Raw genomic sequence first — 56,277 nt, forward strand, 5'->3', positions numbered from 1 at the left:
AGCCTGAGGTGCATCTGCGCCCTGTGGCGGTGGTGCCTTACAAATCGGTCGCCGCTGTCATGGCTGCGGCACAGCGTTTGGGCGTCACCAAGATCGGGATGGTCGGGAATGAGCAGTTCTTGAAATAGTCTATTTGATGCGATCGTTGTCATCGAGATGTAATACGACTTGCCATAGAAAAGACGTTTCAGAATTCAGCGACTGATGGTCATGGCAGTAGATTTAGCGCTCGGATAATTTTGATTAAATTTTATTTAACGATACCACTTAAATACCTATTGACATCCACTATGGAAAAAACTTACAGTAAGGTCTGAAATGCTAACAGATCTGTAATGTGTGAATTTGCCATATAAAAATGCGTGTAACCACCACTTATCAATGAATAAACAAGCTGAACATCTGCAAAAATCGGGCTTGCCGAAAGAAGAGGGCAAGACTGCCAAGGCAAGTGCCTATCCGTATGTTATAGGTGCTGATGGTGGTGGGACTGGCACCAGAGTGGTGTTGGCGAACGCAATTGGTGAAGAATTGGGCCGTGGCAGTGCAGGGCCATCTGGTCTGGTGCATGGCAGGGATAAAGCCTGGCAGTCCATTTTATCAGCGACACGTCAGGCATTCGTCAGTGCAAATCTGGTCATGCCCGACTTGTCGCAGATTGCGCTTGGCTGTGGTCTGGCGGGCGTGAACAATGTTTTGTGGGGACAGGAGTTTGTTGCACTTAATCCGGGTTTTGGTGCGGTGAGTGCAGAGACAGATGCCTATACCACTCTGCTTGGCGCGCATCAGGGAAAGTCTGGTGTGATCGTTGCTTTAGGAACCGGCAGCGTAGGTGAAGTGCTGTTGCCAGACGGGCAGCGTCGTGAAGTAGGTGGCTGGGGTTTCCCGGTCAGTGATGAGGCCAGTGGTGCATGGCTGGGTTTGCGAGCTGTCAATCATTTGCAACGCGTGCTGGATGGCCGTGCGGCTGCCAATGCATTTGCCACAGCTGTGCTGGCACATTGTGGCGGCGATAAAAATGCGGTGTTTGCATGGCTGGCGCAAGCAAATCAGACCCGCTATGCCGAACTGGCCCCGTTGGTCATACGCTTTGCACCTGAAATTGACGTGGCACGCCATATCATGCTGGATGCTGGTAAAGAAGTCGAAGCGATGGCGCAGGCACTGGACCCATCGGGGATATTGCCAATTGCCTTGTGTGGCGGCCTTGCTGCGCCGGTTGCTGCCTATTTGCCAGCGAATTTGCGCGGGCGTGTGCAACTGCCAAAAGCAGATTCTGCTGCTGGTGCTTTAATCCTGATTCAGCAGCATTTGCAAGACCGATAAATAAAGAGAGAGTGAGACATGCTGGCACAATTGATCGATTTCAAACCTGACACAGAAAGTTCTACTCCCCTGTATTTGCAATTGGCCAATAAATTATCCAATGGCATACATAGTGGTTTGTGGCAACCGGACGAGGCCCTGCCTTCCGAACGCATGTTGTCCGAGACTCTCGATATTTCACGCGTCACTGCCCGCAAGGCGATAGATATGTTGTGTGAACGCGGCATGCTGACACGCAAGCATGGTTCAGGTACTTATATCACGCCGAAACTGGAGCAGCCTTTATCCCGTCTGACCAACTTCAGTGAAGAACTGCGCAACCGTGGTTTCGTGCCAGGTTCGCGCTGGTTGTCGCGTGAAACTGGTATCGCTTCTCCTGAAGAAATCCTGTCGCTGGGTTTATCACCAAATACCGTGGTATCACGACTCAAACGTTTGCGTACTGCTGACAACGTCGTGATGGCAATAGAAAGTTCGACTATTCCGGCCATCTACATGCCTAACCCCAAGCTCGTGACAGACAGCTTGTATGGTTACCTGGAAGCGCATAATTTTTCACCTACCCGCGCCTTGCAGCATATCCGCGCAGTGAATGCCACCGCTGAACAGGCACGTCTGGCCGATATCAAGCAGGGCGCTGCGATGTTGTTTATTACCCGTGTCGCCTATTTACCTAACGGTACAGCGATAGAACTGTCGCACTCATACTGCCGCAGTGATTACTATGACTTTGTGGCGGAGTTGTTCAGATGAGTTTGCATCAGCAGTTACAGGGCCAGATACTGACATCACATGGCTGGGTCAAGGGTTCTTTGGCCTTTGATGAAAAAATCCAGACCATTACCGCATCAGAAAATGCCGATACCAGATTTTATATTCTGCCTGGTTTTGTCGATCTGCATGTGCACGGTGCCGGCGGCAAAGATACCATGGAAGCGGGCGATGCCGTAGAAGTCATCGCCCGCAAACATGCCAGGCATGGTACCACCAGCATGCTGGCCACCACCATGACCGCGCCTCTTGGCGACCTTGAGCTGGCCTTGCAGGCTATCAAGCCATCGGTACTCCAGCGCAGCAGTGGTGCAGCACGTGTGCTCGGTGTTCATCTGGAGGGACCCTATATCAATCCCGGCAAACTGGGCGCCCAACCTGATTTTGCCCACACCGGTTCGCTTGACCAGGTGCGCCATCTGGACGCGATTGCGCCCATCAAGCTGATTACCGTTGCGCCAGAAATGGAAGGCCACTTGCAACTGGTGCGTGAATTGACTGCGATGGGCATGCAGGTGCAGATCGGTCACACCCTCGGCACTTACGAAGAAGGCAAGGCTGCGCTGGAAAACGGCGCAACCGGTTTTACCCATTTATACAACGCCATGTCGCGACTTGATCACCGTGCGCCGGGCATGGTCGGTGCTGCACTCGCGCATGCCCAGTTTTCAGAAATCATCCCGGACTTGCTACACGTGCACCCAGGCGCCATCAGAGCTGCCATGCGGGCGATTCCCCATCTGTATTGTGTGACTGATTCAACCGCAGCATCAGGCATGCCGGATGGCCAATACATGCTGGGCCGTCAGGTCGTGCACAAATGCCTGGGCGGTGTGCGTCTGGAAGATGGCACCCTGGCCGGCAGCACCTTGACGATGGATCAGGCTTTGCGCAATCTGGTCAGCATAGGCCTGGATCTGGCTGATGCATCCAAGCGTGTTTCTACCTATGCCGCAGATTATCTGGGATTGAATGAGCGTGGCCGCCTGCAGGCAGGCAGTTACGCAGACCTGGTGGTGCTGGACGACCAGTTGAACCTCATCGCCGTTTATGTAGAAGGAGAAAAGATTGACCTCGCAGATGCTTAAGGAAGCTTGCTCTTCCGCCGATTTCGTTGCCGAACAATTGACGCAAGAACGTGATCGTTATGTCGCTCTGGGCGAACACTTGCGCGCCCACCCGCCCACATCGGTCGTCACCGTCGCCCGTGGCAGTTCTGACCATGCCGCCAATTACGCGGCTTACCTGATCATGTCGCGCCTGGGACGCATCGTTGCATCCTTGCCGATGTCACTGGTGACCCTGAACAAAGCGCCGCTGCTGGCAAAAGATGCGCTGGCGATTGCGATTTCGCAATCTGGCCAAAGCCCTGACGTGGTTGAACCTATCCGTTACTTCCGCGAAGGTGGTGCAACCACTGTGGCGCTGGTCAATGATGCGGCGTCACCATTGGCACAAAGTGCTGAATGGACCATGCCTTTGCATGCTGGCCCTGAATTAAGTGTCGCTGCGACCAAGAGCTTTATCACTTCGCTGGTAGCGGGTGCGCGCCTGGCAGGTCATTGGCAAAATGATGCAGAGTTTTTAGCCGCCATAGAGCAATTGCCAGAATCGCTGCGCGCAGCAACGCAACTCGACTGGTCGCCCGCACTGGAAGTGTTGACACCAGCTTCACGTATCATGGTGGTAGGACGTGGCATCAGCTTCCCGGTGGCACTGGAATCTGCCCTGAAATTCAAGGAAACCTCAGTCATACAGGCAGAAGCATTCAGTGGTGCTGAAATCAAGCATGGCCCTATGGCATTGATACATGACGGTTATCCCTTGCTGATTTTCGCAACACGTGGCCCGACACAGGCTGGCCTGATTGCTTTGGCAGAAGAAATGCGCGGCCGCGGTGCTAATGTCTTGCTGGCCGCACCGGCCGATGTGAAAGAGCGTAATCTGACCTTGCCGGTAGCCGCAACGCCTGATCTTGATCCTGTTGTAGCAATACAGGCGTTTTACATGATGGCGGCCAACCTGTCGATCGCCCGTGGTCTTGACCCCGACAAACCAAGGCACTTGAGCAAAGTCACCAAGACAAATTGACCAGGCAGTAGCAGCAGTCTATTTTTTAAAAACTTTAAAAATAGATACTCCCTCCAGTATTTATATTAGCCGCAAAGTCAGTATAGAGAAAATGCGATATTTATTAAAATTCTGGGGGAGTATGATAAAACCTGGCGTTCGTCGCGCCAGTTGTCGCCATTATCTGGCATTGCTGCTGTTAGGTTTCAGTTTGCATGGCAATGCGCTTGCGGTGCAGAAAATCGAATTCTGGACCATGAGCCTGAAGCCCAAGTTCATCCCGTATTTTCAGGAACTGGTCAAAAACTACGAAGCCCAGCACCCCGGCATCAAACTGGAATGGGTAGATTTCCCTTGGGACATCTTGCAGTTGAAACTGATTACCGCCATCGCTGCAGGTACGCCGCCGGCCCTGGTGAATCTCAGCGTACCCTGGGCAGAAGAAATGGCCAGAGATGGCTTGCTGGAACCGGTTGATGCCTTGCTGGCTGCGCCCGGCATGGACAATGATTACACCGATGCCGCCCTGGCTGACCTGCGTTTCAACGGCAAGGTGTATGGTTTTCCTCATTACAGCAACGTCAATGTCATCGCCTATAACCGCAAGATTCTGGCCGCGGCCGGTATCACCCATGCACCGCAGAATATGGATCAGTTGCTGGCGCAAGCCGTGCTGATTTCCGCCCGGACCGGCAAGCCAGGTTATGCCCCCGCGTTGGGGAAAATCGACGGCTTCTTTATGCAGCAGGGCCTGGACTTGATACGCGATGGCAAGGCTGTTTTTAACTCGCCCGCGCATGTGGCACTCGTTAAAAAACTGGCAGCCACCTATAAAGCCAATGGCTTTTTAAAAGACAAGCTGTTTGCCGAAGATAATTTCCCTGCGGTAGTGGATGCTTATTTGGGTGGCCGTCTTGGGCTGATGGTCAGTGCGCCGACTGCGATAAAGAGAATACAGACCGACGCCCCCGATATTTATGCGCAGACTGGTATTTTCCCCGTGCCGCCTGGCCCGACAGGTATCAATGATGGCGGCTGGATGTTTCACTTCGCCATACCAAAAGGTGTCAAAAAACAGCAGTTACCCGAGATCGCCGCTTTTGCGCGTTACCTCACCAGCGATGCCAATCAACTGGCATTTTCACGCCTTGCCGGCGTCATGCCTACGACCAAAAAAGCCCTGGCAAATCCTTATTTCAAGCAATTGCCAGCCAACGCAGGGGCTTCTGAACAGGCGCTCACTGTCGCCGCTAACTCCATGAATGCTTCACGCAGCCTGTATGTGGCAGGCATTGATGACTATGACGAACTGCGGCGTTTTTTGGTCAAAGCGGTAGAAGCTGCCGTCACCGGGCGCAGGGATATACAAGAAGCGCTGGACGAAGCCGTCGGCATCTGGAACAGGAAACTGCAAGGGGCCAAGCTGCCATGAGCGAACCACAATCATCCACCGGCAGACCTGGGCACAAGGGGCGCGCCCGGCATGACCGGCACACCTGGCACGCCTATTTATTCCTGACACCTGCCTTGCTGCTGCTGGTGATGTTTTCCTTTTGGCCAGTGATCTACGGTTCTTACCTGAGCTTTACCGATTTCAGCCTGATACGCCCTGTGCACTGGGTTGGCATGGATAATTACCGTGCCTTGTTTGCCAATGATATGTTTTTGACCGGCCTCAAAAACTCCCTGCTGTTTTTACTGGTCGTTCCATTCACCCAATTGGGAGCAATCACGCTGGCGGTGCTGGTCAACAATCAGTTACCCGGCATACGCTGGTTTCGTGCGGCCTATTATGTGCCGGTGGTCACCACGGTTTCAGTGGTTGGCATCATGTGGGGCTTCATGTTTCATGAGCAGGGCACACTGAACTATGTGCTGTTACAACTACACCTGATCGCTACCCCCCTAGGTTGGTTATCAGATGACGCCCTGGCCCTGTTTGCCGTGATGTTCGTGTCTTTCTGGCGAGGCCTGGGCTGGTATATGGTGATGTATCTGGCGGCCTTGCAGTCATTGCCCGCCGAAATGCAGGAGGCCGCCATCCTCGACGGTGCCAGCCGCTGGCAACGTTTCTGGCGTATTACCGTTCCCATGCTGAAACCGACAATCGCCGTTTGCAGCATCATGTCGGTACTGGCAGCCTTAAAAGCCTATCAGGAAGTTGATGTATTGACGCAGGGCGGGCCCATGAATTCTACCTTCACCGCCCTCTACTATGCGTATGACCAGGGTTTGAAGCATTTGAAATTGCCACGTGGCCTGGCAGCCAGTTTTGTGGTGTCGATTTGCTGCATGGGCATTGCTTTTCTATGCCTGCGCAGCCTGAAACCCAAGGCGGCAGAATGATGTCGCAGATAAAAAAAATGCTGCGCCCGCTTATGCAATACGGCTTGCTCAGCCTGATTGCCATCATCTGCATCTTTCCTTTCTGGTGGACACTGGTGGTGGCCATATCGACAGAAGGTAATCTGTTTGAATTTCCTCCCAGTTTCTGGCCGCATGGTTGGTCACTGGAGAATTTTCTGGAAGTGTTTCGCGTAATACCCATCATCGCTTTTTATAGAAATTCCCTACTGATTACCGTTGCAACAGTGTGTGGAAAATTGCTGGTCTGTTCGCTGGCAGCTTATCCTTTATCCCGCATGCAGTTTCGTGGCAGCAAGCTCGTCATGGGCGTGATACTGGCAACCATGATACTGCCATCAGAAGTGAATTTCCTGGTCAACTTCATCACCATGACCAAGATATCCCTGGTCAATACCTATACCGCCGTAGTGTTGCCAAATATCGTCACTGCCGTTTCCATACTTTTACTGAAACAGGCTTTTGATGAGGTGCCGCAAGATTTGCTCGATGCCGCCCGTGTTGACGGTGCCAATGAATGGATTATTTTTTACCGTATCGTCTTGCCCCTGATCACTCCCTGGCTGGCAACAGTAGGCATCTTGACAGCCGTCGAAGCGTGGAATGAATATATCTGGCCATCGATAGTCATCAGCAAGCCAGAAGATTTCCCCCTGTCAGCGGGCGTGCTGTATTTGCGCGGCACTTACGGCAGCAGCACCCGCGTGATTGCGGCAGGAACCATTTTGACAGTCGCACCAATACTGGTCGCCTTTTTATTTACCCAGCGCTTTTTTATGCGCGGCATGGATGGAGCAGTGAAATGACGCAAGAACACCCTACTATAAACCAGTTGAATTCAGCAATGACGCCTGAAATTGCGCGTCGTCTGGCTGGCCAGCTGGTGATGATACGCATGCCCATTACCAGTCTGGATACGACATCGGCGCAATTTTTGCGTGATCATCATATCCGTGGTATCTGCCTGTTCAGGCAAAACATGGTCGACGAAATCCAGCTAAAAAAACTGACGGCCGATCTGCGCGAAATCATGGGGGAGGAAGCGCTGATTGGCATCGATCAGGAAGGGGGCGCAGTAGTACGCTCCACCTGGGTACCGCAGCCCCCGGCGGCAATGTCGCTGGGGGCCAGCGATGATCCTGAACTTTGCCGCCAGGTGGGCGCTGCCGTTGCCCGTGGCGTCAAGGCCCTGGGCTTTAACTGGAACTTTGCACCTGTGCTGGATTTGAATAACAATGTCGATAATCCCGTCATCTCTGAACGCTCGTTTGGCTCTGATCCCAAACGCGCCAGTGAACTCGCGCTGGCCTGGATGGATGGCAGCCTGGCAGAAGGCGTGGCATGTTGCGTCAAACACTTCCCTGGGCATGGCGACACCAATGTCGATTCCCACCGTGATCTGCCGACCGTGAACAAGAGCCTGGAAGAATTGCAGGCGCTGGAACTGGCACCGTTCCAGACCGCTGTCAGCCGCAATGCACCTGCCATGATGACTGCGCACATCGTCTACCCGGCGCTGGATGCAGAAAACCCTGCCACCATGTCTAAAGCCATTTTGACGCATCTCTTGCGCGATCAGTGGAATTACCAGGGTGTGGTGATCACCGATGGGATGGACATGCACGCGATTGCCGGACGTTACGGCGTAGGTAACGCAGCGGTACGCGCCTTGCTGGCAGGCGCTGATATGGTCATGGCACTGGGCACGACAGAGACCCAACTGGAAACCCTGAATGCGCTGACCGAAGTTATTTTTTCTGGCAAAATTTCACCGCAGGACATACAGCAAAAACTCGACCGCATCAGCCACCTGACACAGGCTTACCCTTGTGCCGATGCTGCCTATCAGACCGATATGGCTGACCGTATTCTCATGTCGTCAGCATGGCGACGTGGCCTGACCGCGCATGGCAAACCACAACCACCTGCCAGGGGCAGCAAAGTGCGGCTGGTCATCAGCGCTGATGTCGTCAGTGATGGCGTGTCTGAAGCGGGCATCCCGGCAGACAAGGTCAGCACCATGCTCAGCAGTTTGTATGATGTTGATACCGTTACCTTTGACAGTGCAGAAAATTTTGACTGGAGCGCATTACCGCAAGATGGCCGCTTCGTGATACTGGCTTCAACCGTGCGTATCCGTTATTGCGAGCGTGCGCGCCAAACCTGGAAGCCGGATTTGCACCTGGTCTTGTGGAACCCCTTCCAGATGCTCGATATCGCCGCGCCTGCGCTGCTGACCTATGGCTTTGCGCCGCCAGCAATTGATGCTGCACGCGCCTGGCTGGCAGGTGAAGTCGTCGCCGCTGGCCATATCCCGGTGACCGGTTTCACGTTGCATACTGCGTCTTGAGGGGCCGGGGATGGCCGAAGTAAGATTACAGCAGATCAGCAAATTTTATGGCAGCAACCAGGTCTTGCAAGACATAGACTTGCATGTACGCGATGGCGAATTCATGGTCTTTGTCGGCCCGTCTGGCTGCGGAAAATCTACACTGCTGCGCATGATTGCCGGGCTGGAAGAAATCACTGGTGGCCAGCTCCATATCGGTAGCGAACTGGCAAATGGTATTCCCCCGGCCAAACGCGGGCTGGCGATGGTATTCCAGTCCTATGCCCTGTATCCGCATATGACAGTCTATGAAAACATGGCATTCAGCCTCAGCCTGGGCAGCATGCCCAAAGCAGAAATTGATGCCGCTGTCAGACAGGCCGCAGCAGTTTTACAGATGACCCATCTGTTGCAACGCAAGCCGCGTGACCTGTCTGGCGGCCAGCGCCAGCGTGTTGCCATAGGCCGCGCCATCGTGCGCAAGCCCAGCCTGTTCCTGTTTGACGAACCCCTGTCCAATCTTGACGCCAGCCTGCGCGTGCAAATGCGCATAGAACTCAGCAAACTGCACAGGGAACTGCGTGCCACCATGATCTACGTGACCCACGACCAGGTAGAAGCCATGACCCTGGGTCAGAGAATTGCCGTGTTCAATAGCGGCAAGATAGAACAGATAGGCGCACCACTGGAACTCTACGACAAACCTGCCAATCTCTTTGTGGCAGGTTTTCTCGGTTCACCAAAAATGAATATCCTCAAGGCCAAGGTATTGCGCAATTTTGATGGCCAAGTCGAATTGCAACTCGCCGCTGGCACGCATATCAACATCAGCCTGGACAGCAGCGCATTAAAGATAGGCGATGTCGTCAGCCTGGGCATACGCGCAGAACACGCATTGCTGGCATCACAAACAAATGGTCAATCCAACCAGCTTGAAGTCTGCATCAGCTTCGTTGAACACCTGGGCGATGCTGCAATCGTCTATGCGACACTGGCAGGCGAAGACAACCTGTTTGCCATTAAGCTGCCAGCAGATACTTCAGATTTGTATCCGGGGGCTGATCTCTGTATACAACTGCCGGGGCAAAGGTGTCATGTGTTTGATGAGCAAGGTCAAACTGTACGCGGGTAGCAATAACGAGCTTTTGGTTTATTCTTTGACACTCGCTTTAAAGCTTTTATACGCTGACCATTCTGAATCGCGTGAGTTTTGGAGTTTTATTTTTAAATCAGGTAATTCTTTATATACTTGATTCAATGCGCTTTTGAAAGAGTTTACCGATTTTGCATAGTAGGTCCATTGGCGAATATTATTACCGGTAGATACCATGGTCAGTTCTGCCAACCTGTCCCTAGTTAGGAGGGGCTGAAGAGTATCTTCCAGTTTATCCATTTTCATCCTTTCATCTGTGGATGGCATACCCTTGTTTCCGGAATACGTCCAGGCGAGCGTCACGCGATCCGGGTAATGCTTAGGATCGAAGCCATTTTCAAATTCGTTAAGATAACGAATGACTATCACCCTGTCATCTGCATGATGTTTTGAAGTTGCTACTGCCCACGTTTGGGCAAAAATGCTTGGAGTAATTGTGAATGCACAGAAAAAAATGAAAATTTTTTGCAACAGGGTTTTGATATCAAATTTCAATTGAAAGGAAATCATATGATTGCTTCGAATGTTGATTGAGGTTTTCAGACGTTGATTTTCATGCACACATCAAATATTCATAGACTATCATTTTGAACTTGAATCGCTGAACCTCTTTCCCAAAAACTCCACCAGCGCCCGCACCCGGTTGGGTATGAAACGCCCGCTGGGCAGCAAGGCATGTAGCGGATAAGCCTCTGTCTCCCAGTCCGTCAGGAGCGCCACCAGGCTGCCATCTTCCAGCTCTTGCCTGACATCGATCAATGATTTGAAGATGATGCCAGTACCTGCTACGGCCCACATGCGCGCCAGTGAGGCGTCGTCGGCGCTGCGGTCGCCTTTGACTCTGACTTCTTTCCATTTGCCGTTTTGCCCAAAGCGCCAGGTTTTGTGGAGGCGGCTGCTGCGTTCGAACAGCAGGCAATTGTGTTGTGCCAGGTCTTGCGGCGTTTGCGGGGCAGGGTGGCGTGCGAGATAGCTGGGGGCTGCACAAAGTATCGGTCGGCTTTGTGCCAATACCCTGGCGACCAGGCGTGAATCTGTCAGCGTGCCATACCTTATTGCCACATCCACTTCATCACGCACTACGTCGAGTGGCCGGTCACCGACATTCAATGCCAGTTGCACACCGGGGTGCAGGGCCAAAAATTCGTCCAGCCAGGGTATGAGGGTGGTGCGGGTGAGGTCGGACGGGGCGGCGACGCGTATCGTGCCGACCAGGGCGGTGCGGGCTTCTGATACCTGGGATTCACCTTCGTCAAGCAAATCAAATGCCCTCTGCGCATAGTCCAGCAAAATTTGCCCTTGGGCGGTGATACGCAGGGCGCGCGTAGATCGCTCGAACAGGCGGGTGCCCAACTGGGTTTCCAGCCGCTTGAGAGTCGCGCTGGCAGCTGCCGGGGTCATGCCCAGCACGCTGGCTGCGCCTGAGAGTGAGCCGCAGCGTGCTGTTTGCACGAGTACATGCAGGTCGCTGAGATTTTCAATTTTCATTTGAAAGTGATAGTTATTTATCGGTCTTATCAATTCACGCTTCAGATTCTACAATGCCTGCACTGATCTGGAAATGTTTCTGGACACCATACCGATACCTAACATACTCAACATACTCAAGGACTCAACATGAAAGCCATCGCTTACCGCCATTCTTTACCTATCGATAACACTGCATCGCTGGAAGATGTGGAATTGCCAAAACCGGCGCTGGAAGCGCGCGATCTGCTGGTGCGCGTGAATGCCATCTCCGTCAACCCTGTCGATACCAAGATCAGGATGAACAGGGTGCCGGCAGAGGGCCAGTTGAATGTGCTGGGTTGGGATGCGGTTGGTATAGTTGAAGAAGTTGGCACAGCAGTCAGCAATTTCAAAGCAGGTGACCGCGTTTACTATGCTGGCGCAATAGACCGCCCCGGTGCAAACAGTGAATTGCATGCTGTCGATGAACGCATCGTCGCCAAGGCTCCCACTACGCTGGATGATGCGCAAGCCGCTGCTTTGCCACTGACGACGATTACTGCCTATGAATTGTTGTTTGAACGCCTGGGTGTTGCCAAAAATGGCGGGGCAGGCCAGTCCTTGCTGGTGATAGGCGGCGCCGGTGGTGTTGGTTCCATCCTCATACAACTGGCACGTCAGTTGACGCAATTGCGTGTGATTGCCACTGCCTCACGTGCCGAGACACGTCAGTGGTGCCTGGATCTGGGTGCACATGCAGTGATTGATCATTCCCAACCCTTGAGTGCGGAATTGAAAGCCATAGGCATCAATGAAGTCGATATCGTTGCTGGCCTGACGCAGACGGCGCAGCATTATGCAGAAATCATTGTCAGCCTGAAGCCACAAGGCAAGCTGGCGGTGATTGATGACATGGTGGCGCTGGATTTGATGCAATTGAAATCTAAATCCATTTCCCTGCACTGGGAAATGATGTTCACCCGTTCGATGTTCAAGACCGTCGATATGGATGAACAAGGCAAGCTGCTGGCAGAGGTGGCAGCACTGGTGGATGCGGGCAAGGTGCGCACGACTGTGAATGCCAACTTTGGCAAGATCAATGCGGCGAATTTGCGCAAGGCGCATGCGCTGATAGAAAGCGGCAAGGCGCAGGGTAAAGTTGTGCTGCAAGGCTTCTAATTTAAATTCTCCAGAAAGTTTCTATGCAAACGACAAACATCAAAAAATCATTCACCGCTGCCAGCATCACTCGTGATGCGGCTAATGCGCTGATCACCGCAGCCAGTGCTGCTGCCCTTGATATCGGTATCGATGTCACGATCGCTGTCACTGATAATGCGGGTCATCTGAAAGCATTCGAACGGGCAGACAGTGCAGCATTTTTGACTGTGGATGTGGCGATCGACAAGGCCTGGACGGCAGCGTCGTTTGGCCTGCCTACCCATACCTGGACTGCCATTATCAGCAATGATGTGGTGGCCCAGCTTGCCCACAGGCCGCGCCTGGTGGCAGTGGGTGGCGGCTGCCCCATTATTGAAAATGGCAAAGTCATAGGTGGCATAGGCATATCGGGCGGCAATGCGCTGCAAGACCAGCAGGCAGCTGAAATTGCATTGACTGCATTGGGCTTTGAGGTGAAGGCATAAATTCATTCCGACCTTAAAAGGGCATAAGTATCATGCCCTTGCTTTTCATATAAAGATCAAACCTCATGACAGCCATCACCTCCCGTTCACTGACCAGCCTATTGGGGATGGTTTTTCTCACCCTGATTATGTCGGCCGCCAGGGCAGAAAATACCGATGCAGCAGATGCTGTGAAAGCCGCATCAGTCGATTTCTTCAGCAGCATCAGCAAGCGCAATTTAACAGCAGTTGCCAGTTATCTTGACACTGAAGGGTTCACTGAATTCGTCGCTGAATCAGACAAGCTCTTGCAACTCGATGCGAATGCGTTTGCCGGACTCTTCAAATCCGGCGCACAAATCGATCTACGTCTTGCTGATGTGAAGGTCCAGGCTACGGATGATGCTGCGATACTCACAGGCACCCGTGTTGGTGCCATCACCAAACCTGGTGCAACAGTCGTTGAAGGTAAATCGCTGATCACGATGGTATGGTTTAAAAAGGATAGTGTCTGGCTATTGAAGCATATCCATTTGTCACCGGTGATCATTTCTAAATAATCGATGGCTAGAGATGCGGCAGCCACATGCCCATGAAGGCGATAAAAATACCCATGCCGCTGGCAACACTGAGCACTAAGAGTGCGCCAGCCATGCTGAAGTGAATAGCCTTGTTTTTACTGTCTTGTGCACGCAAATATAATTCGCAGACGACCAACGGTATTAGGGAATTGGCAAAAGACATGAAGCTCAGGAAGGGGCCTTCAAAAGTCTTGGGATTAAAACGCGCCGGGCCATGATTGATACCTATCCACAGCATCAAACCTATGCGAAAAAACCAGACGCCATTCGCCACAAGGAACAGGCGTAATGCCCAGCGGCGGTGCAAGACGAACTGTCGTGCCAGGGCATGACGCAAGGTCATGCCAGCGCAGAACAGGATTAACACCGCATTCAAGCTGACACCCAGATGCTGGGTAAAATCACCAACACCATGACGAAACCAGACCATATACAAGCCAGTGGTTGCCGCAATGACCAGGCTGGACAAATAAATCCGCCCGTTCCAGCGGTGAAATTTGGGTGCACGCGAGCGGATTTGCGGCATCAATTGCAATATGCCCGCCAGCGTAATGCTGGCCGCCAGAAAAATATGCGTGATGATGGCAAGATTGCCTGCGCTGTCACCCTTGATATAGCCGTGTGGCAGTACATCGCTCCATGCCGCCAGATTAGCTTTCATCGCAGACAGGACGTAGAAACCCAGGATGTAGTAAACAAATAAGAGCTGGCCTATGATGGCGACTGAGAACCACAGCCTTGCGGCATATTTCAAAATGACACAGGAAAGTTTGTCTAGTCCATATTTTTTCAGTTGCGGTGCAGTCTGTGCAGAATATAAATTACTTGCTTCGAAAACAGTATCTTGCGTCATTTGAAAACTCCTTTTAATGAAGTGAATGGTCGTGCCTGTTCCTGCCGCACAGGCGTGAATTTGGCTGCAAAGTGTGCCTGCAAAGGCGGGTTTGCTTTTGTGGTTTGCTGCTGGATAAAATCAGTGCGGCGCTACATCTGTCTGAAAAGATGCAGATAGCTGCGGCTGACAGGCAATACATCGGGGCGACCGCGTATATGCAGTTCGGCGGTTTCATTCATGCCGCGCGTGACTTCGTTTATATAGTGCAGATTGACGATCACAGAGCGGTGAGTTTGTGCAAAACGGTCAGGATCGAGTTCATCACTGAGTTCACGTATGCTTTTGCGTATCAGTGCATCACCGCCATCCCATGCGACCAGGGTGTATTTATCGTCCGAGCGCAGGAAGGCTATTTGCTCTACCGGGATCAGGCGCACGCTATTGCCTACCGATGCTTTTATCCATTGCAGGTAGCTGGCTTTTGGATTGCGCTGTCGCAGGTCACTGGCCATACGGTCCAGCAAGGCATCATAGCTGGCACCAATGTCATTCGCTTGCGCCAGTCGCTGTTGCAGGCGCGTGATGGTGTCGGCCAGACGTGCTTCTATGATGGGCTTGACGAGGTAATCAACCGCACCTTGTTCAAACGCCTGCACTGCGTATTGTTCGTAGGCGGTAAAGAAGACGATATGCGCCCTGCGTGCGATGGACCTGGCGGCTTCTATGCCATTCAGACCCGGCATGTGCACGTCCAGAAAGACGATGTCGGGTTGATGGATATCAAACATCTCCACCGCTTCACGGCCATTGCGCGCCTCATCGACGATATGTAGTTCTGGCCAAAGACGTACCAGGTTGGTGCGCAGATGTTCCCTTAGCAAAGGCTCGTCATCGGCGATCAGTGCGGTAAGCTGCTTGGCAATTGTGCTCATGCTTTGGCCCCGGGATGGAAAATTAACTCAACACGCAAACCGTGCGGCGCCTGCTCATGCAAATCGACGCGGGCATCTTTACCAAAGCAGGCTTGCAGCCGTGCCTTGACATTTGCCAGGCCAGTACCTGGTACTGCAGTTTCTGTCATGCCTATGCCGGTATCTGCTACCCAAAGCGTCACTATCTTACTCGCGCCCTGCTTGCCGCCTACTTCTATGCTGCCACCTTCCGTGCTGGGGTCTATACCATGGCGTACGGCGTTTTCTACCAGGGTCAGCAAGGCCATGGCAGGGAAGCGCAAGCTTCTTAATTCTGGTGCCACCCTTAACTCAAATTGCAAACGGTCTGGCATGCGCATATGCATGATTTCAAGATAGGCGCTGACTAACTGCATTTCATTTTCCAGTGTTGCGTCTGCATCACTCAGGCGTGGCATGGCGGCGCGCAGGTAGGCAATCAGATGGCGCAGGACGGGTGCTGCATTGTCTGAACCTGCTTCGACCAGGGCCTGTACATTCGCCAAGGTATTGAATAGAAAATGCGGTTCTATCTGTGCTTGCAGCAAGCGCAGGCGAGCATCCAGCACTTCACGTTCCAGCGCATTTTTCTCCAGTTCCAGTTGCAGGCGATCGGCACGATCACGTTGCTTGTCCTCGCGCTTGATGGCGGCGACGGCGACGATAGAACCAAAAAACAGCGCAAAAATCGTACTGGTGGCAAAACCGGACAAGAGATTATTGGCTTTGATGAAGTTCACGAAATTGCCAGCAATTGCCACGTAGGCAGCCAGGCTGGCAAATGGTGCCAGAAAACAGACTGCCGTGACCCGCACCAGCCAGCGTGGTATCCAGCGTGGCATCCACAGCAAACGCCAGGTACCGGAGACAGTAAACGCCAGCAACATGACCATGGCGATGAAAGTCGTGCGCCTCAGCACCAGCCAGAAAGGTGACTGGAAGATGGGTGTGGTTACCCAGGCGATTAGCAGGCTGATGATAAGCACTACGACAATTTGTCGTGGCCCTGGCAATGCAGGCCAGCGTTGGATGAGTGTAGTAACGGTTTTCATGGAACCAAGATAGCTGCAACTGCTATTTTCGACAAGCAGGCGAGCCCGGGTATGCGACTAATGACGGTTTTCAGGGTTTGAATGACGGTCCCGCACGTCAATTTCTTGCTTGGGCTTAACCATAATTTGCAAAATATCCGCTCTTTCCTGAAAGTATCTGTCTTGTTTTCACGTAAACTGCCTGTTATCAGCCACAGATCTGATTTGACCGTGGCGGACTAATTCAGGAATGAGAATGCAATGATGAAGAAATGGATGTTTGCAGCGATGGCGCTGGTTGCATCGCCAGCAATGGCAGACACTTTTCGCATTGCTTATTATGAAGGTGGTGATGCGCCCTTTGTCTTGTTGGACAAGCGAGGCCCCAGGGGCATCTTCCCTGATCTGATGGCCGCGATCGTCAAACTCAGTGGGGACAGGCTGGAGCAGCGCTACCTGCCCATGCGCCGCTTGCTCAAGTCATTTGAGGAAGGCCAGCTTGATATAGAAGTGGGGGCAAACCCCAAGTGGCGCAGCCATTCTACAGTTGCTGGCGTATATAGCCTTGCCTTTGGCTTACCCAGGGCGGTTCTATGTTTTCGCCCCGGCGAAATGCCCAAGGCACAGGCCGTCACCGATTTTTATGGACAGAAAGTCGGTGTGATTTCTGGTTACTCTTATCCAGAATTTGAAGTAGCTTTTGCCAACGGCAAGATACAAAGGGAAGACATTTTCAATTCCCCAAATCTCTTGCTGACATTGAGAGCGAAACGCTTTGACCAGATCATTATCAGCAACTATGTCAAGCAATACTGGACCAAGGTTGATGCGCAGCGTTATGCCTGCGATGAAGGCCGTATGATAGATGAAAGTGAAATGATGCTGAGGGTGCACCCGTCCAGGATCGATGCCTTGCCACGCCTGAATGCCGCCATCGCCACCCTGAAAAAGAGTGGTGAACTGGATGCCATCTTCAGGCGCTATACGGATTGACGCGATGAATTGACCGGCTCAGGGCGTGGGTGGCGATGCGGGAGAGGCGACTGGCTGGCCTTTTTCGAGTACATAAACACCAACCAGTTTGATGGGATCTTTCCCATGGTTTTTTGCACTGTGGACGACTCCGGCTGGTATGACAAATCCTTCGCCAGGTTTGATTTTGCGCGGTGCCTGGTTGGCGATCAGTAATTCCAGTTCGCCATGTTCCACATAGCTGATCTCGTCGCCAGGGTGAGTATGCCAGTCGACCTTGCCGCCTCCAGCGATATCAATACGAAAGATGTAATCTTCCTTACCGGGTATCGATGAATCGGCCTGTATCACGGGGGTGCGGGTAACACCGGAATTTTGTGCCAGCAGATTGGTGCTGACCAGCAATAAGCTGATGGCAGTTAAATGGCGCAAGTTGTTGTTTTTGGTCGAATACAAGATAGATCTCCCGGTTGTATGGTCATGCGCAAACGCGCATGGTCATAATTACAATCCTTTTTGATAATAGAGTAAAGGGAAAACGATTTTGTCTTCGGTATATGTTGTTTCCTGGATGTTTGCAGGTATTTGAAATGATGCGGACAGGGCCGCATCATTTGCAGGGACGTTATCAGGCGTCAGCAGTTTTTGCCATGCCTTCAGGCGCATCGTTGCTGCTTTCTTTGCCTTCGTTTTCACCTTTTGCGTTGTCGCCAAAAGAAACGAAGCGCGTCATGAGCAGTACAGGGATGGCGCTGAGCAAGACCCAGAGGAAAAAATTCTTGTAGCCCAGGGCGACCTGTATGTCACCGCTGATGGTCTTGAAAAACACAAAGCCGAGTTGCATGACGCCAGTACCGAGCGCGTAATGGGCAGTCTGGTATTTGCCAGGTGCCACTACCTGCATGATGAACAGGATCAGGCCGACAAAACCAAAACCATATCCAAACATTTCAAATGCCAGTGCCGCGGTGATGACGGTCATACTTTCAGGCAGGCTGCTGCTCAGGAAAAAGAAGGCCAGGTTGGGCGTGTTCATCGCCAGGATCAGCCATGGCAGCGCACGCTTCAGACCCAGCCATGAAGCAAAATAGCCGCCCAGTATGCTGCCACCCAGGAAGGCGATGGTGCCGGCAGTTCCATAGGCAATGCCGACCTGGTCGGTCGTCAGGCCAAGGCCACCCAAATTTTTTGCTTCACGCAGGAACAAGGGGCCGATGGTTTGTATCTGGCCCTCGGCGGCGCGAAACAAAATGATGAAAACAATGGCGAGCCAGATGCCCGGTTTTTTGAAGAATTCAGCAATCACGTCTTGTAAAGTGACAAAAATGCTGTGCATGGATGCTTTTGTCTCTGTGTTCTTTGTGCCTGGCAATGACCAGCTGTTATACAGGCCAAGGCTGAACAACAAAATGCCCATGATGGCAAAGATAATTGTCCAGGCCTGGGCTGGTGCCAGGGTTTTTTCCAGATAGCCGGCCAGATATACCAGGCCACCCAGGGTAATGAATTTGGCACCGTTGAAAAATGCCCCCTGCCATCCTGCATAACGGGCTTGCTGCTTGTTGCTGAGGCTGGCCATGTACAGGCCGTCAGCAGCGATATCGTGGGTGGCCGAGGCGATTGCCACCACCCCAAGCAGGGCGATGCTGATCGCAAAATACGCAGGTAATTGCAGCGATAGAGCGACCATTCCCAATGCAACACCACCGATCAGCTGGAATAGCACGACGAGCATTTTCTTGCTGCCCGCCGCTTCCAGAAATGGACTCCACAAAGATTTGAAAACCCATGCCAGACCAATCAGACCAGTCCAGTGTGCAATCTGGTCGTTTTGTACACCCATGCTTTTATACATCAGGCCAGCGATCAGGGCGACGGCATAAAATGGCAAACCGGATGCCAGGTACAGGCTGGGCACCCAGCGCATGGGATGGGGAGTCGTGGGTTTTTCTAGGCTCATGGACTTGTCTCTGGTGAATTTTTAAATTCTGGCTGGTTTGCCCAAATGATTTATCTGATTTGGTGCACTTTTTAGAAAATAGCTTGCAGCCAAAACATACTAGCCACAAAAAAACTGGTCAACTGGTTTTATATATTCAATGCCACTTAAGTGCCAGTGATCAATGTCGAGCGCGGTAATCAGTTTAAAAATAATTGAAAACCAGGTTTTTTGTCTGGAATTTTTTGTCTTCTATTCGACGTATGAGGCGGCTTTCATTCAACAAATAAACTAATACCACTTTGTTTGATTTTGGCACTGGTATTGTCGCAAGTGTTTTTAGACTTCCAGTGTTTTCATGCTTGAGGCAGATGATTGGCGTTGAATTGGTATTTCGGCACTGGTCTGTATGCCTGCGTGTAGTAGGTGTAGTGGCCTGTCAGCGCGCCTAAGCGCATTTTTGAAAATGTGTTTTTGCATGCCAGCTGTTTAGTAAAACACGCTCGCATACATGCCGACCATCAATTTATCCAAAATAAAGGGCAGGTGAACAGCGTATTGCTGTCAACCTGCCCTATTTATCCCTATTTATGCATATTACTGCGATTAAATATTTACATCATCAAGGCAGTTGCTAGTGTATCGACCTGTTCTTCTTGTTCTTCCATGATGATCTGGAAATTGCTGTCATCAAGGTCAAAGTTGATGCGGCGGGCAAATTGAGCGCTATGTTCCCTGCCTGGATCATGCAGTGGGGAAAGTACAGGGGCAATGTCATTGGCCAGTATCAGTGTGTCACCCAGAGATTCTGGCGGGAAGGCGCAAACGCCATGCCACATCGCTTCAACGGCTTGCATGACGCTTTCTGGTACACAAAGCTGGCGCATGATGCCACGGCCTATCATGCGTTCACCATACTCTATCCAGATTTCTGGTTCGCTATCGAGCAGGCCAGGGAATTCTTCAGCTCTTGAAAGCAGGTAAAAGCCACCGATTTCATGGACGATACCCGCAAACATGGCTGTTTCAGGATCGACTTTGGTGACCTGCTTGGCAATCACTTGTGCCAGTGACGATACATGGGCTGAATGCTCCCACAGCCTGTCTGCCTTGGCTTTCAAAACCGGGTCTTTGACCTGGCTATTAAGCTGGCGCACGATGACGGCTGCCAGCATGGCTTTCAATGTACGAAAACCCAGGCGATTGACGGCCAGCCTGACATGCGTGATTTCAACGCTGGAACGGCGATAGGCAGCAGAATTGGCAATTGCCACAGTGCGCGCAGATAGCAAAGGGTCTGCCATGATCAGTTTGGCAGCGGTATCAATATGGCAATCTGGATCGTCCAGTATCCGTTGCAGCCGCAACGAGGCATCGACATTGGTGGGAAACACCACATCGCCCCGATTAACCTCAGCAGCTATTTTTTTGAAAATTTCCAACCTGTCCATGAATGTCTCCCGGGTATCGTAAGGGGGATTCCTCCACTTATCCTAGCAAACCAGTCAGAAACTGACGCAGTATTAAAAGTTGCCGTGAGGAATTGACTGCAAACTCCATCTTAGTCATAAAATTCTCAAAAGCAACTTCTAATTTAACTTTTTTTTGCATTTAAGCAGAGTCAGGCATTAGCATACACGTTCCAGGTTTTCAAAGTTTGCCGAAAGCCTAACTTTGCCCTGAAAATCAGTAAATTCAAGCGGATTTAATCGGGTGGATAGTTAACATACAAATTGACGATGACATACAGCATGGGGAAATCATCTCTTTGCACTTTTGCATGATACAGGCCAGGTTTTTGTGGTGCGGTGTAATTACCCTGCAAGCTGATGGTGCCACCGTCAGGCTCAAGCAGAGTCCATGTGACGGGCTGACGTATATAGTTAATACCAGGCGGGTAATTATTGCTTGCCTGAAGTGCAATGTTCGCCCCAGGCATGACACGGACGATTTGATTGTCTACAGCAAGAGTTTGTATAAAACCTGGTGATACACTGTCAACGACCACTAACGCCGTGGTCGTCAAAGTGGGGAAATCTTCCCTTTGTGCCTGTACATGATAGGTGCCGGGTTTGACTGGTGCGGTATAGACACCGCTGGTGCTGACACTCCCACCATCCGCTTCCAATATCACCCATTTGACTGGCTGGCGCACATAGTTCACATTGGGCGGGTAATTGATATTGGCTGTAAAACTCAGGTTTGCACCCGGTGGCAGCAACACCGCTGCCGGTGCCACATTGATCTTCATTTCTGTAGACCACATTTCGGCTGAGCTGCATTTGACGGGCGTACCCGTCGCATTGTTGATCACGCAACCAGGCTGACCAAGTACCACCAGGTCATTGATGGAATTTGCTTTTGCCAGCATTTGCAAAACCGGGTCGAACAAAGAGGATGCCAGCGTCAGGTTCAGCGTATCAAGGATTTTGTCTTGGGCATCGCCAGCGCCAGGGTTGCTGGCAGTTGCCGCCTTTAATGGCGTGCTGTAAAAATCAATGAGCTGGCCGGTATCAAGCAGGCCGCTGAGCATTTTGCTTATTTCAGCTTGGGCAGTTTTAGTGTTGGCGGCGGTCGCGGTTTTGTTGATGGTATCCGCATCAGGGCTGTTGAACACCGTTGTCATGCTGGTGTGCATTAAACGTGTCGACAGCATTTCTGTCAAAGGCGTCAGATTGATCACGCCTTCGCTAATGGCAATGGCATGCAGTTTTCTGCCGCTGGCAGGGTCAGATGTTTCGAGTACACAAGGCAAAGCGCCATTGGTAATTGAGACATCAAAGCTGCCATCCATCGCTGTTTTCGTCGTTGCATTTCCAGTGCGGCATTTGAGATCTACGATGGCGCCGGAAATTGCCATGCCGCTTGCAGCCGTACCATGCAAGTTCAGGCTGACGGCCTGCGTTGTTACAGTGGTGGGAATTGTGGGAAGGGCGGGGTTGCTATTGCTGACAGAAGAGCCACCACCGCAAGCTGCCAGCAAGCATGTTGCGGCGCAGGTAACAGCGCAGGTAACAGCGCAGGTAACCGCACGGGTAACAGCGTCGGCCGCAGCGCGGGCCATGGATAGATTTACAGGGTTCAATTTCATCTCGCCGGTCTATTTTCAGTTGTAGCATCATAGAACCGGATGAGAAGAAAATACGCCTATAAATGTCTGAAAATTGTCATCAATTTGTACCCCGGTTTTCAGGGTGAAATGGCAAGTACATCCATAATGGCGCTGACTGTTGGCGACCTGCGTTCTGATTAATCACGATCAAAACGACGGTGGATATAGACTTTTCTGGTTTGCTCTGTCTTGTCGGGCCTGGAATTCAATACTAGCATACCGGCAAAGAGTTTCAGCAATACAAAAATCACAAACAAGCTGATCGCCAGGGGAATGATGGCAATCAGCAAGGCAATCGCCAGAACAATGATCAATATTTTCGGCAGTGGCGTGCGCATCAGATGCTGCGTCGCTTTTTGACCGAATTGACGAAATTCCTGGGTCGCTTGTCGACATACAGAATAGAAGTATTGGCCTATGCTACTTTTCATGAAACGCTCCTGAAAGTGATGCTTGCTTGGTGTTAAGCAGTGTTGCCATTATCAGTATGCAGCCAGGAATAGTCCACGGTAATTTTCAAGAGAAATTGCCGCCGCTTGCCCTGGCAGAGCGAGAAGTTTTTGTCATTTCACTTTCAAAAAATAAAAAAAAAGCGGTTGAGCAGATATTGCTCAACCGCTTTTAACTTCCATTTTTCTTTATTTACTTCGCCTTGCCCAGATGCTGCAAGAAGAAAGCTTCATATTTTTTGTGCAGGGCTTTGGGCTTGACTGTACCACCCAGGCCATGTTCGCCATCCGGGTCAAGGAAAAGATCTACCAGGGTTTCCTTGCCGTTTTCAAGCAGGGCGCGATAAACGTTGACTGTATCCTGATACAGCACGTTCGGATCTTGCATGCCGTGTACCAGCATCAGTGGTTTTTTCAGGCCAGCAGTCAAAGGCAATAACGAGTATTTGCGCAGGGTAGGTTTGCTGCGCTCTGTCTTGCCTATGGTGCGGCCGCTATACCAGCTATTATAGTTTTCCCATTCGGTCGGGCCGGCACCGGCGATACCGGCTGCGAAAGTGTCGGGGCTGGTGTACATGGTGTACTGGGTCTGGAAGCCACCGAAGCTCCAGCCTGTCAGGCCGATGCGCTTGCCATCAACGCCCAGGTTTTTTTGCATGTACTTTGCCAGGTCTTCCAGGTCTTCTGTCTGTGGCTTGCCTGCCTGTTCCCAGTTCGCATCGCTGAACTTGCGGCCATAATTGGAATGGCCGCGCGGGTCTACTGCCACCGTCACATAGCCGTGTTTGGCAGCCATGTACATGCCAAACATATAGGCGGTTTGCTGGAAGCTGTCTGTCTCGACGATATGCCTGTCATTCAAAGGCCCGCCATAGGTGTAGACAATGGCCGGGCGACGATCTGAAGAACTCAGGTTGGCCGGTTTGAAAACATAGGCCTGTATCTTGTCACCATGACGATTGGTAAAGCTGAAACGTTCTGGGCGTTGCAGGTCTATGGCATTCCATTGCGGATCATGGCTGTCGGTCAGCGTGGTGGATTTGCTTTTGCTGATGTCGATCAGTTTCAACTCAGGACGGCTGGCCCATTGACCGGCCATGCTGGCCAGTTTGTCGCCATTTTCAGTGACGGTGCTGGCACGATGAAAATCACCGGCCTGACCCAGGGCCTTCATGTCACCTGTGGCCAGGTCAACCTTATAGGCATTCATCGCCGCGAAATCGTCCTTGTTGGCAAGTACGAACATGGATTTGCTGTCCTGGCTGAAACCTATGACAGTGTGTGATTCAAAATCACCTTTCAGTATCGCCCTGGCGCTGCCGGTATTGACGTCAATGACATACGGCTGACGATAACCCTGTTCATCGAGTACCGCGATCAGTTGCTGGCTGTCAGGGGTAAATTGAGGGGCGATGACATTGACGATTTCGTGGCCGACATTGCCGCGTCGCTCCAGTACCATTTGCGGCTTGACGCCTTCTTCGGCTTTGCCGACATAGATGCGCAGCAATTCTTTTTCACGTTCCCATGTCGAGAAGGTGTAGCGGCTGCCATCCTTGGCCCAGCTGACCGGGCTCATTTCAAACCAGACATCACCACCATCATTCGTAAATACCGGCTGAGGCTGACGTGTCGATGCATCAGCCACTCGGCGTATGTAGAGGGCAGTGGCCAATACCTTGCGCTTGTCATCAGATACTTCACGCGACACTTTCTTTGCCGTGGCAAAGCGTTCGCTGTAATTCATGATTTCAACCTGGCGCTCAGATGGCGGTGCAGGTTTGCCGTTTTCCGGCTTGGCATCTGGTGCTTCGGCAGAAATCGCCATCCATTGCTTGTCTTCACTCAGTACGGTGTCAGCGATGCGGTATTTCTTTTCTGCGTCATCAGGGTGGATCAGTTCGCGGTTCAACTGACGTAGCGTGCTCTTGTCAAAACTGGCGTTGTACAGACGCTTTTCATCCATGTAGATGTAGCCATTGTCATCAGCCTGGTATGCAACGATGCGCTCGGTTTTGTCTGTCTGTGTCAGCCGCTCCACTTTGCTATCTGCCATGGTCAGGCGGAACAGGTCGCCACGATACTGGAAAATCAGTTCATTCTTTTTATTCGCCCAGACCAGGTTATTGACGCCAGGGTAGAGGTCGCTGGGTTTGAGTTTTTCTTTTTCCAGTTTCTTTTTCAGTTCGTCACGTAGTTCCCAGATTTCCTTGGCCTTGTCGTCTTTGGCATCCTTCTTGTCATCTTTCTTTTCATCTTTTTTGTCGCTGTCGGCTTTTGCTACGCTGGCCGTACCGGTTTTCGCAGCGGCTGCGGCGGCTTTTTCTTTGGCTGCTTCGGCGTCGGTCTCCGCTTTTTTGATGGCGTCTTTGGCTTTTTTCTCTGCCAGTTCACGCTTTACTTCTTGCAGCGCGGCTTCTTCCCATTGCATCAGGTTGACTTTTTCACCGCGCAAATAAGCTGCCTGGGCTTCTGCCTTGGCCTGACGTTCGGCGTCTTCTTTTTCTTTCTGTTTATTTTTCTTGTCGAAACGGTCCCAGTCTTCCGGCGCATCATAGGTCTTCATCAGGGCAGGCGAGGTAATCCGTTTGGTTTCGCCAGTCTGAGTGTCATGCACATATAAATCAAAACCGTTTTCACCATACGGGTTCCAGGTATAGGCGAGATAGCGACCGTCCTTGCTGAACTGGATATTGCGTGCCGCCTGGCCTGCATAGGTTTTGGCGCGGAAAACCTGTTCCAGCGTCAGATCGGACGACCTGATTTTCGCCACGCTGTTAATAGCGGGTGCAGCCTGTGCGGTTTCTTGTGGAAAAAGCAGGCTGGTGACCCCGCTGAAGGCGAGAACAATACTGACGGTGAGAATTTTCGGGGACATGGGAAAACCTTGGTTTTAGTTTAATTTATAGGTAAGCAGGTGATGCGCAAATGCCGATGTTATGAAGCTATAGAAGAAATTAACGCATTTTCCATAGACAAATGCCTTTGGGAACAGTTCCATACGAAAAGATTTTTTACGTAATTCTGTACAAAATTTGCTTTTGTTTTGGAAAAGCCTGTATCGATTTCGTTATTTGCAGAAATGGGTATCAGGCAGGCAGTTGGCGATATTGCAAGGGGCTTAAGCCCAGCCGTGATCTGAAGGCGCTGCCAAGGTGGGATTGGTGAGCAAAACCACAATCGGCAGCGATTGCAGCGATGGATAGATTGCTCGTCCTCAGTAAACGGCGCGCCCTTTGCAGTCTGCGTTCCGTGATATAGGCGTGCGGTGTGCTACCCGTCGCATGGCTGAAGCTGCGCAAGAAATGCAGAAGGGACATATCTGCCATCACGGCCAGATCTTCCAGTTTCAGTTGGGTATCAAGCTCGTCTTCTATGTGGTCGAGTATGCGCGAGTGAAAGGCCCGATCTTCGGCATAACGGCTAGCTGTGTTTGCGATATTCCCTGCAAGTGCAAAGCCACGCTGCAAAAATAATCCCGCCTTTTCTTCGATAAGCAGGTTATCAGGTGTAGCTTGCAGTAACAGATGGCGTAATTGCCAGGCCAGGTTGACAGCTTGTTTGTCACCGTGAAAGATTTGCCGTCCCGTTGCATGGTTTAAAATTGCAAGCCTTGCCAGCAATTCGGGCTGCCTGATATGCATGAGCAGATATTCACCGCCATGCGCAGACTCTGAAAACATCGGCAGCTTGGCAGCGCTGATGGCGAAGTCACCAGGCCAGGCATCGAAGTCCTGGCGCTTGTCGCTGCCTATGGCATGGATACCGGTCTGGCGTGCCAATGCCAGCCCAAGGCTGGCAACAGGGGACTGGCTATTGATCGAGTAGGGTGCTGCTGGCAATAGCTCCAGGTTTGCCCAGCTGATATCTGTTTGCATTGCAAAAACTTCCTGCTGAAATTTCTTGATAGCGTACACAATGTCGTCTGCCTATTATAGTGACATTCACAGTCTGACTGACATATGCGGCGGTCAATTTATCCACGGAGTTGCAATGAAAACCATAGGTCTGATCGGCGGCATGAGTTGGGAATCGACCATCCCTTATTACAAGATCATCAATGAAACCATCAAGGAAAAACTGGGTGGGCTGCATTCGGGAAAAATCATTCTCTACAGCCTGGATTTTCATGAGATAGAAAGACTGCAACATGCTGGTGACTGGGATGCCGCGGGGCTTATCCTGGCGCAAGCGGCCCGCGCGCTAGAACTGGCAGGTGCTGATTTTCTGGTGTTGTGTACCAATACCATGCACAAGCTGGCTGGGTCAATTGAAGCCGCTGCCGCCATCCCGCTGTTTCATATCGCAGACCCGACGGCGCAAGCGGTCAGGGATGCGGGCTATGACAAGGTCGGTTTGCTGGGCACACGTTTTACCATGGAACAGGATTTTTATCGTGAACGCCTGCAGGGTAAGTTCGGCTTGCAAGTGCTGGTGCCGGAGCTGGCAGACCGTGACATCGTACACCGTGTCATCTATGAAGAACTTTGTCTTGGCAAGATCGTTGACGCATCACGTCAGCAATATTGCCGCATTATTGCTGACTTAAAAGCGCAAGGTGCGCAAGCCATTATCATGGGTTGTACCGAGATCACTTTACTGCTGAGTCAGCAGGATACCGACCTGCCCCTGTTTGACACTACCGGCATACACGCGCATCAGGCTGCTGAATGGGCGTTGGCATCAAACTGAGTGAAGGCATGCATCATTCACTGCGTGGCAGTGATCGTATCATCCGGCGATCAGTTCACTTTTTTCAGCGCTTCTCTGATCGCTGGCAAAAGGCGTTCTTTCAGCGTAGCGTCGGTGCTTTCCCTTACCGAGTAATACAAGGGCAACAAAAAGCCGCTGAGATTATGTCTTTGCGCCAGCCTGGCCTGTGTGTACGGGCCGGGTTTGCTGTGCTGTTCCATTAACTGATTAAACCAGTTTTCCCAGTCACGATTATTAAAACTGGGCGTTTTGGCCAGGTAAAAAATTGCCGTCATCAGGCGTGTGCCTTCACCATATTTATAGAAATGACTGGCCGGGGCAACCTGGCTGGCTATGGCCGCCAGCATGGTTTCATGCTGGGGTTTTTCTATGGCGGGGTTAAGTGCCAACTGCAGCATCAGATCGGCGCTGTGGGCAATACCATGCCGCCAGCCATCCTTTTCATCAAAGCCGCGATAATCCTGCAATTGCGTCAGATAATTGCTGCCGACGTTGACGATGTCTATTCTTTCCTGCGAACTCAGGTAGGGCTGGCGACGGTCGACCCTGACTAGTTCTGCGAGCGTGAGAATGGCAAAGGGACGCAGGAAGCCATGTTCATCTTCCCTATTTTCCTGCAAGTCAGCCAATATTTTTTTGCGTAGCACCGTCAATGTGGCGACCTGCAATTTCTCGCCACGCATCCACGCTGACAGTCCATCAAAGGCCAGTTCATCACGCAATACCGGATCAGGGTGGCCAAGACAATCCGCCAGGCTAATAGCCAGCGCCTGTCTTTTCACATCGTCTTCAACTACCCAATTTGCGGCCTTAATTGCCAGCATATCAGTACGAATCTGATTGTCAGGCTGGCAGGTGGCATGAATGGGGCCGCTGACCCCAAGGGTGATCATTAACAACAGTGCTGGAGAAAACATCTTGTGATGCATGTGGGCAGCCGCATGAATGGTAAGTCTGGCAGTGTGCCACGGCGTTTTTTTCTTGTCACGAGCCATGTATTTGATTTTTTGAAAAATAATCTTGTGCAAAAAATATTGAGTTAGTGTTATAGTTTAGTACAACACTAAATTTATTAAATAAATTATTTCCATTCTTAAGGAATGTCCATGCATAAACCAATCAGTAGCAGGGAAAAGCGCAGCCAGGGTTTTTCCGGTGGCTACCCCTGTATGAGAAAGGAGTCAGGTCTATGAGTATCAGCTGGAACGATCAGGCGCCGATTTATCGGCAGTTAAAACAAAAGGTGCTGGGCATGCTGCTCGATGGCGTATTGAAATCTGGCGATGCCTTGCCATCAGTACGGCAGGTGGCCGCAGATTATCAAATTAATCCGATTACGGTTTCCAAAGCCTATCAGGAATTGGTAGATGAAGAATTGGTCGAAAAACGAAGGGGACTGGGTATGTACGTGACCGAAGGCGCACTTGATAAATTATTGGCCAGTGAACGTGAGCGATTCTTACAGGAAGAATGGCCAACTATGCTGGAGCGCATACGCAGGCTGGGGCTGGATTTACAGCAATTGCCAGGTTTGCCAGGCAGTTTAGCTGTAAAGGGAGCACAACAATGACAGCGATTATTTCTGCCCGTGGCCTCAGCAAACGTTATGGCAAACAGACTGTACTGGACGCTCTGAATTTTGATATCCCCGCTGGCCGGATTGTTGGCTTGATCGGGCCAAACGGCTCAGGCAAAACAACGACACTCAAGGCAATATTAGGTTTGAATAATTTTGATGGCGAATTGACGGTATTTGGATTGGATCCACGCACCCAACGCGACGCGCTGATGGCTGATGTCTGTTTTATCGCAGATGTTGCGATTTTACCTGGATGGCTAAAAGTGAAAGAGGCAATTTCGTTTGTTGAGGGTGTACATCCCAAGTTTAATCGTGCCAAAGCTGAACGTTATATTGCCAATACCAAGTTGAGCCCGGATATGAAAGTTAAGGCTATGTCGAAAGGCATGGTGGCGCAATTGCATTTAGCGCTCATCATGGCGATTGATGCCAAATTGCTGGTTCTGGATGAACCGACTTTGGGTCTTGATATTTTGTATCGCAAACAGTTTTATCAAAATTTGCTCGAAGATTATTTTGACGAAAACAAAACCATCATCATTACTACACACCAGGTTGAAGAAGTAGAACACATTCTGAGTGACGTCATTTTTATTAATGAAGGAAGGATCGTTCTGGAAACCAGCACTCAACAAATGATGGAACGGTTTATTGAGGTCATGGTCAAGCCGGAAAATCTGGAACAAGCGCTATCTTTACATCCCATAGATCAACGATCGGTTTTTGGAAAAGCGATCTTGACCTTTGATGGCGTTGACCAAGACACTTTAGCTTCGCTTGGCGAAACAAGAATCCCAGGATTGGCGGATCTGTTTGTCGCAAGCATGAAAGGAACTGGCAAATGAAAACAATGCTTTATTTATTGCGACGTGAATTCTGGGAGCATAAAGGCATGTTCCTGTGGACGCCACTGGCAGCGGCTTTCGCAATGATACTTGTGTTTGCGTTGCCAGTGATATTTGGAAAAACCTTATTGCAGGAACGACATTTTGCGCGCATTGCGGCAATGAGAGACCATACTGCCCTGGTTGGTGATGCACTAGCACGTGTCTACATGACGTTTACCGGCCCGATATTGGCAGTGATGGCGCTTATTATTTTCTTTTACTGTCTGGGCTGCCTTTATGATGACAGGCGTGACCGCAGTATCCTTTTCTGGAAATCTTTGCCTGTTTCAGATTTTGAAACCGTATTGTCAAAATTGCTGACTGCCAGCGTGGTTGTGCCGGTTATTTTTCTAATCATTGGTACGGTCATGTCTTTTATCATGATGACGATAGTCAGCATAGGATTGGCTACACAAGATGTCTATTTGTTCAAGGATTTGCTATTGAACGAAAGATTGTATCTCTCGCCCTTGCAAGTTTTTGCGATGTTGCCTGTGTATGTGTTCTGGGCATTACCTAGCCTAGGATGGCTAATGCTGGTTTCAAGCTGGGCACGTTCCAAAGTTTTTTTATGGGCAATTGGTTTACCTCTGATATCCTTGCTCTTATTGACCATGGTGCAGAAAATTCAATTGCAAAACCTTGATGTGTCGTGGTTTGCCGATCTAATTGTGGGAAGGGGATTAGCTGGGATTATTCCGGGATCCTGGATACATTTTGAACATATTTCATACGAAACGGCTTTTCGGCCGGGTGCTAACGGTGTGGACTATGGTGCCGTTCTCGCCATCTCCTGGGATACGCTGACTAGCCCGCAAATATGGTGGGGCGTACTGGCGGCAGCGGTCATGTTTTACATGACAATACGCTTGCGTCGCTGGCGAGAGGCAGAATGATGCATCGCTGATTGGAATTGCGGCAAAGGCGGCAATTCCAATCAATTCCATTTTTTATCGGCAGGTCTTACGACCAAAGCCACGCCGCCTAACGCTACCAGCATGCCAAAGATAGCCGTCATCGTCAGTTTTTCATCAAACATCAGCCATGCCATGGCGGCCGTGACCGCAGGTACCAGATACATATAGCTGGTGACCTTGGTTGCTTCGCCATGGCGTATCATGATGAACAGCACAGAAATACCCACACCTGACAGCACAAATACCGACCATGCCATCGCGGCAAAAAATTGCGGTGTCCAGATGATGGTCTGGGTTTCCAGCAACAGGGCAAATGGCAGGGTGAAGATGAAAGATGCGGCAAACTGTATGACTTGACCGGTTCTGACATCAAAACTGGGACAGGTTTTTTTCTGGTACAAGGTTCCCACTGTCATTGCCGTCAGTGCCATGGTGGCTAACGCGACGCTACTGACAGACAAGCCTATCACCGAGATTTTGTTGGCGACGACCAGCGCGACGCCACATATGCCCAAAGCCAGACCCAGCCACTGTTTGCCATAAATGCGCTCACCGATCAATGGCCCCAGAAAGGCAGTAAAGATGGGCTGGGTATTGGCGATCAGGGCGGCCACGCCAGCAGGCATGCCCAGTTTGACCGCACACCAGATACCACCCAGGTAAAGTGCCTGCATCAGTATGCCGGCAATGGCAATCGGCAGCCATGCCTTGCGTTCAGGCCAGGGTGCACGCATGACAACGGCCAGTACCAGCATGAAAATAATGACCCCCAGATAACGCATGCTGAGGAATGTCAGTGGTTCGGCATAGGGCAGGCCAAATTTGGCAACGACATAGCCGGATGCCCAAATAAAAATAAATACCGCAGGAAGAAAACGCAAAAAACGAGATGAAGACATAGGTATTGGAGTATTGGAAGCCTGGCAGGTCGTCATCAGCACTCGGCTTGTGATGAACCATCGTTCAGTTTGAAAGAAGTGAGTAATGGTCGCATAAAGCAGTCAGGCCATGGATGAAAAAAAACCTGTGATGTCTACACATGCACAGGTTTTTTTCATGTATTTCTGTTGCCTTGATCAGCAACGGAAAGCAGGGACACTCAGGCCAGGTTGGCTGCTGCAAAATCCCAGTTTGCCAGAGCCCAGAATGCTTCCAGGTATTTTGGACGGGCATTGCGGTAATCGATGTAGTAAGCATGCTCCCACAGATCGCAGGTAATCAGTGCTGTGTCTGCTGTCGTCAGTGGTGTTGCCGCATTTGATGTGTTGACGATATCCAGTGAGCCATCGGCTTTTTTTACCAGCCATGTCCATGAAGAACCGAAATTGCCGATGCAGGATTTGGTGAAGGCTTCCTTGAACGCGTCGAAAGAACCCCATTTGGCATTGATTGCATCTGCCAGGGCACCGGTTGGTGCGCCGCCGCCGTTAGGTTTCAGGCCATTCCAGTAGAACGTGTGGTTCCAGATCTGTGCTGAGTTATTGAAAATACCGCCAGAAGATTTCTTGACGATTTCTTCCAGTGTGGAGTTTTCAAATTCTGTACCCTTGATCAGGTTATTCAGATTGGTCACATAGGTTTGATGGTGCTTGCCATAGTGATATTCCAGCGTCTCCTGGGAGATATGTGGAGCCAATGCATCCAGTGCATAAGGCAGTGCCGGTAAGGTATGTTCCATATCGCGTCCTTTTATCGTGAGTTTATCAATTCCGGCAATCCGGAAAAGCCAGACCAGCATTGTAAGCTTTTGTACAAAAGCGTGCACGGACACATTGATAACATACTTATATCGAAGGGGCTGTTGCAAAATCAGGAAAGCTGTGCTTTTCCAGCGTTACTTTTCTTGCGGGAAATGACAATGACGGGAAGCGCGGTGTTTATTCGATATAAGTTTGCACACTGCTGATACCAATTTCTGCACTGCCTTCAGCCAGACGTAATTGCAAGAGACCATGTGGTTTGACATCGTTGACATTGCGCAGGGCGCGACCCTTTTGATCGCTGAGGATGGCGTAGCCGCGCTCAAGTGTGCGTTGTGGGCTCAGCATTTCCAGTTGTGTCTGTATGGATTGCAACTGCTGGCGTTGACCGTTCAGGCCTTGCTGGCTCGCCTGTTGCAGGCGTCGCTGCCACTCACCGAGCAAACGTCGTGGTGCCTGTGTATCGGGCTTCAGCGACTGCCAGCCTTGCCGCAATTGCGTCAGTTCATGCCTGGCCTGCTGCAATGGCATGGTCGCAGTAAAGCGCAAATTGCGGGCAATGTTTTCCAGTTGCAGGCGTTTGGCAGTAATTGCTGCTTTTGGGCTTAACAGGCGATGGCTTTGCCAGTCCAGGGTCTGCGCATGCCTGTCCAGTTGCCTGTGCATGGCACGATTCAATATTTGTGCCTGTCCTTGCAGCAGTTGCAGCAATTCTGCTCTTGGTGTGGCGGCCAGTTCTGCAGCGGCAGTGGGGGTGGCAGCGCGGACATCGGCAGCAAAATCGGCAATCGTAAAATCAGTTTCATGGCCAATGCCGGCGATCACCGGCATGGGGCAGTTGACAATCGTACGTGCGACCACTTCTTCGTTGAAAGCCCACAAGTCTTCTATGCTGCCGCCACCACGACATACCAGCAAGACATCGCATTCTTCACGTGCTGCTGCCGTGGCAATCGCCTGTGCAATTTTTAACCCGGCACCTTCACCCTGCACGGGGGTAGGATAAAGAATGACTTGAATATGCGGTGCGCGCCTTTGCAAAGCAGTCAGCACATCACGCAGGGCCGCAGCCTGTGGGCTGGTAACGATGCCAATGCAGCGTACAAAGCCAGGCAAAGCACGTTTGCGTGCAGTGTCGAACAGGCCTTCCTGGGTCAGTTGCGCTTTTAACCTGAGGAACGCCTCATATAAATTACCGACACCTGCGCGGCGTATGGCTTCTACACTGAGCTGGTAGTCACCACGCGGCGCATACAGCGTAGCCAGTGCGCGCACTTCTACCTTATCGCCTTCCCTGGGCTGGAAATCGGCGTATTGGGCGCGGCCGCGAAACATGACAGCACGCACTTGTGCGGCGCTGTCCTTGAGGGTGAAATACCAATGACCAGAAGCGGCGCGGGTAAAGTTGGAAATCTCACCGGAAACCCACGTCAAAGGTAAATTTCGCTCCAAAAGTTGAGCTACGGCCTGATTGAGCGCCGAAACTGTTAATACAGCTGGCGTATTTGCTGGGTTTGCGTAAGGAGAATCAGTATTCATAAAGCCTGGCAGCGGAAAAGCTGTCCACAGAAGCGTGGGTTCGTCATCAGGATGTCATTTTGCCGTAGAGATGTCAAAAGAAATGAAAGTTTACTCTCTAAGTCCTTGATTTTTAATATGAATCAATCTGCAAAAGAATAAGGCAATATGAAAATTCTCTTTCAAATCAAGGCTCTTGAGATCATTCAAGCTGCTTGTGCACAAACTTATCCACAGAAATTGTGATTAATCTGTTGAAAACTTTTTAGTGCGTGGCCAGACTGGTTTTGCTTAAAATATTTGCACTATAGTAATTTTCATTAAAATCAAAGACTTATGTTGTTTCCCTAGGCTTCTGCACAAGCTTGTCCACATAAATTGTGCAGAAATACGACTTATACACGTTAATAAGTGTCGAAATTATAATAAATATTTACTTCGTGTGGATAAATCTAATTTGCCTCATTTTTGGGCGAAAGAATTTTATTCATATTAATCATGTACTTATCATTATCTCCACGGCTTTTTCACAATGTTGTCCACAGATTATGTGCAAAAAGTCAAAGTTACACAAAGACAGCGTTTATTTAATTGTCTTTCAGGTATCTTTTCAAGGAAAAATCTTCAAAAACGTTTAAAACCATCGATTTGCCTGTTTTTCTGGCAGCACTGATTTGATGATATGAATCAGTGACTTAAGACGTTTCCTTGAGGTAATGCACAATCTTGTCCACATATTTTGTGCAAAACAAGCCGGGTTTTCCACAACATTACAGAGATGCTTAAAGTTTGGGCGAAACGTCAGGAAAACAGTGGATAATTCTTGGTATGCACAAAATATTGGCAGCGGGATAATGTTCTTTTAAATCAGCGACTTGGCATTCTGTACAAGACTTTTGCACAATGTTGTCCACAATTTATGTGCAGAAGCCACTTGGATATTTGCTTTAAAAACCGGTTTTTACGTGTAATTCATTGTGCCTAAATCTTTTGCACAGGTAAAAAGTGCATATAAATCAAACACTTATTTACTTTATCCACACTTATCCACAGGCTTGCTCACAGATTTTGTGCAAAACAGGTATTTTCTGAGGGCTGATAAGCTGAGGCATGATTGTGCAATGCTGCTTCTATAGTTTTTTGCTGCCTGCTCTTGCCCGCAAGCAGACAACGCGCTACATTTCGGGCTTGGATTTAGGAACCTTCAAGGAGTTAATTTGTTTGCCATCATTCAAGCCGCAGGCTGGCCAATTTATTTGTTGCTGATTGCCTCAGTTATTGCGCTGACATTAATCATCGAACGCAGCCTGTCTTTACGCAGAAGCCGCATCTTGCCACCGACATTGCTGGATGAAGTCATCCGTGTCTATCAGGCCGGGAAAGTCAAACCCGAAGTCATAGAACAACTGGCTGGCAACTCGCCACTGGGCAAGGTATTGGCAGCAGGCTTGCGTAATGTCAACGCACCACGCGAAGTCATGAAAGAGTCGATCGAAGAAGCCGGTAGCGCAGTGGCGCATGAACTGGAGCGTTTTCTGACTACACTGGGAACGATTGCTTCGCTGGCACCTTTGATGGGTTTGTTTGGTACCGTGGTCGGGATGATAGAAATTTTCGGTTCTCAAAATGCATCTGGCGCCAATCCTGCGCAACTGGCACATGGTATTTCTGTTGCTTTGTACAATACCGGCTTTGGTCTGATGATTGCGATGCCTGCGATGGTGTTCTGGCGTCATTTCCGCGCGCTGGTCGATAGTATCGTCGTCGATATGGAGCAACAGGCCATCAAATTTGTTGACGTTGTCCACAGTGCCAGGAAGTAACCATGAATTTTCGTAAAGGAAAGGGCAGGGAAGAGCCAGAGATCAACCTGATCCCGTTTATTGACGTGCTGCTGGTCATCCTGATTTTTCTGATGGTGACGACGACTTATAGCCGCTTCACCGAATTGCAAATCACTTTGCCGACGGCCGATGCTGAAAAAGCACAGGACAAGCCCAACCAGATTGATATCGGTATTGATGCGCAAGGGCGCTATAAAATCAATAATCAGGCAATTTCATTTCTCGATACCGTAACCCTGGCAGAAGATTTGAAGAAAGCCGCCGGAGCCATGGATGCTGCCAAAGCAGGTGGTCAGACTGATCCTGTCGTGATCATCAATGCGGATCGTGCAGCAACGCATCAGTCAGTCATCGATGTGCTGGAAGCAGCGCGTATTGCCGGTTTGTCCAAGGTCACCTTTGCGGCACAGGCGTCCCCCAAGTCGAAATAGGTCGGACAGACGTAGATAACGGCCGGGGGGTATGATGTACTCCCCGGTTTCTTTTTGTCAGGAGTTTCATGCGTTCAATGTGGGAAAGGCTGTTCTTGGCTGCCTGGCAAAAGCGGGGCGTGCTGGCCTGCCTGCTTTGGCCTTTATCCAAATTGTTTCAATTGGTAGTGAATTTTCGCTTTGCCCTGTTCGTCCTCGGTTATAAAAAACAAACCCGTATTGCCGTGCCTGTCGTTGTTGTGGGCAATATATTTATCGGTGGCACCGGTAAGACGCCGCTGGTGATCTGGCTGGTAAAAGAATTGCAAAAGGCGGGCTGGCATCCGGCAGTGATTTCGCGTGGCTATGGGGCGGCAGCAGAAAACGTAGTCATGCTGGATGCTAATGCGACTGCGCAGCAGGTTGGTGATGAACCCTTGTTGATTGCAGAACGGACTGGCTGTCCGGTGGCCGTTGGCCGTGACCGTGTCGCGGTAGCGCAATGCCTGCTTGCTGCGCTTCCAGAGATTGACATCATTTTTGCAGACGATGGCTTGCAGCATTACGCACTGGCGCGTGATATAGAGATTGTTTTATTTGATCAGCGTGGTATTGGCAATGGCTGGATGTTGCCTGCTGGCCCCTTGCGTGAGTCTGTGCAACGTCGTCGCGATTTTACTGTCTGCAACCTGGCTGTCGGGATTACGCATGCCAATTTGCCGGGCATGCCGCCAGATACGCTGCCTATGTACTTGCAAGCAGGTGCTGCATATAGTTTGCATGACCCTCTGCATCAAAAGGACCTGAAGGATTTTCAAGGCCAGCGCCTGGTGGCTGCCGCAGGCATAGGCAATCCTCAGCGGTTTTTTACCATGCTGGAACAGCATGGGCTGCAATCTAAAACGATGACCTTTCCTGATCACTACGCCTTTGATGCACAGAGTTTTGCCGGTATTGATGCCGAATGCATCCTGATTACCGAAAAGGATGCAGTAAAATGTAGGCAGATCGCGGCTTTGAAAAATGACGCCCGCATCTGGGTGGTGCCAGTAGAGGCGCAACTCGATGCCAGTTTTGCCGCCACCCTCATACAAATGATTTCGGAGAAAACGCATGGAAGCACGCCTGCTTGATGTATTGGTTTGTCCTTTATGCAAAGGGCCTCTGGTGTACCAGAAAACTAGCCAGGAACTGATTTGCCATGGCGATAAACTGGCTTATCCCATTCGTGATGATATTCCCATCATGTGGGCAGACCAGGCGCGCAGTCTGACTGCGGAAGAAATCGCAGCACGCTCATAAGGGGTTTTGATTTTATGAGTTTTATTGCGATTATTCCCGCAAGGCTGGCTTCCAGCCGCCTGCCGAATAAACCCCTGGCCGATATCGGCGGCAAACCCATGGTGGTGCGCACCGCCGAACGCGCCTTGCTGTCCGGTGCCAGCGCCATCATGGTGGCAACGGATCATGCCGACATTGTCGCAGCCTGCCGTGCGCATGGCGTGCCGGTTTGCATGACGCGTGCTGATCATCCTTCCGGCACGGACCGCATAGCAGAAGTTGCCGCCAGCATGAATCTGGCTGACGACGCAGTGATTGTCAACGTGCAGGGCGATGAGCCCTTGATTGATCCGGCGCTGATTGCCGCTACGGCCGCTCTGGTGAATGCCGCTGTGCCGATGGCCACGGCTGCCCATCCGATTCACGATGCAGGTGACGGTTTTAATCCCAATGTCGTGAAAGTGGTGTTGGATAAAGCCGGTCGTGCGCTGTATTTTTCACGTGCCACCATACCCTGGCATCGCGATGGCTTTTCTGCCAGCCGTACTGAGTTTCCGGCTGGCTATATGCCGCTACGGCATATAGGTTTGTATGCATATCGCAACGATTTTTTAAAAAAATATCCGCAATTGTCTGTCTCGCCTTTGGAGCAGATAGAAGCACTGGAACAACTGCGGGTGTTATGGCATGGCTATCCCATCGCCGTCCATGTGACTGCTTCCAGCCCCGCGCCTGGGGTGGATACGGCAGAAGATTTATTGCGTGCCAGACAGTTCTTTATGGATCAAAAATAAAAAAAACCGCACTAAACGATGAACTTATTGCAGATTTCATGGCAAAGCATCAAGAACATGAAAAATTGTGGTAAGTTTCGTGAAAAGAAACTGTGTTATCACTAGCAGAATAAGAAAAGCAAAATCACTAGTGTTAGCATGCAAAACAGACAATTCGGCATGTTTTCATGACAACATGCACAAAAAATTCAACTCGTCTTAGGAAATTTAAAATGCGTCTTATTTTGTTGGGAGCGCCGGGTGCCGGCAAGGGTACACAAGCCACATACATCAAAGAAAAATTCAATATTCCACAAATTTCAACAGGTGACATGCTGCGTGCTGCGGTAAAAGCCGGTACGCCTTTGGGTCTGGAAGCCAAAAAAGTCATGGATGCTGGTGGACTGGTATCAGATGACATCATTATCGGCCTGGTTAAAGACAGGTTGAAACAGGATGATTGCGCGAATGGTTACTTGTTTGACGGTTTCCCACGTACGACGCCGCAAGCGGATGCCATGAAAGATGCGGGTGTGACGATTGATTACGTACTCGAAATCAACGTGCCCGATGAAGCCATTATCGACCGTATGAGTGGTCGCCGCGTTCACCCCGGTTCTGGCCGTACTTACCATGTCAAATTCAATCCACCGAAAGTGGAAGGCAAAGATGACGTGACCGGTGAAGAATTGATACAGCGTGACGACGACAAGGAAGAAACCGTCACCAAGCGCCTCAGTGTGTACCACGAACAGACAGAAGTGCTGCTGACTTACTATGGCGACTGGGCAAAATCCGGCCAGCCAGGTGCACCCAAATATCGCAAGATCGCTGGTGTCGGACCGGTAGAAACCATCCGTGATAGCGCATTTGCGGCGCTGTCAGAATAGTTGAACAAAAGCGGACTTAGTGGTCCGCTTTTTTAATTGGCTAGCCCCAGCCATGTATCTCCAAAAATATGGGCTACGTAAAAGTTTCGCAGTGTGCAGGATTCATTTTCGTCGGGTAGCACAAAGCAGTCTGGTGCTGACGTATCAAGAATGAAGAATTGTCGTTGTTTCACTTTGTCGTCAAAAAACGTATGCGCGCCCACAAGGCAAGCATGCCCATAACAATTGGAGGAGTCAACATGGCAGCAAGTCTTTGGTTTGTCATCGCATGTGGAGTCATCGCCGTACTATACGGCCTGGTGTCGCGCAGCTGGATCTTGAAACAGGATGCCGGTAATGCGCGCATGCAGGAAATTGCCACCGCCATTCAGCAGGGTGCCGCCGCTTATCTCGCCAGGCAATACCGTACCATCGCCATTGTCGGGGCGGTGCTGTTTGTGGCCATCGCTGCCATCCCGGGTTTGGGTCTGATTACTGCACTGGGTTTCCTGATCGGTGCCGTGCTATCGGGTGCCTGCGGCTTCATCGGCATGAATGTGTCAGTGCGTGCTAATGTCAGGACCGCGCAGGCTGCTACCAAGGGTATGAATGAAGCGCTGGACGTGGCATTCCGCGGTGGTGCGATTACTGGCATGCTGGTGGTGGGCCTGGGTTTGCTGGGCGTGACGATTTTCTACTGGGTGCTGGTGGCCAATGCTGCTGGCGGTACGCTGACCCAGCATGATGTGATCAAACCCCTTATCGGCCTGGCTTTTGGCGCCTCGCTGATTTCCATCTTCGCCCGTCTGGGTGGCGGTATCTTCACCAAGGGCGCAGACGTGGGCGCTGATCTGGTTGGCAAGGTAGAAGCCGGTATCCCTGAAGATGACCCGCGCAACCCCGCCGTGATTGCTGACAATGTGGGTGACAATGTCGGTGACTGTGCCGGTATGGCGGCTGACCTGTTTGAAACCTATGTGGTGACCCTGATCGCCACCATGTTGCTGGGTGCGCTGGTCATTACCAGCAATGTCACTGAAGCGATTGTTTATCCCTTGCTGCTGGGCGCAGTATCCATTCTGGCCTCTATCGTTGGTTGTTCAATGGTGAAAGCCAAGCCCGGCAAAAAAATCATGTCTGCCCTGTACACGGGTTTGTGGTGGGCCGCTGGCTTATCGCTGATCGGTTTTGCGGTGGTGACCTGGCAAGTCTGGCCAGATGAAACCATGCGCATGAAGATGATGGGTTCTGCCCTGGTAGGTATCGTGCTCACCGGCCTGATGGTGTATATCACTGAATACTATACAGGGACCGATTTCAAACCCGTGCAGCATGTGGCGCAGGCATCCACGACCGGTCATGGCACGAATATTATTGCGGGTCTTGGCGTATCGATGAAATCGACGGCCTGGCCAGTGCTGGCAGTGTGTGCATCTATCCTCGTGTCATTTTCCCTGGCTGGTTTATATGGCATCGCTATCGCGGCGACATCCATGTTATCCATGGCCGGTATCATTGTGGCACTTGATGCCTACGGACCCATCACCGACAACGCCGGTGGTATTGCTGAGATGTCTGAAATGCCTGCATCAGTGCGGGCAATTACTGACCCGCTGGACGCAGTTGGCAACACTACCAAAGCCGTGACCAAGGGTTATGCGATTGGTTCAGCCGGTCTGGCTGCGCTGGTACTGTTTGCTGATTACACCCATGCGCTGGATTCAGTCGGCAAGAGCACTTCGTTTGACCTGTCGAATCCACAAGTCATCGTCGGCCTGTTTATTGGTGGCCTGATTCCTTACCTGTTTGGCGCGATGGCGATGGAAGCCGTAGGCCGTGCTGCAGGTGCCGTGGTGGTGGAGGTGCGTCGCCAGTTCAAGGAAATCAAGGGCATCATGGATGGCACGGGCAAGCCTGAATATGACAAGGCCGTCGATATGCTGACCACTTCGGCCATCAAGGAAATGATTATCCCTTCCTTGTTGCCTGTCATCGTGCCTATCCTGGTTGGCTTGCTGCTGGGGCCGGCGGCGCTCGGTGGTTTGCTGATGGGGACTATCGTTACCGGTCTGTTTGTAGCGATTTCCATGACCACCGGTGGTGGTGCCTGGGATAACGCCAAAAAATATATAGAAGATGGTCATTTTGGTGGTAAAGGTTCAGAAGCGCACAAGGCAGCGGTGACTGGTGACACGGTCGGTGATCCCTACAAGGATACCGCCGGTCCGGCCATCAACCCGCTGATCAAGATCATCAATATCGTTGCCTTGCTGCTGGTGCCTATCCTGCCTGCGGTTGGTACCAATGAAGCGGCTAGTCATGTCACGCCGACGATGCCGGTCGTGCAGTCGGCAGCGCCGGCGGCATCTGCGTCAGCATCTGTGCCGGTATTGACTCCGGCACCAACAGCGGCTTCTGCTTCGGTATCGGCTCCTATGGTTGCGCCTGAACCGCCAGCCATGCAAGAAGCGGCACCTGCCAGCAAGTAAAGCTTTTGCAGGTTTTATCTCTGGTTTGAAAAGTGGTGGCGATTTTTGCCGCCACTTTTTATTTTTAGCTTTACCTATTATTCGCTACAATAGGGCTATGTGACGTTAACGTAAACGTAATTGCAATGTGACGAAAATAGTGCAATGAAACAGAGATTCGCTTACGGCTCACTACCGATTCATTTTTAAACTTGGAGAGACAAACATGCAAATTCAGAATCATGTATTTATTATCACGGGTGGCGCTTCGGGACTGGGAGCCGCAACTGCCAGAATGATAGTCGCCAATGGCGGTAAAGTGGTACTGGCCGATGTGCAGGTTGAAGCTGGTGAAGCGCTGGCTTCTGAACTGGGTGGCAAGTTTGTCAAGTGCGATGTGACCTCGGAAGCCGATGGCCAGGCCGTGGTAGATGCTGCGGCCAGCATGGGCACATTGCGCGGCCTGGTGAATTGTGCCGGCGTCGCTCCAGCGATAAAGACCGTAGGCAAGGATGGTCCACACCCACTGGATGTTTTCCAGCGCGTGGTGAACATCAACCTGATTGGCACTTTCAATATGTGCCGCCTGGCAGCTGATGCCATGGGCAAGACCGAAGCTGCTGAACATGGCGAGCGCGGTATCATCATCAATACCGCTTCTGTTGCTGCCTATGATGGCCAGATCGGTCAGGCAGCCTATGCATCTTCCAAGGCAGCAGTAGTTGGCCTGACCTTGCCTATGGCCCGTGACTTGTCACGCAGCGGCATACGCGTCATGACGATTGCCCCGGGCATTTTTGAAACCCCGATGTTGCTGGGCATGCCGCAAGAAGTGCAGGACGCTTTAGGCAAGATGGTGCCGTTTCCTCCGCGCCTTGGCAAACCTGATGAGTATGCGAATCTGGCCAAGGCGATTATCGAGAATGTGATGTTGAATGGGGAAACCATTCGATTAGATGGCGCCATTCGCATGCAACCCAAATAGTAAGTGTTGATAAAGCTACTGCGCGCCTCGATTTTGAGCTTGCTGTTTTGCAAATTCGTCACCGTACTAAAGTACGACTGCGCTTCTTAGCTCAAACTAGAGGCGCTCGCTACGCTTTCTCAACACCTACTGCGCTTCGGTGTGCTGGCTATTGTATTTGTTGTGTCAGATAAGATCACTGTGCCGTGCAGCATGACAAATTGTTAGTTGACTACTACACTAGGGCAAATCTTTATTTGCCCTTTTTTGCTTTTTCTTTTGTCAAACACGAATGACCAATAACGCAGCGACAGGATTGATCTTGACTGGTGGTGGTGCCCGTGCGGCTTACCAGGTTGGTGTACTCAACGAGATATCGGCCATTTTGACCGAATCAGGCTGGCATCCGTCGACCAATCCCTTTGGCATTATTTGTGGTACCTCTGCTGGTGCGATCAATGCGACGGCACTGGCTTGCGGTGCTGATAATTTCACTGATGCGCTGGGGCGCATGCTGCATATCTGGGAAAATTTCGAAGCGGCTCAAGTTTACCGCGCTGATTCTCTTGGGGTCATGCGTAGCGGGGCACGCTGGCTGACCTTATGGTCGTTTGGCTGGCTGTTGAATAAATGGCGCAAGGCGCCGCCAAATTCCCTGCTGGATAATTCACCGCTGGAAAATTTATTGAACCGTATGTTGGACCTTGGCAGCCTGGATGCAGCTTTCAGCAATGGCAGCCTGCATGCGCTGGCGGTGACAGCGTCTTCTTACACCGCTGGACAGCATCTGACTTTTTACCAGACCCTGGCCGATATCGAACCGTGGGTCAGAAGTCAGCGTCTTGCGCAAAGGGATTTTATCGGCGTCCATCATTTGCTGGCTTCATCAGCCATCCCTTTTATTTTCCCGGCGGTCGCTTTGAATTGGGGAGGGCGGATGGAGTATTGTGGTGACGGGTCCATGCGTCAGCTGGCACCCATTTCACCAGCGATACACCTTGGTGCTAAAAAAGTCATGATCGTTGGCGCGGGCCGGCTGGCAGAGCCGCCCAGTGTCAGCACAGAAACAGCGCGTTATCCCAGTCTGGCACAGATTGCCGGTCATGCCTTGTCCAGCATCTTTCTTGACAGTCTGGCCGTAGACATAGAGCGCCTGATGCGCATCAATAAAACCCTGTCCATGCTGCCGCCGGAATTGCTGGAGAAAACCCCATTGCGGCCAGTGGAGCTACTGGTCATCGCACCGTCAGAACGCCTTGACGAAATCGCCAGTCGTCATACCCAAAGTCTGCCCCTGCCAGTGCGCACCATGCTTGGGGGCATAGGGGCTACCGAAGCACGCGGTTCGGCACTGGCTTCTTATTTGCTATTTGAATCTACCTACACCAAGGAATTGATCGCATTGGGGCGGCGTGATACGCGCGCCAGGATGGATGATGTGTTGAATTTTTTCAATGACGGTAGTGAAGCCGTCAAAGCTGCCTAGTCCTCATTTACCCCTGTCAGTACGTACTATAAAAAGCCTGGGTGCTGGTCTTGTTTTGCGATAATAATGTCCTCTTGCCTTGGGTCAAGCCATTAAAATTCTTGCAGCTTGCGCTTGTATCAATGTGACAGGCGGGTGACTTGTTACATTGTAACAAGTGCAACAATGGTTGATTCATCACTGACAAACCGTTACTCTATGCGCTGTCCAGGCATGTGCGAACGCAAAAAAACAATGATCAATCCAACATTTTTCAAAAAATGGCTGGTATTTCTGGCACTGGCTTTGTTGGCCGCAACGTCTTTTGCCAAAGACAATGCTGGCACGTCCTATATCGCTGTTGCCGAATTACCTAAAGAAGCGCAAGCCACGCTGAAGCTGATCAAGCAGGGTGGTCCCTTTGCTTATGAAAAAGATGGAGTGGTGTTTGGTAATTATGAGTCCAGGCTGCCCAGGCAAAAGCGTGGCTACTACCACGAATACACAGTGAAAACGCCGCGTGTCCGTAGCCGCGGGCCGCGTCGCATCATCTCTGGTGCAGACCCGCAAACTTCGGGTGAATACTATTACACAGAAGACCATTACGAAAGTTTTCGGCGAATAAAAGAGTAACTATGATCTCAGTAATCGAGAGCGAAATAAATTTCCTGTGCACCGTTGCACCGAATGTCGTGCAGTCTATCCGTGCCTTTCGTGTCCCTGATTTGCAGGCCGAAGCAGCACGTCTGGGGCAGCATTTTCTGTATGCATATTGCCTTGAAGCTGCGACCAAGCAGCAGGTACTGGGTAAAATTGCCACTTCGTTTGGTTTTCCCAAGCCACTATGCAAGAATTTTGATGCTTTATCCGATTGTCTGACTGACATGATTTATAAAGCGGGTGCGCAACCAGGCTTCGTTATCGTGCTTGAACAATTGCCTAATACACAAAAATTTGACAAAGAGGCAAGAGAAATCTTGCTGGATGTCTTCCGTGATGCTGCCGAATTCTGGGCAGATAGAAAAGTTGCTTTCAGGGTTTTTTATTCGTTTGAATAGACTCTAAACCGGATCAAACCAGATGCCGGTAAGCTATTACCGGCATTTTTATTTGGGGCTGGACCTCTGTCAGCGGTACAATGCCGCCATGAAAAAGATTGTTATCCTCATTTCTGGCCGTGGCAGCAATATGCAGGCCATTGTTGAAACCGCACTTGCACAGCAATGGCCGGTACAAATTGCGGCCGTCATCAGTAACCGTGCTGACGCTGCAGGTCTTGCCTATGCGGCAGGCAAAGGCATCCCAACTGCCGTTGTGGTCAGCAAGCAATTTGCTGACCGTGAAAGCTTTGATGCGGCATTGCAGTCGAAAATTGATGAATTCGCGCCAGACCTGGTGGTTTTAGCGGGTTTTATGCGTATTCTGACTGCTGGCTTTGTGAAACACTACGCTGGCAGGATGTTGAATATCCACCCGTCGCTGTTACCAAGTTTCGTTGGTCTGGGTACGCATCAGCAGGCGCTGGATGCAGGTGTCAAACTGCATGGTGTAACAGTCCATTTTGTCACGGCGGAACTGGATCATGGCCCCATCGTTGCGCAAGTTGCTGTGCCTGTACTGGAAGACGATACCGAAGACACTTTGTCACAGCGCGTTTTGGTTCAGGAGCACCTGATCTATCCACAGGCTGTTTTGCAGTTTGTTGAAGGCAGGCTGAGCATCAAGGACGGTCGTGTGCACGTCAGCAAATAGGCAGCCATAAGCCATAACAGTAATTTGCTCTATTAGTTATACCCAAGGCCAGACTGGCCATCATTAAGAACACAGAAGGAAGCAGCATGAGATTACCTCCAGCCATTCTCGTTAACACCGAAGAAGTATTACGTGAGATTTTGCGTTTTACCGGACCGGCAGATGGCACCCTGTCGCGTTATTTCCGTGACCACCCACGTCTTGGGTCACGTGAACGCGGCGTCGTTGCGGAGGCTATTTACGGCTTGCTGCGCAATAAATCGGTGTACACCAATTTTTCGGAATCCGGTATCGGTTCCCCCATGCGTCGCCTTGCCTTGCTGGGTCTGGCCGATGCGGTTGGCGTTGATGCACTGGGTGGGCTGACAGAAGATGAAACAGCCTGGTTGCAGCGCGTGATGGAAATTGACCGTGCATATCTGCCATTGGCAATGAAGGCAAACATGCCGGCATGGCTGTGGGAGAAAATGCTGGCCCGTTTTGGTGAAGAAGATGCCTTGAAACTGGCAGTATCGTTGAACACGCCGGCACCACTGGATCTGCGTGTTAATACCATCAAAGGTGACCGCGAGACAGTGATCGCTACATTGGCACAGGCACCAATTATTGCAGAGCCTACGCCATATTCTGCCACCGGTTTGCGGATCAAGAAAAAGCCATCCATCCAGAACCTGCCTTTATTTAAAGATGGCACGATAGAAGTGCAGGATGAAGGCAGCCAGTTGCTGGCTCAGCTCGTAGGTGCCAAGCGCGGTGAAATGGTCGCTGATTTTTGCGCAGGTGCAGGCGGGAAGACTCTGGCCTTGGGTGCATTGATGCGCAATACCGGTCGTTTATACGCATTTGATATCTCTGAAAAACGTCTGGCGAAATTGAAGCCACGTATGGCACGCAGTGGTTTGTCGAACGTGCATGCGGTGGTGATTGCCCATGAAAAAGATGCCAAGATCAAGCGCCTTGCAGGCAAGCTTGACCGGGTTCTGGTCGACGCGCCATGTAGTGGCCTGGGTACTCTCCGTCGCAATCCTGACGTCAAATGGCGTCAGAACCAGGAAGGTGTGCAGGAATTAAATGTCAAACAGGCCTCCATATTGTCCAGTGCGGCACGCATGGTGAAAGCTGGCGGTCGTCTGGTATATGCGACCTGCAGTATTCTTGATGAAGAAAACGAAGACATCGTCAAGGCGTTTCTGGCTGAACATGCCGACTTTACCCTGGTGCCTGCATCGCAAGTACTGGCCGAGCAAAAGGTGGAACTGGAAATGGGCGATTACCTGAAGCTCTATCCACATATCCACCAGACTGACGGTTTCTTTGCCGCCATACTGGAACGTAATAAAAAACCGGCTAAAGAAGTCGCAGCGCAAGAAGACGCTGACACAACTGCTGAAACCGATACAAGCGTTGAAACTGCTGCAGTCGCAGAATAAACTTCCGTCTCCTGGTTTGCTGACTGCATGACGCCGCAAGCCAGGATGTATCTATCAATTTGTTCATGAATCTTCCCATGAGTACTCCCTTACTCGCCAGTTTATTTTCTGACTTATCCAATGATGTAGGCCAGCCGGATTTTTATTGGCAAATCGCTGTAGTCCTGCTTTGCTTTGGCGTGGCTTGGTTGTTGTCGCGTTTGCTAAAGCGCAGTTTCCCCGCCAGTGAAACCGATTCGAATGTTGTGAAACTTGGAGTGGAAAGCTTTTCCAGGGTACTGTCACCTGCGCTGGCGCTAGTATTTCTGTTGATTGGAAAATTCGTTCTGGGAAAATGGCATCATACCCATTTGCTGTCCTTGCTGTTTCCGGTTATCGGTTCACTGGCCTTGATACGCTTCGCCTTATACGTGGTCCGTCGCACCTTTGCGCGTGATGGCCGCATCGGTAATTTTCTTGCTGTATTCGAAAAACTCTTTTCCAGCCTGGTCTGGTTGGGCGTGGTGCTGCATTTCACAGGCTTGTGGCAAGAGCTGTTTTCTGCACTTGACGATATCACCTTGCCTATTGGGAAAAATAAGGTGTCGATGCTGACTATTTTGCAGGCAACCCTTTCTGTGGCCGTGACTTTGGTTGTTGCCATGTGGGCCAGCGCCGCGCTCGAAGCGCGTCTGATGTTGTTGCCAAATGCGCATACCTCCCTGAAAGTAGTGTTGTCACGTGTAGGGCGCGCAGTAATGATTTTGCTGGCTATCCTGATCAGCCTGAGCATCGTTGGCATTGATCTGACGGTCTTGTCGGTATTTGGCGGCGCACTGGGTGTTGGCCTGGGTTTTGGCTTGCAAAAAATCACCAGTAGTTATGTATCCGGTTTCATCATCCTGCTTGACAGGAGCATGTCCATCGGTGACATGATCACCGTTGATAAATTCAGTGGACGGGTAACGCAGATCAATACGCGCTACACCGTGTTGCAGGGGCAGGATGGCGGTGAGTCGGTCATACCGAATGAAATGCTGGTTTCCTCACCGGTACAGAATTATTCGCTCAGCGACAGGACCGTGGCGATGTGGACGGATTTTACAGTCGATTACCAGACTGACATCGATAAACTCTTGCCTGTATTGGCAGAAGCTGCTGCCGGGGTAGAACGTGTTGCGACAGAACCCGCACCTTCTGCTTACCTCATGAAGTTCGGTGCTGACGGTTTCGAGCTGCGTTTGGGCTTCTGGATTACGGATCCAGAGAACGGTCGTTCCAGCGTCATGTCGGGTGTTAATCGTGCCGTGTGGCAAGCTTTGCAAGTGCATCAGGTCAGCTTGCCGTATGCGCACAGGGTTGTGACCATAATTAACAATCCAGACAAAGAAACTTGAAGCGAAGCAATAGTTTTCGACCTAAAATTAGCGAGATACTTCTAAAAACGCGTACAATATTGGTCATTGTCTATACTAGATTATGGCATTAGCATTTTTTGCGATATAAGCCAAGATACTGTCAATTACAACGGAGTAAATGTCATTTTGAGTACTTTTATTGATGCAGCCCTGGACTTCATGTCCAATGGTTTTAGTCGCGCCACTGGCTGGCAAATTTTTGTTTTCACGATGGTAGTGACACATATCACTATTGCAAGTGTAACAATTTTTCTGCACCGTTGCCAGGCGCACCGTGCGCTGGAATTGCATGCGATTCCCAGTCATTTTTTTCGTTTCTGGTTGTGGCTGACGACTGGCCAGGTGACCAAGGAATGGGCTGCTATCCATCGCAAGCACCATGCCAAATGTGAAACTGAAGAAGATCCTCATAGTCCAGTGACACGTGGTATCAAGAAAGTATTGCTGGAAGGTGCTGAGCTGTATCGCGCAGAGTCAAAAAACCTGGAAACCATGCAAAAGTATGGTCACGGCACACCAGATGACTGGATGGAACGCAACGTCTACACGCGTTTCAGCTGGCAGGGTGTGGCTTTAATGCTGATTATTGATTTCTTGTTGTTCGGTGTCGCTGGCATCACCGTATGGGCTGTACAGATGTTGTGGATACCAATCACCGCTGCCGGCATCATTAATGGCATAGGTCATTATTGGGGTTACCGCAACTATGATTGCGTGGATGCCTCGCGCAATATTGTGCCTTTCGGTATTTTGATCGGTGGCGAAGAATTACATAACAACCACCACACTTTTGGTACGTCTGCAAAACTGTCCTCCAAATGGTATGAGTTCGATATAGGCTGGCTGTATATCCGTACACTGGAAATCATGGGTCTGGCGAAAGTCAAGAAAGTCGCACCAGAGCCAAAATTTGCAGAAATCAAGAGTGTCGTCGATCTGGATACCTTGCAGGCGGTTATTACCAATCGCTATGATGTAATGGCGAAATACACCAAGTCTTTACGCCGCACCTGGCGTGACGAAGTAAGCAGCTTGCGTGAAAAAGCCAAATTCGAAGCACAACACCTGAAGCTGACCAAGAAGCTGTTACAGCGTGAGCCGACCAAGCTCGAAGTACCGCAACAGCTGCAATTGTCAGAAGTGCTGGCGCACAGCAATGCCTTGAAGACCATGCATGATATGCGTGTCGAATTGGGCCTGATCTGGGAACGTTCAACTGTCAGCCGTGAGCAACTGGTGCAGCAACTGCAAGACTGGTGCATGCGCGCTGAGGCATCCGGCATTCAGACTTTGCGTGAATTTTCTTTGCGGCTGCGTACTTACGCTTAAATCTCAAGCGTAATATGCGAGCGTGATAAAACGGCACTTCGGTGCCGTTTTTGCTTTTTGCGCTATTGGATGCTTTTCACAATCTAAGGGGAGCAGCTGCGGCACTTCATTTTCAAGCAGTTCATGCAGGTGAGGTGGAGCGTACGCGAAGCTCTTATGAACACCGGGGAACGAAATACGATCCCGAAGACAGCAAAAACAAAAAAGCCCTGCAATGCAGGGCTTTTTGACTACAGAATACAAAATTATTTAATTTTGGTTTCTTTGTAGATGACGTGCTTACGTGCTTTAGGATCGAACTTCATGATCTCCATTTTTTCAGGCATAGTGCGCTTGTTTTTGGAGGTTGTATAGAAGTGACCTGTACCAGCAGTCGATTCCAGCTTGATTTTGTCGCGACCAGATTTAGCCATGATATTTTCCTAACAATAGTTTAGCTTAAACTTTTTCGCCGCGAGCACGCATGTCAGTCAAAACGGCATCGATGCCGATTTTGTCAATGACGCGCAGACCAGCATTGGACAAACGCAGAGAAACCCAACGGTTTTCTGATTCTACGAAAAAGCGACGATTTTGCAGATTCGGCAAAAAGCGGCGTTTTGTTTTGTTATTAGCGTGGGAAACGTTGTTGCCAACCATTGGCCCCTTCCCAGTCACTTGGCAGACACGTGCCATGTTTAACTCCTCAGTGCATTCCGAAATTGGAAAAACGCAAGTATAAACAAAATTCCATGAATTATCAACGACTTGCGAAAAACAAGTGTGTCATTTTAAATTTTAATATTTAACAATTTGATTTTCATTATGGTTTTCCTTGTTCATCATGCGTTTTTCAGACTTCTGCGGTTATACAAGTCCTTGTTCTGCGCAATTTTATGGTGTGGCATGTGTTGTCTGCACACTACGCTGGCAAGAGCGCCTGTCTTCATATGAAATTCATATCAGGCCGTGCTCGGCAAAAGAATACACATTGGGATTGGCTACAATGAAGTGATCAAGCACCCGTATATCTACCAATGTCAGTGCTTGCTTCAGGGTCTGCGTCAGATTGATATCGGCAGAGCTGGGCTCGCAAGAGCCAGACGGGTGGTTGTGCGCGAGTATGATGGCCGCCGCATTATGATGTAGTGCATTCTTGAGCACTTCCCTTGGATAGACGCTGGCATGATTGAGCGTGCCGCGAAATAGCTCTTCGGTGGTAATCAGGCGGTTTTTGATATCAAGATAGAGAACAGCAAAGGATTCGTAAGTTTTATTGCCGATAAGGAGTTGCAAATAATTCTTTACTGCCTGGGGAGATGACAGCGAGGTATGTTGTTGCAATTCTTCAGAAATTGCCCGTTTTGCCAATTCCAGGACGGCTTGTAGCTGCGCATATTTGGCGCTGCCCAGGCCGTGTATGGCAGAAAAATCCTTGATGCTGGCGGCAAATAGCCCTGACAGCGAGCCAAACTGGCTGATCATGTCACGCCCCAGATCAACGGCACTTTTGCCGGCGACCCCGGTTCTGAGGAAGACAGCCAGCAATTCTGCGTCCGACAGGGCGCTCGCACCATGCTTGATCAGCCTCTCCCTCGGCCTCTGGTCTTCCGGCCATTCATTGATTGCCATCTAAGATCTCTCCATAGAACAGTGTCCTTTGCATGTTGATAGACGAAAGCCGGCTGACCTGGCTTACAATACCAGCTTATTCCAGCTACTTTTCTTATGCTTCATACCATGTCTGCTACTGCTATCCCTACCGTTACCCCCGACGCCTACCTGACCTTGCATTATCGCCTTGCTACTCTGAATGGCGAAGATATCCTCAGTACCTTTAATGAGCGCCCGGCCACCTTGCAACTAGGTACAGGGCAACTGGCACCAGAACTGGAATCATCCTTGCTGGGTCTGGAAGAGGGCTCGCATACGACTCAGGAGCTGGCACCAGAAAAAGCCTTTGGGCCACGTAACCCAGAATTGATACAGCGCGTGTCGCTCGCTACACTAAAAGAAAACTCGGCATTTGGCGAGCAATATGTGATTGGCGATCTGGTCGAATTTGCCGCCCCCGCCGGTGGAAAATTTGCCGGTATCCTGCGCTCACTTGATGAGGATGGTGCTATCTTTGATTTTAATCATCCGTTGGCCGGGCAAACCGTTTTGTTTGAAACAAAAATTATTGGAATACTTTGATTCATATGGATAAGGAAATTTTACTGGCGCAGCCACGTGGTTTTTGTGCTGGCGTTGACCGCGCCATAGAAATCGTTGAGCGTGCGTTGCAGCAATTCGGTGCACCGATCTATGTCAGGCACGAAATTGTGCACAACGCCTACGTGGTGAACGACCTGAAGGCCAAGGGCGCGATTTTTATTGAAGAGCTGGAAGATGTACCTTCCGGTAATACCCTGATTTTTTCTGCCCACGGTGTGTCGCAAGAGGTGCGCAAACAAGCCGAAGCCAGGGGCTTGACTATTTTTGACGCTACCTGCCCTCTGGTGACCAAGGTTCACATTGAAGTGGCGAAGATGCGCAAGGAAGGCCGTGAAATCATCATGATAGGGCATCATGGTCACCCGGAAGTTGAGGGAACCATGGGGCAGGCTGAAGGTGGTATGTATCTGGTTGAAACAGTCGCTGATGTCGCCAGTCTGGAAGTGAGAAATCCGGAAATGCTGGCCTTCGTATCACAAACGACTTTGTCGGTGGACGATACGATAGAAATTATCGCTGCGCTGAAAACACGCTTTCCTTCCATCAGTGAGCCCAAGAAAGGTGACATCTGCTATGCCACTACCAACCGGCAAGAGGCGGTCAAGTTCATGGCGCCGCAAGTTGACCTGGTGCTGGTAGTGGGTAGCCCCAACAGTTCCAATTCCAACCGCTTGCGCGAGGTGGCGCAGAAGAAAGGGGTCACTGCGTATATGGTCGACAATGCCAGCCAGATCAATCCTGAATGGTTGCAAGGTCGCCAGCGCATAGGTGTCACTGCCGGTGCGTCTGCACCTGAAATATTGGTGCAGGAAGTGATTGCCAGTTTGAAGCAATTGGGTGCGCGTAGCGTACGCGCGTTGGATGGTGTTGAAGAAGCCGTAACTTTTCCTATGCCGAAAGGATTGTCTGCTGCTAAAGTCTGATTTCAGGTCAGCTCGATGCAGGTGAATTTGATTAAAAATTTGTTGCAGGTGTTGTTTTCGATATTTTATTTTGCAAATACGTGTTTAAGATTGCGGCACAATTAAGTTCGGCTAGTTGACGGACTTATAAAGCGTGTATGCTGGTGCTAGGCGGTTGTGGAAAATACGTAGCTTGCGGTGGCTTTTTTACCACTGGCGCAAGATACAAACTCTGTATAATCCGGCCGACTTTACTGGGATAACCACTAAGTCTACATATATTACAAAAAAACTTTTACCAAAAGTTGCAGAGGAGAGTTCTATCATGTGTATCGATGACGCTATCGTTGCTCCCATTATGATGACGCGCTTGTTTGGATAGCGCTCGTTCGAATTCCGGCGGCACCCAATTCAGGGTGCCGCTTTCGTTAGCAGGAATGATTATTGCTGAAGTTGCTTTTTGCATTGTGTGGCTTTGATTTAAATCCACCGCCTGTTTTTAGTAAGAAATTCGATTCGTTCATAAAGTGAGAAATAAAATATGGATACCTTTATCCAACAAATTATTAATGGTCTGGTGTTGGGCAGCATGTATGCCCTGGTAGCACTCGGTTACACCATGGTCTATGGTGTACTGAACCTGATTAACTTTGCGCACGGCGACGTACTGATGGTTGGTGCGATGGCGGGCCTGAGTATTCTGAAATTGTTGCAAGTTGTAGCGCCTGATTTGCCAGGTATCATTAAGCTGATTATCGCTATTCTGGGTGCCATTCCTGTCTGTATCGCTGTGAATGTGCTGATCGAACGTGTTGCTTATCGAAGGCTCAGAAATGCGCCACGCCTGGCACCGTTGATTACCGCGATCGGCGTATCGATTCTGGTGCAAACTTTCGCCATGATGCTCTGGGGCCGTAGCCCTATCCCTTTCCCTTCTGTCATGTCGTCCACACCGGTGCAGATTGGTGGTGCGGTGATTTCCCAGACCCAGATATTGTTGCTGGTACTGGCAACGCTGGCGATGGTTGGCCTGGTGCTGTTGGTTGAAAAAACCAAGATGGGCAGGGCCATGCGTGCCACTGCTGAAAACCCCCGCGTTGCTGGCCTGATGGGCGTTGACTCGAACAAGGTGATCGTCGCGACCTTTGCCATCGGCGCCGCACTGGCTGCCATTGCTGGTGTGATGTGGGCAGCGAACTATTCGTCTGCACAATTCGCGATGGGCTTTGTGCCTGGCCTGAAAGCCTTCTCTGCCGCGGTATTGGGCGGTATTGGTAATATTTATGGTGCGATGGTGGGCGGTATCCTGCTTGGCCTGATTGAAAGTCTGGGTGCTGGCTATATCGGCGACCTGACTGGCGGCATACTCGGTAGTCACTACCAGGATATTTTTGCTTTCATCGTTTTGATTATCGTACTGACCTTGCGCCCATCCGGCATCATGGGTGAGCGTGTTGCTGATCGTGCGTAAGGAGAAAAACAATGTCGACTATATTTGATGTAAAAGCCAACCCTAAAAAAGCCTATACCAGTTTTGCTGTTCTGGGTATCGTGATGTTGTTGTTTCCTTTTGTGGCTGCCAATTTCGGTAACTCCTGGGTCAGGATCATCGACTTCGCGCTACTGTATATCATGCTCGCACTGGGCCTGAATATCGTGGTCGGTTTTGCCGGTCTGCTTGATCTGGGATATATCGCTTTCTATGCAGTTGGTGCTTATCTGGCCGCTATTTTTGGTTCGCAACAATTTGCCGTCATTATTGAATCGTTTATCAATAACTATCCGGTAGTTGGTAATTTCCTGCTGGCAGTGTGCGGGCCGGAAATTGCCAAAGACGGTATTCACCTGTCTGTATGGGTGATCGTACCGTTTGCGGCGGCGGTTGCAGGTTTATTTGGTGCTTTGCTGGGCGCGCCAACCCTGAAGCTGCGTGGCGATTATCTGGCGATTGTCACCCTGGGTTTCGGCGAAATTATCCGTATCTTCATGAACAACATGAATTCACCGATCAATTTCACTAATGGCCCACAAGGGATTAACCTGATTGATCCTATCCGCGTGTTTGGCGTGTCACTGGCTGGCGAAGCTGGTTCAAATGCGACAGTCAAATTCCTGGGTATGAGCATGCCATCGGTGAATGCGTATTACTTCCTGTTCCTGGCTTTGTGCATAGGTATCGTTATCGTATCAGTGCGTTTGCAGGATTCGCGTCTGGGTCGTGCATGGGTAGCAATACGGGAAGATGAAATCGCTGCGAAAGCCATGGGCATCAATACCCGTAACGTGAAATTGCTGGCATTTTCCATGGGCGCCTCTTTTGGTGGCGTTTCCGGTGCGATGTTTGCCAGCTTCCAGGGCTTCGTTTCTCCTGAATCGTTCTCGCTGATGGAATCCATTGTGATTCTGGCGATGGTGGTGTTGGGTGGTATCGGCCATATTCCTGGTGTCATTCTGGGTGCAGTATTGCTGGCAGCCTTGCCAGAAGTATTGCGCCATACCGTAGAGCCTGTACAAAATCTGCTGTTTGGTCGTATCTGGATCGAAGCTGAAGTATTGCGTCAATTGTTGTACGGTTTCACGATGGTCATCATCATGCTCAATCGTCCTGCCGGCTTGTGGCCCGCACCGAAACATGAAGACCGTATGTCCAAGACCAACGAAGCGGCAGCATAAGGAATACCAAGATGACTGAACAGACTATCTTAAAAATTGAGGGTGCCAATAAACGCTTTGGCGGCCTGCAAGCCTTGTCGAATGTGGGGATCAATATCAAGAAGGGCCAGATTTATGGCCTGATCGGCCCTAATGGTGCTGGTAAAACCACATTCTTCAATGTCATTACCGGCTTGTATCAACCTGATACGGGTACTTTTGAACTTGATGGTAAGCCTTATTCGCCATCAGCACCGCATGAAGTGGCCAAGGCA

At 50.6% G+C, this 56,277-nt stretch carries 57 protein-coding genes (1 of these 57 only partly in view); 38 read left to right on the plus strand and 19 right to left on the minus strand.

The genetic code is table 11. The features are described from left to right. The 10 genes from ACO0LH_RS26905 to ACO0LH_RS26950 all read left to right on the plus strand — a co-directional run. Window positions 1–128: ExbD/TolR family protein (locus tag ACO0LH_RS26905; protein ID WP_422944293.1), on the plus strand; the 128-nt coding region annotated here is incomplete at its 5' end. Between the two features lie 253 nt (window positions 129–381). Further along, on the plus strand, window positions 382–1,326 hold the full coding sequence (locus ACO0LH_RS26910) for a BadF/BadG/BcrA/BcrD ATPase family protein (RefSeq protein ID WP_422944228.1): 945 nt from the start codon (window positions 382–384) through the stop codon (window positions 1,324–1,326). Window positions 1,327–1,344: 18 nt separating this feature from the next. Next, window positions 1,345–2,079, plus strand: a complete 735-nt coding sequence (locus tag ACO0LH_RS26915) for a GntR family transcriptional regulator (RefSeq protein ID WP_422944229.1) — start codon at window positions 1,345–1,347, stop codon at window positions 2,077–2,079. Next, window positions 2,076–3,185 carry an N-acetylglucosamine-6-phosphate deacetylase gene (gene nagA / locus ACO0LH_RS26920; protein WP_422944230.1) on the plus strand — a complete coding sequence of 370 codons (1,110 nt, stop codon included), beginning with the start codon at window positions 2,076–2,078 and terminating at the stop codon, window positions 3,183–3,185. The genes ACO0LH_RS26915 and nagA overlap by 4 nt, the downstream gene beginning before the upstream one ends. Then, on the plus strand, window positions 3,178–4,188 hold the full coding sequence (locus ACO0LH_RS26925; RefSeq protein WP_422944294.1) for an SIS domain-containing protein: 1,011 nt from the start codon (window positions 3,178–3,180) through the stop codon (window positions 4,186–4,188). The genes nagA and ACO0LH_RS26925 overlap by 8 nt, the downstream gene beginning before the upstream one ends. Window positions 4,189–4,309: 121 nt before the next feature. Next, entirely contained in the window at window positions 4,310–5,599 is a 1,290-nt protein-coding gene (locus ACO0LH_RS26930; protein WP_422944231.1) for an extracellular solute-binding protein, read from the plus strand. Then, complete coding sequence (locus ACO0LH_RS26935; RefSeq protein ID WP_422944232.1) at window positions 5,596–6,513, plus strand: carbohydrate ABC transporter permease; 918 nt, start codon at window positions 5,596–5,598, stop codon at window positions 6,511–6,513. Before ACO0LH_RS26930 ends, ACO0LH_RS26935 begins: the two co-directional genes overlap by 4 nt. A 17-nt stretch (window positions 6,514–6,530) precedes the next feature. Beyond that, window positions 6,531–7,337 carry a carbohydrate ABC transporter permease gene (locus tag ACO0LH_RS26940; RefSeq protein WP_422944233.1) on the plus strand — a complete coding sequence of 269 codons (807 nt, stop codon included), beginning with the start codon at window positions 6,531–6,533 and terminating at the stop codon, window positions 7,335–7,337. Beyond that, window positions 7,334–8,881: a beta-N-acetylhexosaminidase gene (nagZ, locus tag ACO0LH_RS26945; protein WP_422944235.1), complete on the plus strand. Its 1,548-nt coding sequence runs from the start codon at window positions 7,334–7,336 to the stop codon at window positions 8,879–8,881. The genes ACO0LH_RS26940 and nagZ overlap by 4 nt, the downstream gene beginning before the upstream one ends. Before the next feature lie 10 nt (window positions 8,882–8,891). Further along, window positions 8,892–9,992, plus strand: a complete 1,101-nt coding sequence (locus tag ACO0LH_RS26950) for an ABC transporter ATP-binding protein (RefSeq protein WP_422944236.1) — start codon at window positions 8,892–8,894, stop codon at window positions 9,990–9,992. An 18-nt stretch (window positions 9,993–10,010) separates the two neighbouring features. Here the strand turns inward: ACO0LH_RS26950 and ACO0LH_RS26955 are convergent, their stop codons facing one another. Next, window positions 10,011–10,523 (minus strand): DUF695 domain-containing protein, encoded by a 513-nt coding sequence (locus ACO0LH_RS26955; RefSeq protein ID WP_422944237.1) that lies wholly within the window; start codon window positions 10,521–10,523, stop codon window positions 10,011–10,013. Window positions 10,524–10,595: 72 nt separating this feature from the next. Next, a complete protein-coding gene (locus tag ACO0LH_RS26960; RefSeq protein ID WP_422944238.1) occupies window positions 10,596–11,501 on the minus strand; it encodes a LysR family transcriptional regulator in 906 nt (301 codons plus the stop codon). Window positions 11,502–11,630: 129 nt separating this feature from the next. Between ACO0LH_RS26960 and ACO0LH_RS26965 the strand changes: the two genes are divergently transcribed. The 3 genes from ACO0LH_RS26965 (at window position 11,631) to ACO0LH_RS26975 (ending at window position 13,647) form a co-directional block, all read left to right on the plus strand. After that, a complete protein-coding gene (locus ACO0LH_RS26965; RefSeq protein WP_422944239.1) occupies window positions 11,631–12,641 on the plus strand; it encodes a zinc-binding alcohol dehydrogenase family protein in 1,011 nt (336 codons plus the stop codon). Between the two features lie 23 nt (window positions 12,642–12,664). Then, window positions 12,665–13,108, plus strand: a complete 444-nt coding sequence (locus tag ACO0LH_RS26970; protein ID WP_422944240.1) for a GlcG/HbpS family heme-binding protein — start codon at window positions 12,665–12,667, stop codon at window positions 13,106–13,108. A gap of 65 nt (window positions 13,109–13,173) precedes the next feature. Further along, window positions 13,174–13,647, plus strand: coding sequence for a YybH family protein (locus ACO0LH_RS26975; RefSeq protein ID WP_422944241.1), 474 nt, complete (start codon window positions 13,174–13,176; stop codon window positions 13,645–13,647). 7 nt (window positions 13,648–13,654) lie between these two features. Here ACO0LH_RS26975 and ACO0LH_RS26980 read toward each other — a convergent pair whose 3' ends face one another. The 3 genes from ACO0LH_RS26980 to ACO0LH_RS26990 all read right to left on the minus strand — a co-directional run bounded on the left by ACO0LH_RS26980 (window position 13,655) and on the right by ACO0LH_RS26990 (window position 16,505). Next, on the minus strand, window positions 13,655–14,521 hold the full coding sequence (locus ACO0LH_RS26980) for a DUF2306 domain-containing protein (protein WP_422944243.1): 867 nt from the start codon (window positions 14,519–14,521) through the stop codon (window positions 13,655–13,657). Window positions 14,522–14,652: 131 nt separating this feature from the next. Further along, on the minus strand, window positions 14,653–15,435 hold the full coding sequence (locus ACO0LH_RS26985; protein ID WP_422944244.1) for a LytR/AlgR family response regulator transcription factor: 783 nt from the start codon (window positions 15,433–15,435) through the stop codon (window positions 14,653–14,655). Continuing rightward, entirely contained in the window at window positions 15,432–16,505 is a 1,074-nt protein-coding gene (locus ACO0LH_RS26990; protein WP_422944245.1) for a sensor histidine kinase, read from the minus strand. The genes ACO0LH_RS26985 and ACO0LH_RS26990 overlap by 4 nt, the downstream gene beginning before the upstream one ends. Window positions 16,506–16,745: 240 nt before the next feature. Between ACO0LH_RS26990 and ACO0LH_RS26995 the strand changes: the two genes are divergently transcribed. Next, window positions 16,746–17,477, plus strand: coding sequence for a substrate-binding periplasmic protein (locus ACO0LH_RS26995; protein WP_422944246.1), 732 nt, complete (start codon window positions 16,746–16,748; stop codon window positions 17,475–17,477). Window positions 17,478–17,495: 18 nt separating this feature from the next. Here ACO0LH_RS26995 and ACO0LH_RS27000 read toward each other — a convergent pair whose 3' ends face one another. From ACO0LH_RS27000 to ACO0LH_RS27030, 7 genes are all read right to left on the minus strand, one after another. Next, window positions 17,496–17,912 carry a cupin domain-containing protein gene (locus tag ACO0LH_RS27000; RefSeq protein ID WP_422944247.1) on the minus strand — a complete coding sequence of 139 codons (417 nt, stop codon included), beginning with the start codon at window positions 17,910–17,912 and terminating at the stop codon, window positions 17,496–17,498. A 172-nt stretch (window positions 17,913–18,084) separates the two neighbouring features. Further along, entirely contained in the window at window positions 18,085–19,416 is a 1,332-nt protein-coding gene (locus ACO0LH_RS27005; protein WP_422944248.1) for an MFS transporter, read from the minus strand. A 593-nt stretch (window positions 19,417–20,009) separates the two neighbouring features. Further along, a complete protein-coding gene (locus tag ACO0LH_RS27010) occupies window positions 20,010–20,846 on the minus strand; it encodes an HDOD domain-containing protein (RefSeq protein ID WP_422944249.1) in 837 nt (278 codons plus the stop codon). A 254-nt stretch (window positions 20,847–21,100) separates the two neighbouring features. Beyond that, on the minus strand, window positions 21,101–22,480 hold the full coding sequence (locus ACO0LH_RS27015; RefSeq protein WP_422944250.1) for a hypothetical protein: 1,380 nt from the start codon (window positions 22,478–22,480) through the stop codon (window positions 21,101–21,103). A 164-nt stretch (window positions 22,481–22,644) separates the two neighbouring features. Further along, on the minus strand, window positions 22,645–22,938 hold the full coding sequence (locus tag ACO0LH_RS27020; RefSeq protein ID WP_422944251.1) for a hypothetical protein: 294 nt from the start codon (window positions 22,936–22,938) through the stop codon (window positions 22,645–22,647). Window positions 22,939–23,149: 211 nt separating this feature from the next. Further along, complete coding sequence (locus tag ACO0LH_RS27025) at window positions 23,150–25,834, minus strand: prolyl oligopeptidase family serine peptidase (RefSeq protein ID WP_422944252.1); 2,685 nt, start codon at window positions 25,832–25,834, stop codon at window positions 23,150–23,152. A 211-nt stretch (window positions 25,835–26,045) separates the two neighbouring features. Further along, window positions 26,046–26,834 carry a helix-turn-helix domain-containing protein gene (locus ACO0LH_RS27030; protein ID WP_422944253.1) on the minus strand — a complete coding sequence of 263 codons (789 nt, stop codon included), beginning with the start codon at window positions 26,832–26,834 and terminating at the stop codon, window positions 26,046–26,048. Window positions 26,835–26,949: 115 nt separating this feature from the next. On the opposite strand from ACO0LH_RS27030, the gene ACO0LH_RS27035 reads away from it, so the two are divergent. Beyond that, on the plus strand, window positions 26,950–27,648 hold the full coding sequence (locus ACO0LH_RS27035; RefSeq protein WP_422944254.1) for an aspartate/glutamate racemase family protein: 699 nt from the start codon (window positions 26,950–26,952) through the stop codon (window positions 27,646–27,648). A gap of 50 nt (window positions 27,649–27,698) precedes the next feature. Here the strand turns inward: ACO0LH_RS27035 and ACO0LH_RS27040 are convergent, their stop codons facing one another. Beyond that, window positions 27,699–28,598: a DUF2785 domain-containing protein gene (locus tag ACO0LH_RS27040; RefSeq protein WP_422944255.1), complete on the minus strand. Its 900-nt coding sequence runs from the start codon at window positions 28,596–28,598 to the stop codon at window positions 27,699–27,701. Between the two features lie 260 nt (window positions 28,599–28,858). Here ACO0LH_RS27040 and ACO0LH_RS27045 point away from each other — a divergent pair, with 260 nt between their 5' ends. Genes ACO0LH_RS27045 through ACO0LH_RS27055 form a run of 3 tightly spaced genes read left to right on the plus strand, consistent with a single transcriptional unit; the run spans window position 28,859 to window position 31,031 of the window. Continuing rightward, on the plus strand, window positions 28,859–29,239 hold the full coding sequence (locus ACO0LH_RS27045; RefSeq protein WP_422944256.1) for a GntR family transcriptional regulator: 381 nt from the start codon (window positions 28,859–28,861) through the stop codon (window positions 29,237–29,239). Beyond that, window positions 29,236–30,093 (plus strand): ABC transporter ATP-binding protein, encoded by an 858-nt coding sequence (locus ACO0LH_RS27050; RefSeq protein ID WP_422944257.1) that lies wholly within the window; start codon window positions 29,236–29,238, stop codon window positions 30,091–30,093. Before ACO0LH_RS27045 ends, ACO0LH_RS27050 begins: the two co-directional genes overlap by 4 nt. Continuing rightward, window positions 30,090–31,031 carry a hypothetical protein gene (locus ACO0LH_RS27055; protein WP_422944258.1) on the plus strand — a complete coding sequence of 314 codons (942 nt, stop codon included), beginning with the start codon at window positions 30,090–30,092 and terminating at the stop codon, window positions 31,029–31,031. The genes ACO0LH_RS27050 and ACO0LH_RS27055 overlap by 4 nt, the downstream gene beginning before the upstream one ends. Before the next feature lie 41 nt (window positions 31,032–31,072). On the opposite strand, the gene ACO0LH_RS27060 is transcribed toward ACO0LH_RS27055, so the two are convergent. The 3 genes from ACO0LH_RS27060 to xseA all read right to left on the minus strand — a co-directional run bounded on the left by ACO0LH_RS27060 (window position 31,073) and on the right by xseA (window position 34,291). Continuing rightward, a complete protein-coding gene (locus ACO0LH_RS27060) occupies window positions 31,073–31,951 on the minus strand; it encodes a DMT family transporter (RefSeq protein WP_422944259.1) in 879 nt (292 codons plus the stop codon). A 200-nt stretch (window positions 31,952–32,151) separates the two neighbouring features. After that, window positions 32,152–32,730, minus strand: a complete 579-nt coding sequence (gene sodB / locus ACO0LH_RS27065) for a superoxide dismutase [Fe] (RefSeq protein WP_422944260.1) — start codon at window positions 32,728–32,730, stop codon at window positions 32,152–32,154. A 199-nt stretch (window positions 32,731–32,929) separates the two neighbouring features. Further along, a complete protein-coding gene (gene xseA, locus ACO0LH_RS27070) occupies window positions 32,930–34,291 on the minus strand; it encodes an exodeoxyribonuclease VII large subunit (RefSeq protein WP_422944261.1) in 1,362 nt (453 codons plus the stop codon). 1,196 nt (window positions 34,292–35,487) lie between these two features. Here xseA and ACO0LH_RS27075 point away from each other — a divergent pair. The 15 genes from ACO0LH_RS27075 (at window position 35,488) to ACO0LH_RS27145 (ending at window position 50,252) form a co-directional block, all read left to right on the plus strand. Next, entirely contained in the window at window positions 35,488–36,093 is a 606-nt protein-coding gene (locus ACO0LH_RS27075; RefSeq protein WP_422944262.1) for a MotA/TolQ/ExbB proton channel family protein, read from the plus strand. A 2-nt stretch (window positions 36,094–36,095) separates the two neighbouring features. Continuing rightward, window positions 36,096–36,545, plus strand: a complete 450-nt coding sequence (locus ACO0LH_RS27080; RefSeq protein WP_422944263.1) for an ExbD/TolR family protein — start codon at window positions 36,096–36,098, stop codon at window positions 36,543–36,545. Between the two features lie 68 nt (window positions 36,546–36,613). After that, complete coding sequence (lpxK, locus tag ACO0LH_RS27085) at window positions 36,614–37,657, plus strand: tetraacyldisaccharide 4'-kinase (RefSeq protein WP_422944264.1); 1,044 nt, start codon at window positions 36,614–36,616, stop codon at window positions 37,655–37,657. Beyond that, on the plus strand, window positions 37,638–37,826 hold the full coding sequence (locus tag ACO0LH_RS27090; RefSeq protein ID WP_422944265.1) for a Trm112 family protein: 189 nt from the start codon (window positions 37,638–37,640) through the stop codon (window positions 37,824–37,826). The genes lpxK and ACO0LH_RS27090 overlap by 20 nt, the downstream gene beginning before the upstream one ends. A gap of 14 nt (window positions 37,827–37,840) precedes the next feature. Beyond that, window positions 37,841–38,599: a 3-deoxy-manno-octulosonate cytidylyltransferase gene (kdsB, locus tag ACO0LH_RS27095; protein WP_422944266.1), complete on the plus strand. Its 759-nt coding sequence runs from the start codon at window positions 37,841–37,843 to the stop codon at window positions 38,597–38,599. Between the two features lie 212 nt (window positions 38,600–38,811). Beyond that, window positions 38,812–39,468, plus strand: coding sequence for an adenylate kinase (gene adk, locus ACO0LH_RS27100; RefSeq protein ID WP_422944267.1), 657 nt, complete (start codon window positions 38,812–38,814; stop codon window positions 39,466–39,468). Between the two features lie 239 nt (window positions 39,469–39,707). Next, a complete protein-coding gene (locus ACO0LH_RS27105) occupies window positions 39,708–41,936 on the plus strand; it encodes a sodium-translocating pyrophosphatase (RefSeq protein WP_422944268.1) in 2,229 nt (742 codons plus the stop codon). 205 nt (window positions 41,937–42,141) lie between these two features. Further along, a complete protein-coding gene (locus tag ACO0LH_RS27110) occupies window positions 42,142–42,900 on the plus strand; it encodes a 3-hydroxyacyl-CoA dehydrogenase (RefSeq protein WP_422944269.1) in 759 nt (252 codons plus the stop codon). 271 nt (window positions 42,901–43,171) lie between these two features. After that, entirely contained in the window at window positions 43,172–44,365 is a 1,194-nt protein-coding gene (locus ACO0LH_RS27115) for a patatin-like phospholipase family protein (RefSeq protein ID WP_422944270.1), read from the plus strand. 234 nt (window positions 44,366–44,599) lie between these two features. Continuing rightward, window positions 44,600–44,977, plus strand: a complete 378-nt coding sequence (locus ACO0LH_RS27120) for a ribonuclease domain-containing protein (protein ID WP_422944271.1) — start codon at window positions 44,600–44,602, stop codon at window positions 44,975–44,977. Between the two features lie 2 nt (window positions 44,978–44,979). After that, window positions 44,980–45,402 (plus strand): barstar family protein, encoded by a 423-nt coding sequence (locus ACO0LH_RS27125; protein WP_422944272.1) that lies wholly within the window; start codon window positions 44,980–44,982, stop codon window positions 45,400–45,402. Window positions 45,403–45,490: 88 nt separating this feature from the next. Further along, entirely contained in the window at window positions 45,491–46,096 is a 606-nt protein-coding gene (gene purN, locus ACO0LH_RS27130; RefSeq protein WP_422944273.1) for a phosphoribosylglycinamide formyltransferase, read from the plus strand. Between the two features lie 86 nt (window positions 46,097–46,182). Beyond that, window positions 46,183–47,526 (plus strand): RsmB/NOP family class I SAM-dependent RNA methyltransferase, encoded by a 1,344-nt coding sequence (locus tag ACO0LH_RS27135; RefSeq protein WP_422944274.1) that lies wholly within the window; start codon window positions 46,183–46,185, stop codon window positions 47,524–47,526. Window positions 47,527–47,603: 77 nt separating this feature from the next. Beyond that, on the plus strand, window positions 47,604–48,902 hold the full coding sequence (locus tag ACO0LH_RS27140) for a mechanosensitive ion channel family protein (RefSeq protein WP_422944275.1): 1,299 nt from the start codon (window positions 47,604–47,606) through the stop codon (window positions 48,900–48,902). A gap of 180 nt (window positions 48,903–49,082) precedes the next feature. Next, a complete protein-coding gene (locus ACO0LH_RS27145) occupies window positions 49,083–50,252 on the plus strand; it encodes a DesA family fatty acid desaturase (protein ID WP_422944295.1) in 1,170 nt (389 codons plus the stop codon). A 245-nt stretch (window positions 50,253–50,497) separates the two neighbouring features. Here ACO0LH_RS27145 and rpmG read toward each other — a convergent pair whose 3' ends face one another. The 3 genes from rpmG to radC all read right to left on the minus strand — a co-directional run bounded on the left by rpmG (window position 50,498) and on the right by radC (window position 51,863). Beyond that, window positions 50,498–50,665, minus strand: coding sequence for a 50S ribosomal protein L33 (gene rpmG / locus ACO0LH_RS27150; RefSeq protein WP_110257750.1), 168 nt, complete (start codon window positions 50,663–50,665; stop codon window positions 50,498–50,500). A gap of 25 nt (window positions 50,666–50,690) precedes the next feature. After that, entirely contained in the window at window positions 50,691–50,927 is a 237-nt protein-coding gene (gene rpmB, locus ACO0LH_RS27155) for a 50S ribosomal protein L28 (RefSeq protein ID WP_110257749.1), read from the minus strand. A gap of 261 nt (window positions 50,928–51,188) precedes the next feature. Continuing rightward, a complete protein-coding gene (gene radC, locus ACO0LH_RS27160) occupies window positions 51,189–51,863 on the minus strand; it encodes a RadC family protein (RefSeq protein ID WP_422944277.1) in 675 nt (224 codons plus the stop codon). 108 nt (window positions 51,864–51,971) lie between these two features. Between radC and ACO0LH_RS27165 the strand changes: the two genes are divergently transcribed. From ACO0LH_RS27165 to ACO0LH_RS27185, 5 genes are all read left to right on the plus strand, one after another. After that, entirely contained in the window at window positions 51,972–52,427 is a 456-nt protein-coding gene (locus tag ACO0LH_RS27165; protein WP_422944278.1) for an FKBP-type peptidyl-prolyl cis-trans isomerase, read from the plus strand. A 5-nt stretch (window positions 52,428–52,432) separates the two neighbouring features. Beyond that, the gene (ispH, locus tag ACO0LH_RS27170; RefSeq protein WP_422944279.1) at window positions 52,433–53,371 is read left to right on the plus strand and encodes a 4-hydroxy-3-methylbut-2-enyl diphosphate reductase; all 939 of its coding nucleotides are present in this window, start codon (window positions 52,433–52,435) and stop codon (window positions 53,369–53,371) included. Between the two features lie 520 nt (window positions 53,372–53,891). Then, the gene (locus tag ACO0LH_RS27175) at window positions 53,892–54,821 is read left to right on the plus strand and encodes a branched-chain amino acid ABC transporter permease (protein ID WP_422944280.1); all 930 of its coding nucleotides are present in this window, start codon (window positions 53,892–53,894) and stop codon (window positions 54,819–54,821) included. A gap of 11 nt (window positions 54,822–54,832) precedes the next feature. After that, window positions 54,833–56,023: an ABC transporter permease subunit gene (locus ACO0LH_RS27180; RefSeq protein ID WP_422944281.1), complete on the plus strand. Its 1,191-nt coding sequence runs from the start codon at window positions 54,833–54,835 to the stop codon at window positions 56,021–56,023. Between the two features lie 11 nt (window positions 56,024–56,034). Continuing rightward, window positions 56,035–56,277, plus strand: partial view of an ABC transporter ATP-binding protein gene (locus ACO0LH_RS27185; protein WP_422944282.1) — the 5' end (the start) only. Its footprint extends 528 nt past the window's final position; 243 of the gene's 771 nt are visible here — the first part of the coding sequence; it begins with the start codon at window positions 56,035–56,037; its stop codon lies beyond the right edge, outside the window.

The sequence above is a fragment of the Undibacterium sp. TJN19 genome, from assembly GCF_049339485.1.
In the GTDB taxonomy this organism is placed as follows: Bacteria; Pseudomonadota; Gammaproteobacteria; order Burkholderiales; family Burkholderiaceae_D; genus Undibacterium.

What these genes read in the sequence shown, in the direction of transcription:
- ACO0LH_RS26910 (WP_422944228.1), top strand. Translation starts at nt 382, where the DNA reads ATGAATAAACAAGCTGAACATCTGCAAAAATCGGGCTTGCCGAAAGAA.
- ACO0LH_RS26915 (WP_422944229.1), top strand. Translation starts at nt 1,345, where the DNA reads ATGCTGGCACAATTGATCGATTTCAAACCTGACACAGAAAGTTCTACT.
- nagA (WP_422944230.1), top strand. Translation starts at nt 2,076, where the DNA reads ATGAGTTTGCATCAGCAGTTACAGGGCCAGATACTGACATCACATGGC.
- ACO0LH_RS26925 (WP_422944294.1), top strand. Translation starts at nt 3,178, where the DNA reads ATGCTTAAGGAAGCTTGCTCTTCCGCCGATTTCGTTGCCGAACAATTG.
- ACO0LH_RS26930 (WP_422944231.1), top strand. Translation starts at nt 4,310, where the DNA reads ATGATAAAACCTGGCGTTCGTCGCGCCAGTTGTCGCCATTATCTGGCA.
- ACO0LH_RS26935 (WP_422944232.1), top strand. Translation starts at nt 5,596, where the DNA reads ATGAGCGAACCACAATCATCCACCGGCAGACCTGGGCACAAGGGGCGC.
- ACO0LH_RS26940 (WP_422944233.1), top strand. Translation starts at nt 6,531, where the DNA reads ATGCTGCGCCCGCTTATGCAATACGGCTTGCTCAGCCTGATTGCCATC.
- nagZ (WP_422944235.1), top strand. Translation starts at nt 7,334, where the DNA reads ATGACGCAAGAACACCCTACTATAAACCAGTTGAATTCAGCAATGACG.
- ACO0LH_RS26950 (WP_422944236.1), top strand. Translation starts at nt 8,892, where the DNA reads ATGGCCGAAGTAAGATTACAGCAGATCAGCAAATTTTATGGCAGCAAC.
- ACO0LH_RS26955 (WP_422944237.1), bottom strand. Translation starts at nt 10,523, where the DNA reads ATGATTTCCTTTCAATTGAAATTTGATATCAAAACCCTGTTGCAAAAA.
- ACO0LH_RS26960 (WP_422944238.1), bottom strand. Translation starts at nt 11,501, where the DNA reads ATGAAAATTGAAAATCTCAGCGACCTGCATGTACTCGTGCAAACAGCA.
- ACO0LH_RS26965 (WP_422944239.1), top strand. Translation starts at nt 11,631, where the DNA reads ATGAAAGCCATCGCTTACCGCCATTCTTTACCTATCGATAACACTGCA.
- ACO0LH_RS26970 (WP_422944240.1), top strand. Translation starts at nt 12,665, where the DNA reads ATGCAAACGACAAACATCAAAAAATCATTCACCGCTGCCAGCATCACT.
- ACO0LH_RS26975 (WP_422944241.1), top strand. Translation starts at nt 13,174, where the DNA reads ATGACAGCCATCACCTCCCGTTCACTGACCAGCCTATTGGGGATGGTT.
- ACO0LH_RS26980 (WP_422944243.1), bottom strand. Translation starts at nt 14,521, where the DNA reads ATGACGCAAGATACTGTTTTCGAAGCAAGTAATTTATATTCTGCACAG.
- ACO0LH_RS26985 (WP_422944244.1), bottom strand. Translation starts at nt 15,435, where the DNA reads ATGAGCACAATTGCCAAGCAGCTTACCGCACTGATCGCCGATGACGAG.
- ACO0LH_RS26990 (WP_422944245.1), bottom strand. Translation starts at nt 16,505, where the DNA reads ATGAAAACCGTTACTACACTCATCCAACGCTGGCCTGCATTGCCAGGG.
- ACO0LH_RS26995 (WP_422944246.1), top strand. Translation starts at nt 16,746, where the DNA reads ATGATGAAGAAATGGATGTTTGCAGCGATGGCGCTGGTTGCATCGCCA.
- ACO0LH_RS27005 (WP_422944248.1), bottom strand. Translation starts at nt 19,416, where the DNA reads ATGAGCCTAGAAAAACCCACGACTCCCCATCCCATGCGCTGGGTGCCC.
- ACO0LH_RS27010 (WP_422944249.1), bottom strand. Translation starts at nt 20,846, where the DNA reads ATGGACAGGTTGGAAATTTTCAAAAAAATAGCTGCTGAGGTTAATCGG.
- ACO0LH_RS27020 (WP_422944251.1), bottom strand. Translation starts at nt 22,938, where the DNA reads ATGAAAAGTAGCATAGGCCAATACTTCTATTCTGTATGTCGACAAGCG.
- ACO0LH_RS27025 (WP_422944252.1), bottom strand. Translation starts at nt 25,834, where the DNA reads ATGTCCCCGAAAATTCTCACCGTCAGTATTGTTCTCGCCTTCAGCGGG.
- ACO0LH_RS27030 (WP_422944253.1), bottom strand. Translation starts at nt 26,834, where the DNA reads ATGCAAACAGATATCAGCTGGGCAAACCTGGAGCTATTGCCAGCAGCA.
- ACO0LH_RS27035 (WP_422944254.1), top strand. Translation starts at nt 26,950, where the DNA reads ATGAAAACCATAGGTCTGATCGGCGGCATGAGTTGGGAATCGACCATC.
- ACO0LH_RS27040 (WP_422944255.1), bottom strand. Translation starts at nt 28,598, where the DNA reads ATGCATCACAAGATGTTTTCTCCAGCACTGTTGTTAATGATCACCCTT.
- ACO0LH_RS27045 (WP_422944256.1), top strand. Translation starts at nt 28,859, where the DNA reads ATGAGTATCAGCTGGAACGATCAGGCGCCGATTTATCGGCAGTTAAAA.
- ACO0LH_RS27050 (WP_422944257.1), top strand. Translation starts at nt 29,236, where the DNA reads ATGACAGCGATTATTTCTGCCCGTGGCCTCAGCAAACGTTATGGCAAA.
- ACO0LH_RS27055 (WP_422944258.1), top strand. Translation starts at nt 30,090, where the DNA reads ATGAAAACAATGCTTTATTTATTGCGACGTGAATTCTGGGAGCATAAA.
- ACO0LH_RS27060 (WP_422944259.1), bottom strand. Translation starts at nt 31,951, where the DNA reads ATGTCTTCATCTCGTTTTTTGCGTTTTCTTCCTGCGGTATTTATTTTT.
- sodB (WP_422944260.1), bottom strand. Translation starts at nt 32,730, where the DNA reads ATGGAACATACCTTACCGGCACTGCCTTATGCACTGGATGCATTGGCT.
- xseA (WP_422944261.1), bottom strand. Translation starts at nt 34,291, where the DNA reads ATGAATACTGATTCTCCTTACGCAAACCCAGCAAATACGCCAGCTGTA.
- ACO0LH_RS27080 (WP_422944263.1), top strand. Translation starts at nt 36,096, where the DNA reads ATGAATTTTCGTAAAGGAAAGGGCAGGGAAGAGCCAGAGATCAACCTG.
- lpxK (WP_422944264.1), top strand. Translation starts at nt 36,614, where the DNA reads ATGCGTTCAATGTGGGAAAGGCTGTTCTTGGCTGCCTGGCAAAAGCGG.
- ACO0LH_RS27090 (WP_422944265.1), top strand. Translation starts at nt 37,638, where the DNA reads ATGGAAGCACGCCTGCTTGATGTATTGGTTTGTCCTTTATGCAAAGGG.
- kdsB (WP_422944266.1), top strand. Translation starts at nt 37,841, where the DNA reads ATGAGTTTTATTGCGATTATTCCCGCAAGGCTGGCTTCCAGCCGCCTG.
- adk (WP_422944267.1), top strand. Translation starts at nt 38,812, where the DNA reads ATGCGTCTTATTTTGTTGGGAGCGCCGGGTGCCGGCAAGGGTACACAA.
- ACO0LH_RS27105 (WP_422944268.1), top strand. Translation starts at nt 39,708, where the DNA reads ATGGCAGCAAGTCTTTGGTTTGTCATCGCATGTGGAGTCATCGCCGTA.
- ACO0LH_RS27110 (WP_422944269.1), top strand. Translation starts at nt 42,142, where the DNA reads ATGCAAATTCAGAATCATGTATTTATTATCACGGGTGGCGCTTCGGGA.
- ACO0LH_RS27115 (WP_422944270.1), top strand. Translation starts at nt 43,172, where the DNA reads ATGACCAATAACGCAGCGACAGGATTGATCTTGACTGGTGGTGGTGCC.
- ACO0LH_RS27120 (WP_422944271.1), top strand. Translation starts at nt 44,600, where the DNA reads ATGATCAATCCAACATTTTTCAAAAAATGGCTGGTATTTCTGGCACTG.
- ACO0LH_RS27125 (WP_422944272.1), top strand. Translation starts at nt 44,980, where the DNA reads ATGATCTCAGTAATCGAGAGCGAAATAAATTTCCTGTGCACCGTTGCA.
- purN (WP_422944273.1), top strand. Translation starts at nt 45,491, where the DNA reads ATGAAAAAGATTGTTATCCTCATTTCTGGCCGTGGCAGCAATATGCAG.
- ACO0LH_RS27135 (WP_422944274.1), top strand. Translation starts at nt 46,183, where the DNA reads ATGAGATTACCTCCAGCCATTCTCGTTAACACCGAAGAAGTATTACGT.
- ACO0LH_RS27140 (WP_422944275.1), top strand. Translation starts at nt 47,604, where the DNA reads ATGAGTACTCCCTTACTCGCCAGTTTATTTTCTGACTTATCCAATGAT.
- ACO0LH_RS27145 (WP_422944295.1), top strand. Translation starts at nt 49,083, where the DNA reads ATGTCCAATGGTTTTAGTCGCGCCACTGGCTGGCAAATTTTTGTTTTC.
- rpmG (WP_110257750.1), bottom strand. Translation starts at nt 50,665, where the DNA reads ATGGCTAAATCTGGTCGCGACAAAATCAAGCTGGAATCGACTGCTGGT.
- rpmB (WP_110257749.1), bottom strand. Translation starts at nt 50,927, where the DNA reads ATGGCACGTGTCTGCCAAGTGACTGGGAAGGGGCCAATGGTTGGCAAC.
- radC (WP_422944277.1), bottom strand. Translation starts at nt 51,863, where the DNA reads ATGGCAATCAATGAATGGCCGGAAGACCAGAGGCCGAGGGAGAGGCTG.
- ACO0LH_RS27165 (WP_422944278.1), top strand. Translation starts at nt 51,972, where the DNA reads ATGTCTGCTACTGCTATCCCTACCGTTACCCCCGACGCCTACCTGACC.
- ispH (WP_422944279.1), top strand. Translation starts at nt 52,433, where the DNA reads ATGGATAAGGAAATTTTACTGGCGCAGCCACGTGGTTTTTGTGCTGGC.
- ACO0LH_RS27175 (WP_422944280.1), top strand. Translation starts at nt 53,892, where the DNA reads ATGGATACCTTTATCCAACAAATTATTAATGGTCTGGTGTTGGGCAGC.
- ACO0LH_RS27180 (WP_422944281.1), top strand. Translation starts at nt 54,833, where the DNA reads ATGTCGACTATATTTGATGTAAAAGCCAACCCTAAAAAAGCCTATACC.